This is a genomic window from Streptomyces polygonati (assembly GCF_042650325.1).
GTDB lineage: Bacteria > Actinomycetota > Actinomycetes > Streptomycetales > Streptomycetaceae > Actinacidiphila > Actinacidiphila polygonati.
Map to the genome: position 1 here is coordinate 315,907 of NZ_JBHSBB010000010.1, position 55,820 is coordinate 371,726.

General features: G+C 71.3%; 51 protein-coding genes (1 of these 51 running past the window's edge). 17 read left to right on the plus strand and 34 right to left on the minus strand.

All coding sequences use genetic code 11. The features are described from left to right. Positions 1-18 precede the first annotated feature (18 nt). The 5 genes from ACFO3J_RS14045 to ACFO3J_RS14065 all read right to left on the minus strand — a co-directional run bounded on the left by ACFO3J_RS14045 (position 19) and on the right by ACFO3J_RS14065 (position 4,766). On the minus strand, positions 19-1,347 hold the full coding sequence (locus tag ACFO3J_RS14045; RefSeq protein ID WP_386429662.1) for an MFS transporter: 1,329 nt from the start codon (positions 1,345-1,347) through the stop codon (positions 19-21). A gap of 316 nt (positions 1,348-1,663) precedes the next feature. Next, positions 1,664-1,936, minus strand: coding sequence for a response regulator transcription factor (locus ACFO3J_RS14050; RefSeq protein WP_386429664.1), 273 nt, complete (start codon positions 1,934-1,936; stop codon positions 1,664-1,666). Between the two features lie 124 nt (positions 1,937-2,060). Continuing rightward, positions 2,061-2,909, minus strand: coding sequence for an isopentenyl phosphate kinase (locus ACFO3J_RS14055; RefSeq protein WP_386429665.1), 849 nt, complete (start codon positions 2,907-2,909; stop codon positions 2,061-2,063). A gap of 16 nt (positions 2,910-2,925) precedes the next feature. Then, a complete protein-coding gene (locus tag ACFO3J_RS14060; protein ID WP_386429666.1) occupies positions 2,926-3,924 on the minus strand; it encodes a UbiA prenyltransferase family protein in 999 nt (332 codons plus the stop codon). A 62-nt stretch (positions 3,925-3,986) separates the two neighbouring features. Then, positions 3,987-4,766, minus strand: a complete 780-nt coding sequence (locus tag ACFO3J_RS14065; RefSeq protein ID WP_386429668.1) for a (5-formylfuran-3-yl)methyl phosphate synthase — start codon at positions 4,764-4,766, stop codon at positions 3,987-3,989. A 533-nt stretch (positions 4,767-5,299) separates the two neighbouring features. Between ACFO3J_RS14065 and ACFO3J_RS14070 the strand changes: the two genes are divergently transcribed. Further along, on the plus strand, positions 5,300-6,082 hold the full coding sequence (locus ACFO3J_RS14070) for an enoyl-CoA hydratase-related protein (protein WP_386429669.1): 783 nt from the start codon (positions 5,300-5,302) through the stop codon (positions 6,080-6,082). Positions 6,083-6,151: 69 nt separating this feature from the next. Here ACFO3J_RS14070 and ACFO3J_RS14075 read toward each other — a convergent pair whose 3' ends face one another. Together ACFO3J_RS14075 and ACFO3J_RS14080 are read right to left on the minus strand one after the other, a co-directional pair. Further along, entirely contained in the window at positions 6,152-6,766 is a 615-nt protein-coding gene (locus ACFO3J_RS14075) for a DNA-3-methyladenine glycosylase I (protein ID WP_386429671.1), read from the minus strand. Beyond that, complete coding sequence (locus ACFO3J_RS14080) at positions 6,759-7,214, minus strand: DivIVA domain-containing protein (protein WP_386429672.1); 456 nt, start codon at positions 7,212-7,214, stop codon at positions 6,759-6,761. Before ACFO3J_RS14080 ends, ACFO3J_RS14075 begins: the two co-directional genes overlap by 8 nt. Positions 7,215-7,379: 165 nt before the next feature. On the opposite strand from ACFO3J_RS14080, the gene folP reads away from it, so the two are divergent. Beyond that, on the plus strand, positions 7,380-8,192 hold the full coding sequence (gene folP, locus ACFO3J_RS14085; RefSeq protein ID WP_386430210.1) for a dihydropteroate synthase: 813 nt from the start codon (positions 7,380-7,382) through the stop codon (positions 8,190-8,192). A gap of 113 nt (positions 8,193-8,305) precedes the next feature. Here folP and ACFO3J_RS14090 read toward each other — a convergent pair whose 3' ends face one another. The 3 genes from ACFO3J_RS14090 to dapE all read right to left on the minus strand — a co-directional run bounded on the left by ACFO3J_RS14090 (position 8,306) and on the right by dapE (position 11,439). After that, on the minus strand, positions 8,306-9,136 hold the full coding sequence (locus ACFO3J_RS14090; RefSeq protein WP_386429673.1) for an LOG family protein: 831 nt from the start codon (positions 9,134-9,136) through the stop codon (positions 8,306-8,308). 18 nt (positions 9,137-9,154) lie between these two features. Continuing rightward, positions 9,155-10,237 (minus strand): alpha/beta hydrolase, encoded by a 1,083-nt coding sequence (locus ACFO3J_RS14095; RefSeq protein ID WP_386429674.1) that lies wholly within the window; start codon positions 10,235-10,237, stop codon positions 9,155-9,157. A gap of 134 nt (positions 10,238-10,371) precedes the next feature. Then, entirely contained in the window at positions 10,372-11,439 is a 1,068-nt protein-coding gene (dapE, locus tag ACFO3J_RS14100; RefSeq protein WP_386429676.1) for a succinyl-diaminopimelate desuccinylase, read from the minus strand. Between the two features lie 145 nt (positions 11,440-11,584). On the opposite strand from dapE, the gene ACFO3J_RS14105 reads away from it, so the two are divergent. The 3 genes from ACFO3J_RS14105 to ACFO3J_RS14115 all read left to right on the plus strand — a co-directional run bounded on the left by ACFO3J_RS14105 (position 11,585) and on the right by ACFO3J_RS14115 (position 17,957). Next, complete coding sequence (locus tag ACFO3J_RS14105) at positions 11,585-12,544, plus strand: heavy metal transporter (RefSeq protein ID WP_386429678.1); 960 nt, start codon at positions 11,585-11,587, stop codon at positions 12,542-12,544. A 487-nt stretch (positions 12,545-13,031) separates the two neighbouring features. Next, positions 13,032-17,117, plus strand: coding sequence for a carboxypeptidase regulatory-like domain-containing protein (locus ACFO3J_RS14110; protein WP_386430211.1), 4,086 nt, complete (start codon positions 13,032-13,034; stop codon positions 17,115-17,117). Between the two features lie 399 nt (positions 17,118-17,516). Continuing rightward, on the plus strand, positions 17,517-17,957 hold the full coding sequence (locus ACFO3J_RS14115; RefSeq protein WP_386429679.1) for an ATP-binding protein: 441 nt from the start codon (positions 17,517-17,519) through the stop codon (positions 17,955-17,957). Positions 17,958-18,030: 73 nt separating this feature from the next. Here the strand turns inward: ACFO3J_RS14115 and ACFO3J_RS14120 are convergent, their stop codons facing one another. From ACFO3J_RS14120 to fdxA, 4 genes are all read right to left on the minus strand, one after another. After that, positions 18,031-19,107 carry a polysaccharide deacetylase family protein gene (locus ACFO3J_RS14120; protein ID WP_386429680.1) on the minus strand — a complete coding sequence of 359 codons (1,077 nt, stop codon included), beginning with the start codon at positions 19,105-19,107 and terminating at the stop codon, positions 18,031-18,033. A gap of 62 nt (positions 19,108-19,169) precedes the next feature. Further along, positions 19,170-20,267: a glycoside hydrolase family 11 protein gene (locus ACFO3J_RS14125; protein ID WP_386429682.1), complete on the minus strand. Its 1,098-nt coding sequence runs from the start codon at positions 20,265-20,267 to the stop codon at positions 19,170-19,172. Positions 20,268-20,628: 361 nt separating this feature from the next. Continuing rightward, positions 20,629-21,723 carry a succinyldiaminopimelate transaminase gene (gene dapC / locus ACFO3J_RS14130; protein WP_386429684.1) on the minus strand — a complete coding sequence of 365 codons (1,095 nt, stop codon included), beginning with the start codon at positions 21,721-21,723 and terminating at the stop codon, positions 20,629-20,631. 146 nt (positions 21,724-21,869) lie between these two features. Next, entirely contained in the window at positions 21,870-22,190 is a 321-nt protein-coding gene (fdxA, locus tag ACFO3J_RS14135) for a ferredoxin (RefSeq protein WP_386429685.1), read from the minus strand. Between the two features lie 108 nt (positions 22,191-22,298). On the opposite strand from fdxA, the gene ACFO3J_RS14140 reads away from it, so the two are divergent. Both ACFO3J_RS14140 and ACFO3J_RS14145 read left to right on the plus strand, forming a co-directional pair. After that, positions 22,299-23,282, plus strand: coding sequence for a GNAT family N-acetyltransferase (locus tag ACFO3J_RS14140; RefSeq protein ID WP_386429687.1), 984 nt, complete (start codon positions 22,299-22,301; stop codon positions 23,280-23,282). Then, entirely contained in the window at positions 23,279-24,103 is an 825-nt protein-coding gene (locus ACFO3J_RS14145; RefSeq protein ID WP_386429688.1) for a transglutaminase family protein, read from the plus strand. The genes ACFO3J_RS14140 and ACFO3J_RS14145 overlap by 4 nt, the downstream gene beginning before the upstream one ends. Positions 24,104-24,132: 29 nt before the next feature. Here ACFO3J_RS14145 and ACFO3J_RS14150 read toward each other — a convergent pair whose 3' ends face one another. From ACFO3J_RS14150 to ACFO3J_RS14165, 4 genes are all read right to left on the minus strand, one after another. Further along, a complete protein-coding gene (locus ACFO3J_RS14150) occupies positions 24,133-24,771 on the minus strand; it encodes a response regulator transcription factor (RefSeq protein WP_386429690.1) in 639 nt (212 codons plus the stop codon). A gap of 88 nt (positions 24,772-24,859) precedes the next feature. Further along, a complete protein-coding gene (locus ACFO3J_RS14155) occupies positions 24,860-26,017 on the minus strand; it encodes a methyltransferase domain-containing protein (RefSeq protein ID WP_386429692.1) in 1,158 nt (385 codons plus the stop codon). Continuing rightward, a complete protein-coding gene (locus ACFO3J_RS14160; protein ID WP_386429694.1) occupies positions 26,008-26,949 on the minus strand; it encodes an MvdC/MvdD family ATP grasp protein in 942 nt (313 codons plus the stop codon). Before ACFO3J_RS14160 ends, ACFO3J_RS14155 begins: the two co-directional genes overlap by 10 nt. A 177-nt stretch (positions 26,950-27,126) precedes the next feature. Further along, on the minus strand, positions 27,127-27,630 hold the full coding sequence (locus ACFO3J_RS14165) for an ATP-binding protein (RefSeq protein ID WP_386429696.1): 504 nt from the start codon (positions 27,628-27,630) through the stop codon (positions 27,127-27,129). A gap of 232 nt (positions 27,631-27,862) precedes the next feature. Between ACFO3J_RS14165 and ACFO3J_RS14170 the strand changes: the two genes are divergently transcribed. Further along, positions 27,863-28,705: a helix-turn-helix domain-containing protein gene (locus ACFO3J_RS14170; RefSeq protein ID WP_386429698.1), complete on the plus strand. Its 843-nt coding sequence runs from the start codon at positions 27,863-27,865 to the stop codon at positions 28,703-28,705. Further along, on the plus strand, positions 28,681-28,902 hold the full coding sequence (locus ACFO3J_RS14175; RefSeq protein ID WP_386429700.1) for a DUF397 domain-containing protein: 222 nt from the start codon (positions 28,681-28,683) through the stop codon (positions 28,900-28,902). The genes ACFO3J_RS14170 and ACFO3J_RS14175 overlap by 25 nt, the downstream gene beginning before the upstream one ends. Before the next feature lie 55 nt (positions 28,903-28,957). Here the strand turns inward: ACFO3J_RS14175 and ACFO3J_RS14180 are convergent, their stop codons facing one another. Next, positions 28,958-30,388 (minus strand): MFS transporter, encoded by a 1,431-nt coding sequence (locus ACFO3J_RS14180; RefSeq protein ID WP_386429702.1) that lies wholly within the window; start codon positions 30,386-30,388, stop codon positions 28,958-28,960. Positions 30,389-30,566: 178 nt separating this feature from the next. Between ACFO3J_RS14180 and ACFO3J_RS14185 the strand changes: the two genes are divergently transcribed. Continuing rightward, on the plus strand, positions 30,567-31,472 hold the full coding sequence (locus ACFO3J_RS14185) for a helix-turn-helix domain-containing protein (RefSeq protein ID WP_386429703.1): 906 nt from the start codon (positions 30,567-30,569) through the stop codon (positions 31,470-31,472). A gap of 16 nt (positions 31,473-31,488) precedes the next feature. Here the strand turns inward: ACFO3J_RS14185 and ACFO3J_RS14190 are convergent, their stop codons facing one another. Continuing rightward, entirely contained in the window at positions 31,489-31,818 is a 330-nt protein-coding gene (locus ACFO3J_RS14190; RefSeq protein ID WP_386429705.1) for a nuclear transport factor 2 family protein, read from the minus strand. 103 nt (positions 31,819-31,921) lie between these two features. After that, positions 31,922-32,770, minus strand: a complete 849-nt coding sequence (locus ACFO3J_RS14195) for a YhjD/YihY/BrkB family envelope integrity protein (RefSeq protein ID WP_386429707.1) — start codon at positions 32,768-32,770, stop codon at positions 31,922-31,924. 275 nt (positions 32,771-33,045) lie between these two features. Here ACFO3J_RS14195 and ACFO3J_RS14200 point away from each other — a divergent pair, with 275 nt between their 5' ends. Next, complete coding sequence (locus ACFO3J_RS14200; protein ID WP_386429709.1) at positions 33,046-33,408, plus strand: hypothetical protein; 363 nt, start codon at positions 33,046-33,048, stop codon at positions 33,406-33,408. A 6-nt stretch (positions 33,409-33,414) separates the two neighbouring features. Here ACFO3J_RS14200 and ACFO3J_RS14205 read toward each other — a convergent pair whose 3' ends face one another. The 8 genes from ACFO3J_RS14205 to ACFO3J_RS14240 all read right to left on the minus strand — a co-directional run bounded on the left by ACFO3J_RS14205 (position 33,415) and on the right by ACFO3J_RS14240 (position 41,535). After that, complete coding sequence (locus ACFO3J_RS14205; protein ID WP_386429711.1) at positions 33,415-34,221, minus strand: hypothetical protein; 807 nt, start codon at positions 34,219-34,221, stop codon at positions 33,415-33,417. A 125-nt stretch (positions 34,222-34,346) separates the two neighbouring features. Then, the gene (locus ACFO3J_RS14210; protein WP_386429712.1) at positions 34,347-35,543 is read right to left on the minus strand and encodes a sensor histidine kinase; all 1,197 of its coding nucleotides are present in this window, start codon (positions 35,541-35,543) and stop codon (positions 34,347-34,349) included. Between the two features lie 4 nt (positions 35,544-35,547). Then, entirely contained in the window at positions 35,548-36,288 is a 741-nt protein-coding gene (locus ACFO3J_RS14215) for an ABC transporter permease (RefSeq protein ID WP_386429714.1), read from the minus strand. Next, positions 36,285-37,250 carry an ABC transporter ATP-binding protein gene (locus tag ACFO3J_RS14220; RefSeq protein WP_386429716.1) on the minus strand — a complete coding sequence of 322 codons (966 nt, stop codon included), beginning with the start codon at positions 37,248-37,250 and terminating at the stop codon, positions 36,285-36,287. The genes ACFO3J_RS14215 and ACFO3J_RS14220 overlap by 4 nt, the downstream gene beginning before the upstream one ends. 151 nt (positions 37,251-37,401) lie before the next feature. Beyond that, the gene (locus ACFO3J_RS14225; protein WP_386429718.1) at positions 37,402-39,594 is read right to left on the minus strand and encodes a hypothetical protein; all 2,193 of its coding nucleotides are present in this window, start codon (positions 39,592-39,594) and stop codon (positions 37,402-37,404) included. A gap of 313 nt (positions 39,595-39,907) precedes the next feature. Next, a complete protein-coding gene (locus tag ACFO3J_RS14230) occupies positions 39,908-40,267 on the minus strand; it encodes a DUF6113 family protein (protein WP_386429719.1) in 360 nt (119 codons plus the stop codon). Further along, on the minus strand, positions 40,267-41,148 hold the full coding sequence (mshB, locus tag ACFO3J_RS14235) for an N-acetyl-1-D-myo-inositol-2-amino-2-deoxy-alpha-D-glucopyranoside deacetylase (protein WP_386429721.1): 882 nt from the start codon (positions 41,146-41,148) through the stop codon (positions 40,267-40,269). Before mshB ends, ACFO3J_RS14230 begins: the two co-directional genes overlap by 1 nt. Before the next feature lie 192 nt (positions 41,149-41,340). Next, positions 41,341-41,535 (minus strand): hypothetical protein, encoded by a 195-nt coding sequence (locus ACFO3J_RS14240; RefSeq protein WP_386429723.1) that lies wholly within the window; start codon positions 41,533-41,535, stop codon positions 41,341-41,343. Between the two features lie 258 nt (positions 41,536-41,793). On the opposite strand from ACFO3J_RS14240, the gene ACFO3J_RS14245 reads away from it, so the two are divergent. From ACFO3J_RS14245 to ACFO3J_RS14270, 6 genes are all read left to right on the plus strand, one after another. Continuing rightward, a complete protein-coding gene (locus tag ACFO3J_RS14245) occupies positions 41,794-43,992 on the plus strand; it encodes a S9 family peptidase (RefSeq protein ID WP_386429724.1) in 2,199 nt (732 codons plus the stop codon). A 573-nt stretch (positions 43,993-44,565) separates the two neighbouring features. Then, the gene (locus ACFO3J_RS14250; RefSeq protein ID WP_386429726.1) at positions 44,566-45,594 is read left to right on the plus strand and encodes an ABC transporter permease; all 1,029 of its coding nucleotides are present in this window, start codon (positions 44,566-44,568) and stop codon (positions 45,592-45,594) included. Positions 45,595-45,657: 63 nt separating this feature from the next. Continuing rightward, complete coding sequence (locus tag ACFO3J_RS14255; protein ID WP_386429728.1) at positions 45,658-47,427, plus strand: ABC transporter substrate-binding protein; 1,770 nt, start codon at positions 45,658-45,660, stop codon at positions 47,425-47,427. Positions 47,428-47,557: 130 nt separating this feature from the next. Further along, complete coding sequence (locus tag ACFO3J_RS14260) at positions 47,558-48,535, plus strand: ABC transporter permease (protein WP_386429730.1); 978 nt, start codon at positions 47,558-47,560, stop codon at positions 48,533-48,535. Positions 48,536-48,587: 52 nt separating this feature from the next. Then, on the plus strand, positions 48,588-49,658 hold the full coding sequence (locus tag ACFO3J_RS14265) for an ABC transporter ATP-binding protein (protein WP_386429732.1): 1,071 nt from the start codon (positions 48,588-48,590) through the stop codon (positions 49,656-49,658). Between the two features lie 21 nt (positions 49,659-49,679). Next, the gene (locus ACFO3J_RS14270; RefSeq protein WP_386429734.1) at positions 49,680-50,792 is read left to right on the plus strand and encodes an ABC transporter ATP-binding protein; all 1,113 of its coding nucleotides are present in this window, start codon (positions 49,680-49,682) and stop codon (positions 50,790-50,792) included. A gap of 95 nt (positions 50,793-50,887) precedes the next feature. On the opposite strand, the gene ACFO3J_RS14275 is transcribed toward ACFO3J_RS14270, so the two are convergent. The 5 genes from ACFO3J_RS14275 to ACFO3J_RS14295 all read right to left on the minus strand — a co-directional run. Continuing rightward, on the minus strand, positions 50,888-51,973 hold the full coding sequence (locus ACFO3J_RS14275) for an ABC transporter ATP-binding protein (RefSeq protein ID WP_386429736.1): 1,086 nt from the start codon (positions 51,971-51,973) through the stop codon (positions 50,888-50,890). Further along, a complete protein-coding gene (locus ACFO3J_RS14280) occupies positions 51,942-52,994 on the minus strand; it encodes an ABC transporter ATP-binding protein (RefSeq protein ID WP_386430212.1) in 1,053 nt (350 codons plus the stop codon). The genes ACFO3J_RS14275 and ACFO3J_RS14280 overlap by 32 nt, the downstream gene beginning before the upstream one ends. A gap of 16 nt (positions 52,995-53,010) precedes the next feature. Next, positions 53,011-54,000 (minus strand): ABC transporter permease, encoded by a 990-nt coding sequence (locus ACFO3J_RS14285; RefSeq protein WP_386429737.1) that lies wholly within the window; start codon positions 53,998-54,000, stop codon positions 53,011-53,013. 7 nt (positions 54,001-54,007) lie between these two features. Further along, positions 54,008-54,931, minus strand: a complete 924-nt coding sequence (locus tag ACFO3J_RS14290; RefSeq protein WP_386429739.1) for an ABC transporter permease — start codon at positions 54,929-54,931, stop codon at positions 54,008-54,010. Positions 54,932-54,997: 66 nt separating this feature from the next. Continuing rightward, positions 54,998-55,820, minus strand: partial view of a peptide ABC transporter substrate-binding protein gene (locus ACFO3J_RS14295; RefSeq protein WP_386429740.1) — the 3' end only. The gene runs 830 nt beyond the window's last position; the window shows 823 of its 1,653 coding nt (coding positions 831-1,653); the start codon falls outside the window, past its right edge; its stop codon occupies positions 54,998-55,000.

Below are 55,820 nucleotides of genomic sequence, written 5' to 3' on the forward strand. Positions count from 1 at the left end.
GGGACCCGGCCCGAGAGGTCAGCGGACACCCGGGCCTGCCGGGACCGGCCGCGCGCCGTAGGCCGACAGCACCGCGCCGAGCAGGAAGGCGCCGACGGCGATCGTCAGGGCCTCCTCCATCCGCCGGCCGGCGTGCCGCGTGTCGGCGATGAGGCTACCGAGGAGGGCGACACCCAGCACGGCGCCGACCTGCCGGGCGGCGGTGAGCACACCGGAGGCGATCCCGGCGAGTTCCCGTGGCGCGGCCCGCATGGCGGCCACCGTCATCGACGGCATGGTGGCCGCCATCCCGAGCCCCAGCAGGAACAGGCCGGGCACCAACTCCGGGTAGGGGGTGTGCGGGCCGGCGCAGGCCAGGACCGTGGTCCCGGCGGCGGCCAGCAACTGCCCGCCGGTCATCAGGGAGCGGGCGCCGAGCCGGCCGATCAGGCGTCCGGTCACCGGTGGGCCGAGCAGGGTGACCCCGGCGAAGGGCAGCAGCATCAGTCCGGTGGTCAGCGCGCCGAAGTGCCGCGTCTGCTGGAAGTACAGCGACAGCACGAAGACCTGGCCGTAGACGCCGAAGTTGAGCAGCAGGCCGACACCGGTCGTCGCCATGAAGCCCCGGTGCGCCAGGAGACTGGGGGGCAGCAGCGGGGTGAGCACCTTGCGCTCGGTCGCCACGAAGGCCGCTATGGCGAGCAGCGCGGCGGCCAGCGGGAGCAGGGTGGCGCGACCTTCCCAGCCGTGGGAGCCGGCCTCGGTGACGCCGAAGGCCATGGCCGCCAAGGCGATGACGCCGAGCACCTGACCCTGCATGTCCACACCCCGCCATGTGGTATACGACTCCGCAGGATAGCGCGCAAGCAATATCAGGACAATCGCTCCGACGGGCAGATTGACCAGAAAGATGGACCGCCATCCGGTCATCCCCACCAGGAGGCCGCCCAGCACCGGGCCGGTCGCGGTGGCGGCCCCGGCGCACACCGCCCAGGAGGCGACGGCCCTGGTCCGCTCGGCGGGTTCCGGGTGGGCCTGGGTGATCAGCGCCAGCGAAGCGGGCATCAGGAGCGCCGCGCCCAGTCCCTGGACGACTCTGCCACCCAGCAGGACGGAGAGGTCGGGCGCCAGCCCGCAGACGAGTGATCCGGCCAGGAAGACGCCGACGCCGGTGCGGAACACCCTTTTGGCGCCGCGCCGGTCGGCCAGCGCTCCGCAGGTGAGCAGCAGGGCGGCGAAGACGATGTTGTACCCGTTCACCACCCACTGCAGATTGGTGACGCCGGCGTGGAAGCTCGCTCCGACGGCCGGCAGCGCCACATTCACGATGGTGGTGTCCAGGATGACCGCGAAGAAACCCAGGCACACGGCGGCGAACATCCAGGCCCGGCCGGGAGGACTCCCGCCGGACCTCGTGGGAAGGGTCGTGGGAGCGGACGCAGGTAAGATCACGTCCGCCCAGTGTAGTCAACGTCCGGGTCCGGCTCGGATCATTGGCGGAACCCGGTGGATCACGGCACGACGGCGCCCGCACCGGGTCGCGCCGCCTGCCCGGCGGGACCGCCCCGATGAGGCGGAGACCCGGCCGGACGCGGCACCCCGTGCGGTCGCCGTCGTGAACGGTCCTGGACCGACCTGAATCGGCGTGAACCGATCTAACCGTCGTGAAGGGCCCGGCGGCCCGTCAGGTCAGCTGATGGAAGCGCCTCGTGACGTAGGTGGCGACTTGCACGCGCGAGGAGAAGCCGAGCTTGTTGAGGATATGGGCCACATGCGATTCGACGGTGCGCTGGGATATCACCAGCCGGGAGGAGATCTCCCGGTCGCTGAGGCCCTGGGTCACCAGTTCCGCGACCTGACACTCGCGCGGGGACAGGGCGGTCGCCGTCCCCCAGGCGTTCTCCGCCGCCTGCTGAGCGGTGTTCCCGGTCTGCGTGTCGGTCGTTGGCTTGATCATGTGATGCCTCCGCGATCTTCTTGTAGGAGCGACGCACGTGAAGGGCTGTGACGCAGGACCGACGTCGTCGTCCGGCCCGCCCGCGCGGTCGTCGGGTCGGTGCTGAGTGCCGTGGGGACCGGCCCTAGAGCACCCGGTCGGCGCTGAACTCGGGGGCGCCGAGTTCGGGGGCGGCCGGCCGGTCGGAGCCCGGAGCACCGGGTCCGCCGCGGCCCTCGGACCGGGGCGAACGGCCGACCACCCGGGTTCCGATGACGGAGCGTCCGGCGAGCGCGTCCCGGACCCGGCCGCGGACCCGGCCGTTGACGATCGTGGTACGCGCCCCGGTCCGCGCGATGCTCAGCGCGGCGGCGATCTTCGCCGACATGCCGCCGGTCACGTCCCGCCGGTCGCTGTCACTGACCGCCAGATCGGGCTGGGTCACCTCCGGCATGATCCGGCCGGTGGGGTCCCATACGCCGTCGACGTCGGTGGCGAACACGCAGGCGCTGACCGGCATCCGCCGGGCCACGGTCACCGCGATCGCGTCGGAGGAGACGACCCGGAACTTCGACGGCCCCTCGACCAGCACGTCACCGCACAGCAGCGGGGACACCCCGGCCTCCACCAGCCGTCTGATCGGCTCGGTGTCGTAGAAGTCCAGCACGCCGTCGGTGCGGTGGAAGACGGCGTTGGCCTGGATCGGGGAGCAGACCACTCCCTCGTCGCGGAGCACGGCGGCCAGCGCCTCCTGGAGCCGGCGGATGCGCAGCGCCGTCATCTGGAAGCCCGTCAGGTCCCGGGTCCATCCGCCGTCGATGTAGTAGTGGCGGCCGATCGCCTTGGCCCACGAGCCCGTGCCGTGCACGATGACCGGCACGGTGCGCGACATCCGGATGTCGGCGGCGACGCGGTGCGCGTACGCGTCCTGGAAGAAGAGGGGACGCTGCTTGTCGGTCAGCACGCTCCCGCCGATTTTCACCAGTGTGATCATGACCGGCCTCCGGGAATCATGTGGCGATGACCACGTGGGCCAGGCCGACGAGCGAGATCGTCCAGTACGTGGCCTTGCTCCAGCGGGCGTCGATACGCCGGACCGGGCTGCTCAGCAGCTCGATGGCGCCCCGGTCGTCGTCGACCCGGCGCAGCAGCAGATAGCGGTACACCGTCGCTCCGACCGGGCCGGCCACACCGACCAGCGCGTAGAGCGGGCCGAGCAGCACCCACAGGCCGACGGCTATCAGGGCGCAGGCCGGCAGCAGGCTGAGCACGGCGCCCGACATGGCGGCGCGCGGTCCGTGCAGTACGGACGGCGTCAGGATGTTCTCCGCGCGGTCCTCGTCCGTGTCGGAGACCGAGTTCCAGAAGCCGCGGCTGAAGCTGAGCAGGGTCGCGCCGGCCAGCAGCATCCAGCCGCCGGCACCGATCGTGCCGTCGTGGACCGCGAAGTAGGCGATCATCCCGGGGACCAGCCCGAACCGTATGGACAGCATGACGGGATTCCAGATCCCGCGCCGCTTCATCCGCATGGGCTCGGCGTTGTAGAGGATTCCGGCCACGATGCCGGACAGCTTCACCAGGACGAACAGCCAGTTGTCCAGCAGCACGGAGACGATGGCCGCGGCGGCGACGGTGAGCGCCTGCTCGATCCAGTACATGGCCAGGGTCTTGCGCAGGCCGACCCGTTCCACCGCGTCGGCGACGTATCCCTTGAGCTTGCTGCGGCGGTCGATGGGGTAGTCGGAGTAGTTGTTGAGAACGAAGCCGGAGAACAATGACAGCCCGTTGATGAAAAGGGCCAGCAGGGCGGCCGCCGACCACAGATCGCTCGGCTTCTGGGCCGCGACGAGCATGCCCCATAAGAGCACGAACAGATATATCGGGCCGACTTCGAAACGGTGCAGGGTTTTGAACGCGGCGAACAGCGTGGGCCGCTCGGTGGTCGCCGCCTCGGCCGACGCAGCGGAATCCGGGACGTCGGGTACTCCTGGTGCCATGGCGCGAGACATCGGATTGCCTCCTCAAGCACGGGTCGGGGGCGGGTCCGGTGGGCCCTGCCCGAGAAGCGAAGTCAGGCGACCGCGTCCACCGTGCCGGGGAGCTGGCGGTCGCGACGACTGGTGCGGTCCTGTTCTGCCTCGTCGATGGCCTGCCGCAGCGCCAGGACGAGGTCCGGCTGGATGGTGCCGTTGTCGCGGTCACCGCCCGAGCACACCGCGCCGCGCACGGCGAGGATGTCGGTGTCGATCTCGACCAGCTCCGGCACATGGCGGATCTGGACGGAGCCCGCCAGCGCGGCGAGCAGGCCGTACTCGTGGGCGGCCGATACGAAGCCGCCGCACAGGGCCGGTGAGAGGTGGTCGAAGAGGTTGGAGCCGTCCTTGATCGCGGTGTCCACCATCGCGCCGTCCGCGCCGGACTCGTGGGCGATATAGGGGATCGACAGCGGACCGACACTGCCGATCCGCCGCGCGTCCGCGTAGCCGACCGCCACGACCGTGCCGTCGCGGTTGTACTCCTTCACCGCCCGGACGACCCCGCGCATGAGCTCGATCGCCTGGCCGGGGGTGCTGACACCGAACAGGCCGACCTTGATGAAGTCCGCGCCCGCGGCCGCGGCGCCGAGCGCGGCCTGGGCCATCGTGCCGGGCCTGAACAACGCGTCGCCCAGGCTGGCCGACACCTGCGTACCGGCGGGCATCGCCTCGCGTACCGACCTGACCACCCACGGGTAATTCGCGCCCAGCGACCCCTCGTCCGGCTTCACGACGTCGATCAGATCGAGATGCCGCGCCACGGCCGCGCAGACCATTGCCTCCTCGACGCTGGCTGAGCTTACGAACAGACGCATTCTGTTTCCTTCCGTGAACTCATGTACGCGGATGGACCCGAGGACGGGAAGCGGAACCTAACGGTCTCCAGCTCAGTTAGAGCGTTAAGATACATACGGGTGTTGGCAGGTGCAAGGCACGTTCGACTCCCCGCCGATCACCGCCGAGGCGACTTCTGCCGGTCGCGTCCGAGCCGGGTGTGCGGCGCTGAACTGCGAATTCAGCAAGGGCGTTCGAGTGCGGCGGCTCGCCTTCGCGGGATCGGTCGCCTCCGGCAACTTGAAATGTTCATGATGGATTTGAGCCTGATTCGGACAGCGGGCAACCCTGCCCCCAAGTTGCCGGTAGGGGACGGCCTCGGGATTCCGGCGTCCGGACCCGCGGCGTATGGCGCGGTTCCGGCCAAATGTTCATTTACGGCGACCCGCAACAGAACACCGCTGCTTCCCCCGGCGTCCCGCTGACCCCGGCAGCCCCACCACCCCACGGCACCGCGCCGCGTACCGCATCCGGCATCCTGGCCGGGACACTTGCCGCGACGAAGGGTTCTGGCATGGCCGACAGCGTGCTGTACGAGGTGGGTGACGGACTGGCGACCGTCACCTTGAACCGCCCCGAGGCGATGAACGCGCTCAACACCACGACCAAGAACGAACTGCGGGACGCGTTGCGCGAAGCGGCGGCGGACGAGGGGGTCCGGGCGGTCCTGCTGACCGCGGGCGGGCGGGCCTTCTGCGTCGGGCAGGACCTCAAGGAGCATGTGGAGGTGCTGGCGGCCGGCGGGGGCCTGACGACGGTCGCCGAGCACTACAACCCGATCACCACCGCCATCGCCACCATGCCCAAGCCGGTGGTCGCCGGGATCAACGGGGTGGCCGCCGGGGCCGGCGCGGGGTTCGCCTTCGCCGCGGACTACCGGGTGGCCGCGGACACCGCGTCGTTCAACACCGCCTTCGCCGGCGTCGCCCTCGGCACCGACTCCGGCCTGTCCTGGACGCTGCCCCGCCTGGTCGGCGCCGGCCGGGCCGCGGACCTGCTGCTCTTCCCCCGCTCGGTACCGGCCGCCGAGGCGCTGTCGCTGGGCCTGGTGCACCGGGTGGTGCCGGCCGCGGAGCTGCCCGCCGAGGCGCTGGCGGTGGCGCGGAAGCTGGCGGCCGGACCCACGGTCGCCTACGCCGCGATCAAGGCGGCGCTGGCCTTCGGCGCGGACCACTCGCTGGCCGAGGCGCTGGCCATGGAGGACGTCCTCCAGACCCGCGCGGGCGCCTCCCAGGACCACCGCACGGCGGTGACCGCCTTCGTCAACAAGCAGGCACCGCGCTTCGAGGGCCGCTGACGCGGCGGCGGGGCGCCGCCCGGCCGGTGCCGGTGGACGCCCCGGCCGCCCCTGCCCCTGCCCCCGCCTCTACCGCGCGCTGCACGCCGCCAGGTGGTCGTTGACCAGCCCGCACGCCTGCATCAGGGCGTGGGCCGTGGTGGGGCCCACGAAGCGGAAACCGCGCTTCTTCAGGTCCTTCGACAGGGCCACCGACTCCGGGGTGGTGGCCGCCACCTGCGCGGTCGAGACCGGGGCCGGGCGGGTGGCGGGGTCGGGGGCGTAGGACCAGATCAGGGCGTCGAGGCCGCCCTCGTAGGAGTCGCGGACCTCGATGGCGGCGGTCGCGTTGGTGACCGCCGCCTCGATCTTGGCGCGGTTGCGGATGATGCCGGCGTCGGCCAGCAGCCGGGCCCGGTCCTGGTCGGTGAAGGCGGCCACCGCGTCGATGCTGAAGCCCTCGAAGGCCGCCCGGAAGCTCTCCCGGCGGCGCAGGATGGTGATCCAGGACAGGCCGGACTGGAAGGCCTCCAGGCAGACCCGTTCGAAGAGGGCGTCGTCGCCATGCACCGGGCGGCCCCACTCCTCGTCGTGGTAGGCCAGGTAGTCGGGGGTGGACAGCGCCCAGGGGCAGCGGGCCAGGCCGTCCTCGCCGATCACCACGCCGCCCGCTCCCCCGGGATCGGCCCCGCCCGGCTCACTCACCGGCGGCACCCGTGCCAGCGTCCTCGTCCCCGTAGGACTCGTGCGGCTCACGCGGCTCGCGCGGCAGCAGGGGCGGGGCGGCGGGGGCGGGCGGTACGGGCGACGCGGCGGGCGCTGCGGGCAGCGCCGGGTCCTCCTTGAGCAGTGTGGTCCCGTGGCCGTGCCCGACGGCCTGGACGCCCGCCAGGGACGTCTCCAGCTCGGCGATCCGCGCGTCCCGTTCGGCCAGCTCGGCGCCGAGCCGGTCGAGCACCTCGTCGACGTCGAGCATCCGGTAGCCGCGCACCACGACCGGCAGCCGTACCGCGTCGATGTCCGAGCGCAGCAGCGGCCGGTCAGGGGGCAGCCGGTCCTGGAGCCGGTCGGGGTCGGAGTCCTTCAGCGCGCCACTGTCGCCGAGTACGGCCATCGCCACCGCGGCGACCACCACGACGAGCGCGATGAGCATGAACCAGAACAAAGTCGATCTCCCGGGCTCCGGCCTCCGGAGTTCCGGATGGCGGGTCCTACATGTCAGGCACGATCGTGCCACGATCGCATGAGTCTGAGATGAGGAGCGGCAGTGGCACTTCGGCTGGGCACCCGGGAATTCGGCGAAAGGGAGCCGGTGATCATGGCGATCGTGAACCGCACCCCGGATTCCTTTTACGACCAGGGCGCCACATTCACCGACGAACCGGCGCTGGAACGCGTCGCCGGGGCGGTCGCGGAGGGCGCGGCGATCATCGACATCGGCGGGGTGAAGGCCGGCCCCGGCGCCGAGGTGTCGGCGGCCGAGGAGATCCGCCGTACGGTCGCCTTCGTCGCCGAGGTGCGCCGCCGCCACCCGGATGTCGTGATCAGCGTGGACACCTGGCGGCACGAGGTCGGCGAGGCGGTCTGCGAGGCGGGCGCGGACCTGCTGAACGACGCGTGGGGCGGGGTCGACCCCAAGCTCGCCGAGACCGCCGCCCGGTACGGCGTGGGCCTGGTGTGCACGCACGCGGGCGGCGCGCAGCCGCGCACCCGGCCGCACCGGGCGGCGTACGACGATGTGATGGCGGACATCCTGCGGGTCACCTGCGGGCTGGCCGAGCGGGCGGTGGAGCTGGGCGTGCGGCGGGACGCGGTGCTGATCGATCCCGGGCACGACTTCGGCAAGAACACCCGGCACTCGCTGGAGGCGACCCGGCGGCTGCCGGAGATGACCGCGACCGGGTGGCCGGTACTGGTCTCGCTGTCCAACAAGGACTTCGTCGGCGAGACGCTCGACCGGCCGGTCAAGGAGCGGCTGATCGGCACGCTCGCCACGACGGCGGTCTCGGCGTGGCTGGGCGCGCGGGTCTACCGCGTGCACGAGGTCGCCGAGACCCGCCAGGTCCTGGACATGGTCGCGTCCCTGGCCGGCCACCGGGACCCCGCGGTGGCCCGCCGCGGCCTGGCTTGAGCAGGCGGCGCCCCGAAAGGCGCGCGGGGAACCGCGCGAACAACCACGACGGCGCCGCGCAGGGCACACCGATCCGGACCGCGCACCGCCCGCCCCGGGCGCTCCGACCTCGTCTAGACGCCGCTCTCCTTGGTGACCCGCTGCACCGCCTCGTCCACGTCGTCGGTGATGTGGAACAGCTCCAGGTCGGCCGGTGAGGCCTTGCCCTCGGCGACGAGGGTGGTGCGGATCCAGGAGGCCAGACCGCCCCAGTACTCCGTGCCGAACAGCACGATCGGGAAGCGGGTGACCTTCTTGGTCTGGACGAGGGTGAGCGCCTCGAAGAGCTCGTCCAGCGTCCCGAAACCGCCGGGCAGGACGACGAAGCCGCGGGCGTATTTGACGAACATCGTCTTGCGGACGAAGAAGTAGCGGAAGTTCACGCCGATGTCGACATAGGGGTTGAGGCCCTGCTCGAAGGGCAGCTCGATGCCGAGTCCCACCGACACCCCGCCCGCCTCCAGCGCGCCCTTGTTGGCCGCTTCCATCGCGCCGGGGCCGCCGCCGGTGATCACCGCGAAGTCCGCCTCGGCGAGCGCCCGGCCGATCCGGACGCCGGCCTCGTAGCCGGGCGAGCCGGCCGGGGTGCGGGCGGAGCCGAACACGCTGACCGCGGGGCCGAGTTCGGCCAGCGCGCCGAACCCCTCGACGAATTCGGACTGGATGCGCATGACCCGCCAGGGGTCGCCGTGCACCCAGTCGGTGGGTCCGTGGCTGTCGAGCAGCCGCTGATCGGTGGTGCCGGTCTGGACCTGGCCCCGGCGGCGGACCACGGGTCCGGTGTGCCGCTCGGGCCAGTCCTTGCCGTACGTCGCGCGCTCGGCCGCCGCGTTGGCGGCGGCGGCCTCTTCCTGGGCCTCGTCCAGGTTCTCGCCGGTGTCTCCGGCGTCGGATACGTCAGTCATACCGGAAGGGTACGCATGTCAGGGGGCCGCGGACGGCGCCAGCGGGACGGCGCGCGGTGCCTCGATGCGTCCGCTCAGCCAGGTGAACGCCCCGGGGAACATCCGCCCCCAGGTGTTCCAGTTGTGGCCGCCCCGCGACATCCGCAGCACCGCGACAGTGCCCGGCGGCCGGACCGCGGCGCTGATCTCCTGGGCGAACTTCGGCGGGCTCTCCGGGTCCTGGAGGCTCGACTCGATCAGCAGCTGGACCTTCGGGCGGCCGGTGCGGGCCAGCCACAGCGGGGAGCGGACGCCGCGGGCGGGATCGTCGGGGGCCAGCGCCGCGGCGGCGGTGAAGGTGCCGGGGTGCTCCAAAGCGAGCCGGGCGGCGCAGTAGCCGCCGGTGGAGATGCCCATCACCGCCCAGCCGCGCGGGGCGGGCAGGGTACGGAAGTTGTGGTTGATCGTCTTGACCACGTCGTCGGTGAGCCAGGTGGCGACCTCGCTCTTGCCGGGGACGTCGGCGCAGCCGGTGTTCACCCGGTCCGGGGTGATGGTCGGCAGGACGAGGATGGCGGGTTCGGCGCGGCCGGCCGTGATCTGGTCCTGCATGATCCGGCCGAGGCGCATGCCGCGCAGGAAGCTGTGCGGGGTGCCGGGTATGCCGTGCAGGACCTCGATGACCGGGAAGCGGGTGTGCGCGAACTCCTTCTTGTCGTACTGCGGCGGCAGCCAGACGATCACCTCGCCCTTGGTGCCGGAGTCCCAGCCACGGACGGTGGCCTTGCGGAAACCCTCCGAGTAGGAGGTGAAGACCGCGTGGTAGTCGGGGACGACGGGGGCCGGCAGCGGCCCGGCGGAGCTGACGGTGGCGGTGCGGCCGCCCGCGTTGGCGGAGCCGAGCAGATCGTCCCAGGAGGCGTAGAAGCCGTACCGGTTGTTCACCGTGACCATCACCAGGAAGATCGCGGTGACCTGGCAGAGGAAGATCATGCCGAGCCGCTGCGCGAGCCGGACCGTGCGGGGGCCGCGGATCCTGGACCACAGGAGCACCGCTCCGGCCACCGCCGCCACCGCCGCGACGCAGAGCAGTACCGCGAGCCAGCTGCTGGTCAGTCCCACCGCGTGCCTTCTTCCCCCACTGCCCCGGTTCGTGCCGGGATCGGACCGGTCCGATCACACCATGCCGGGGGTGAAGACCGGTACGCACCCCGGTTCGGTTGCTCCCGGGGTGCGGCCGACCGGGCGTCAGGCGGTCAGGCGGTCAGCCAGCGGCGCAGCTTCTGCTCGGCCTCCAGGACCGCGGCCACCGCGACGTTCTCCTCCCGGGTGTGGGCGAGGGTCGGGTCGCCCGGGCCGTAGTTCACCGCCGGGATGCCCAGGGCGGAGAAGCGGGCCACATCGGTCCAGGCCTCCTTGGCGGCCGGCGGGGTGCCGATCGCGGCCACGAACGCGGCGGCGGCCGGATGCGACAGCCCGGGCAGCGCGCCCGGCGCGCTGTCGGTCAGCACCACCTCGAAGCCCTCGAAGACCTCGCGCACCCGCTCCAGCGCCTCGGCCTCGCTCTGGTCCGGCGAGAAGCGGTAGTTGACGGTCACCGAGCAGCTGTCCGGGATGACGTTCCCGGCGTGGCCGCCCTCGATCAGTACGGCGTTGAGTCCCTCGGGGTAGACCAGACCGTCGATCTCGACCTTGCGCGGTTCGTAGGCGGCCAGCCGGGCCAGGATCGGCGCGGCCTTGTGGATGGCGTTCTCGCCCAGCCAGCTGCGGGCCGAGTGCGCCCGCCGCCCGGTGGTGCGCACCTGCGCCCGCAAGGTGCCCTGGCAGCCGCCGTCCACCCGGCCGCCGGTGGGCTCCAGCAGCACGGCGAAGTCGCCGGCCAGCCAGTCCGGGTGCTTTTCCACCAGCCGCTTCAGTCCGTTGAACTCGGCGGCGATCTCCTCGGCGTCGTAGAAGACGAAGGTGAGGTCGCGGTTGGGGTCGGTGAGCGTCGCGGCCAGCCGCAGCTGCACCGCGACCCCGGCCTTCATGTCCGAGGTCCCGCATCCCCACAGCAGGCCGGCCTCGTCCAGCCGCGAGGGCAGGTTGCCGGCGATCGGCACGGTGTCCAAGTGCCCGGCCAGCACGACGCGTTGGTCCCGCCCGGTGTCGGTCCTGGCCACCACGGCGTCACCGTCGCGGTCCACCCGCAGATGCGGCAGCCCGCGCAGCGCCCCCTCCACCAGGTCCGCCAGCGCCTTCTCCTCCCGGCTCACCGACGCCACATCCACCAGCCGCGCGGTCAACGCGGCGGCGTCCAGCCCCAAATCCAGTCCGCTGTCCATACCGCCGGAGCTTAGGGCCTGTCGTCTGGATCTCCGCGGCGCGCCTTTCCGCTGCCCGCGGGCACCGCCCCGTACGGGTGATCCGCCCGGACGGCGCCCGCGGAGGTGGTCCGAGGCAGGGGTTCCGCTTCGGTAGTCTCGGCGCATGCCCAGCGCAGCCAACCCGCCCGGCAAGGGCACGAAGTCGCGCGGTTGTGGACTGACGTTCGTGACCGTGTTGCTGCTGCTGCTCGCCGCGGTGGGATACCTGGCGTATCACTTCCGGTACCAGAAGGGACCGGCCGAGGCGGGCTGCACGGTCACGTCGTCGGGCGACGAGATGTCGCTGTCGGTGACGCAGGCGGGCAACGCGGCGACCATCGCCGCGGTCGCCACCGCGCGCGGGCTGCCCGAACGGGCGCTCACCATAGCCCTGGCCACCTCGCTCCAGGAGTCGCGGCTGGAGAATCTGGACCACGGCGACCGGGACTCGCTCGGCCTGTTCCAGCAGCGCCCCTCGCAGGGCTGGGGCACCTCGCGGCAGATCCTGGACCCGGTGTACTCCGCCAATGTCTTCTTCGACAGCCTGGTGAAGATCAAGGGCTACACCCGGCTGCCGCTGACCGTGGCCGCCCAGCGGGTGCAGAAGAGCGGCTATCCGCAGGCGTACGCCAAGCAGGAGGCCGACGCCACCTTGCTGTCCGCCGCGCTGTCCGGCCATGACGCGGGCGCGCTGAGCTGTACGACCGGCGCCGACACCCCGGACAGCGCGGGCGGCCGGTTCGGCGACACGGCGGTCGTGGCGGCCCGGCTGACCCGGGAGTTCGGCGCCGAGGTGAAGCCACGCACCGTCGGCGGGCAGCCGCACACCGTCAGCGTGCCGTCCGCCCCGGCCGGCGGCGCCGCGCAGGGCGACGGGGTGCGGCGCGGCTGGGAGCTGGCGCAGTGGGCGGTCGCGCACGCCCATGACCTGAAGGTGCGCCAGGTGTCCTTCGGCGGCATGAACTGGCAGGCGGCGCAGTCCGGCAAGGGCTGGCAGAAGCAGCGGCCCCCGGCCGGCCAAACCGATCCGGCGAAGGTCGCGGCGCCGGCGAGCGGGCAGGTCCTGATCACCGTCGCCAGCTGATCGTTCCGCCGCCGGACCCCGCGTCATCCGCCGCCGTCAACTCCCCTGACGCCCCCGCGACATGCCCCGACCTGCCCGGTTCCGTCCGCCGCGGCGGCTGGCGGCTTGCCGCCGTGTCGGGTTCACGCCTGCGCCGCCCCCGCGTCGCCCCAGGAGCACGCAGCGACCCCAACCGCCCCCACCGAACGCCCGGTTGGCAACACAATGCACCAGAAAACCCCGCGACCGCCGCCATAGATCCGATGTTTCGCTCGACCGCCATCACTCTTCGCAGCGGAAACATGACCCTCCGCGTTCGTTGACATGCTCCGCACACGACTCGCTAATGGGCCCCGGCGGATGCACGTGCATCCGCCGTCGCCCGAGACCCGCGTACGGGTCGACCCCTGCCATCACGCATGGAGTCAACTTGCGCACGTCGAAGATACCCAGACCCCCCTCCCGGCGGACGATCTCCGCTCTCCTGGCGGTCCTCAGTGCCACCGCACTGGCCGCGCTGGGCGTTCAGTCACCGGCCCAGGCCGCGGCGCCCGCGTCCGCGCCCGTGTCGGCCGCCAAGGCCACGTCGTCCGACAAATCCGCACAGCCGACCTTCGAGCCCGCCTGCGGGGCCGCCAAGCAGGGTGAGTTCACCTGCTTCGCGCTGCGCCGCACCGACGTCAAGCCGCTCAAGGGTGTCACCCCCGACGCGGTGACCCCCAACGGCTTCGGCCCGGCGGATCTGCAGAGCGCGTACAGCCTGCCGACGGACGGCGGCGCGGGTCAGACCGTGGCCATCGTCGACGCCTACGACGACCCGAACGCCGAGGCCGACCTGGCCGTCTACCGGGCGCAGTTCGGCCTGCCGGAGTGCACCACCGCCAACGGCTGCTTCACCAAGGTCAGCCAGCGCGGCGGCACCGACTACCCGACCCCGGACCCGGACTGGTCGGGGGAGATCTCCCTCGACCTGGACATGGTCTCCGCGGTCGCCCCGTACGCGCACATCCTGCTCGTCGAGGCCGACGACCCCGGCTTCGAGAACCTGGGCGGCTCGGTCGACGAGGCGGTGGCGCTCGGCGCGAAGTACGTCTCCAACTCCTACGGCACCGACTACCGCGGTGGCGGCGGCGAGGACCCGACCGAGACCACGGCCTACGACCCGTACTACAACCACCCGGGCGTGGCCGTGGTGGCGTCCTCGGGCGACTACGCCTACGGGGTCTCCTACCCGGCGGCCTCGCAGTACGTGACCTCGGTCGGCGGTACGTCGCTGGTCCGCGCCCCGGGCACCACCCGCGGCTGGACCGAGTCCGCCTGGAACTCCGCCGGTTCGGGCTGCTCCCTCTACGAGCCCAAGCCGGCCTTCCAGCACGACAGCGGCTGCGCCAACCGGGCGGTCTCCGACGTGTCCGCGGTCGCCGACCAGAACACCGCGGTCGCGGTCTACCAGACCTACGGCAACGGCGGCTGGACGCAGTACGGCGGCACCAGCGTGTCCTCGCCGATCATCGCCAGCGTGTTCGCCGACGCCGGCACCCCGGCGGCCGGTTCGTACCCGAACTCCTACCCGTACGCGGCGGGTTCGGGCATCAACGACGTGACCTCCGGGTCCAACGGCAGCTGCTCGCCCGCCTATCTGTGCACCGGCACCACCGGCTACGACGGTCCGACCGGCCTGGGCACCCCCGACGGCCTGTCCGCCTTCCGCAGCGGTCCGCACGGGCAGGTGTCCGGCACCGTCACCGACTCCGCCACCGGTTCGCCGGTCTCCGGCGCCAGCGTCTCGGTCGGCGGCAACGTCGTGCACACCGGGGCGAGCGGCACCTACACCCTCACCGTGCCGGCCGGCACCTACGACGTCACGGTGGACGCCTTCGGCTACGCGAGCAAGGCCGATCAGGGCGTGGCCGTCGCCGACGGCGCCGCGCTGACCGAGGACTTCGCGCTGGCCCCGGTGCCCAGCCAGGTGGTCTCCGGCAAGGTCACCGACGGCTCCGGCCACGGCTGGCCGCTCTACGCCAAGATCACGGTGGACGGCGCCCCCGGCTCCACCTGGACCGACCCGGCCACCGGCGGCTACAACCTGTCGCTGCCCGAGGGCCACGACTACACCCTGCACATCACCCCGAGCATCGCGGGCTACGAGGCCGTCACCAGGACCATCACGGTCACGGACGCCGCGCAGTCCCTCAATGTCGCGGCACCGGCCGACCCCTGGTCCGGCACCGCGCCCGGCTACCAGGCGAAGGACACCGGCACCACCGAGCCGTTCGACGCCACCGACGCCGCTCCGACCGGCTGGAGTGTCGTCAACGCCGCAGGGACCACCGGCGGCTGGGAGTTCGACGACCCGGGCAACCGGGGCAACAAGACCGGCGGCAGCGGCGCGTTCGCCATCGCCGACAGCGACCACGCCGGCAACGGCGCCCACCAGGACAGCGACCTGGTCAGCCCGGTCTACGACTTCACCGGCAAGGCGGCCCCCGAGCTCGGCTTCGCCACCGAGTACAAGTCCTACGGGAGTCAGACCGCCGAGGTCCAGGCCACCGCTGACGGCGGCGCCACCTGGACGACGGTGTGGTCGGCCGGCCAGGACATCACCGGCCCCGGCGCGATCAAGGTGCCGCTGACCGACTTCGCCGGCAAGCCGGCCGTGCGGCTGCGCTTCCACTTCGCCAGCTCCTTCGGCTGGTGGTGGTCCGTCGACAACGTCTTCGTCGGCAACCGCGACCTCACCGCCACTCCCGGCGGCCTGGTCGTCGGCACCGTGACGGACGCCAACACCGGTACGGGCGCGGTCGGCGCGACCGTCACCAACACCGACAAGCCCGCCGAGACCGCGACGACGGCCGCCACCCCCGACGACCCGAACGTCGGCGACGGCTTCTACTCGCTGTTCTCCACCACCTTCGGCAGCCACTCCTTCAGCGCGGCCAAGGGGCACTACACCACCCTGGCCAAGGCGGTGAAGGTCAGCGCGGACAGCGCCGTGCAGGCCGACTTCAAGCTCAAGGCCGGGCAGTTGACGGTCACCCCGGCGTCGATCAGCGCGTCGGTGGCCTGGGCGAAGTCGACCACCAAGCCGCTCAAGGTCAAGAACACCGGTGGCGCGCCGGCCACCTTGAAGCTGGGCGAGCAGTCCGGCGGCTTCACCATCCAGGCCAAGGGCGCCCCGCTGAAGACGGTCAAGGGGAACTTCTCCCCGCTGGCCGACAAGGCGAACACCGCCGCCACCACCGCCCCGGCCGCCGGTCCGTCCGACGGCGCCTGGCAGACCGCCCCCGACTTCCCGCAGAGCGTCATGGACAACGCGGTGGGAGCCTACGACGGCAAGATCTACTCCGCCTTCGGCTTCACCGGCTCCGCCGACAGCAAGGACATGTACGCCCTCGACCCGGTCGCCGGCAGCTGGACCAAGCTGGCGAGCGCGTCCGACACCCGGGAATCGCCGGCCCACGGCTTCATCGACGGCAAGTTCTACGCCGCCGGCGGCTGGGGTGCCTCCGGGGCGCCCGACGCGAAGCTGGAGATCTACGACCCCGCCACCGACAGCTGGACGACGGGGGCGTCCGCGCCCAAGCCGTACGCCGGCTCCGGCAGCGCCGTCCTCGACGGCAAGCTCTACATGATCGGCGGCTGCACCGACGTCTGCGGCACCACGGACGCCAGCGCGTACGACGCCGCCAGCAACAGCTGGACCTCGATCGCCCCCTACCCCGAGACGATCTCCTGGGAGTCCTGCGGCGCCATCGACGGCAAGCTCTACTGCGCCGGCGGCCTGGACGCCCAGAACGCCGACGTCATCCACGCCTACGTCTACGACCCGTCGGCCGACAGCTGGTCGCCGGTGGCCGACATGCCGGGCACCGAGTGGGCCTCGGCCTACACCGCGGCCAACGGTCAGCTGCTGATCTCCAGCGGCGTCAGCCAGAACGCCCTGACCAACAAGGGCTACGCCTTCGACCCGCAGTCCGGCACCTGGAGCACGCTGCCGAACGCCAACGTCCCGACCTACCGCAGCGGCGCCGCGGTGGGCCTGTACAAGGTCGGCGGCGGCAACGCCCCCGGCTCCCCGGTCGCCTCGGTGGAGGTGCTGCCCGGCTACGACCAGGGCGGCAGCTCCGATGTCACCTGGCTGGGTGAGAGCACCCAGCAGCTCACCCTGGCGCCGGGCGCCAGCGCCACCGTCACGCTCACGCTGGACTCCTCGGTCCCCGAGATCACCCAGCCCGGCGACTACACCGCCCAGCTCGCGCTCGGCAGTGACACCCCCTACTCCCTGTCCGCCGTCCCGGTCGCGCTGCATGTGGATCCGCCCAAGACCTGGGGCAAGATCACCGGCACCGTGCTCGGCGTCACCGCCTCCGGCGGCACCGCGCCGATCGCCGGGGCCACCGTCCAGATCGACAGCTGGGCGTCCACCTACTCGCTGACCACGGCGGCCGACGGCACGTACGCGCTGTGGCTGGACACCCGCAATAACCCGCTCACCGTGATCGTGGCCAAGGACGGCTACCAGCCGACCGTGGCGACGGTGAAGCTCACGAAGGGGGCGACGGTCACCAGCGACTACACGCTGAAGAAGAAGTAGTCCGCGCCTGACGCGGCAAGGGCGGGCCGGCTCGTACGTGAGCCGGCCCGCCCGTCCTTTCCCCGACCGCCGCCGCGGCGCCCGGCCCACCGGTCCCCGCAGCGCTGACGTACCCGCGTTCGCCGGGTCACCCGGGCGGGTCGTTCGGGGCGGCGAACCGGGGGGCGGGCCCGCTCGGCCGGAGGTGGGGGTCCGCCCCCGGCCGACCAGCGCAGTGACGTTTCCGCCCGGGTGTTGCGGTCGTCCACTTATGCCCGTTCTGCCGGATTCGTATTATGCGACGCATTGCGCACTCTTTACCTGAGGCCCCCGCAACCTTCGGGCCCGCCGAGCGGTAGTCAGCACGTCCGCCCAGCGGGCACACCGACGGTTCCCCCTCCGTAAGGAGCACCACGCACCATGTCTCTCCCCCTTCCTCGCCGGATCGCCCAGGTCGCGCTGCTGCTCGGCGCCGCCGCCGCTCCCCTGGTCGGGGCGGGCGCCGCGCACGCCGCCGCGCCCCAGCCGAACCTGGGCGGGCTGAGCAATCTGGACGGCGCCGGCCTCGGCAACACCGTCCAGGGCGCCTCCCACCAGGCGACCACGCTGACCGGGCAGTCGGGCACCCAGGCGATGAAGACCGCGCTGCCCGCCGCGGACCGGGTCGTCGGCACCACCGCCAAGACCGCGCTGCCCACCGCCCAGCGGACCGCGGGCAACGCCGGTGACTCGGCCGGCCGGATCGTCGGCGCGACGGCGGAGTCGGCGGGCACCTCGGTCCCCGGCGCCCTCCCGGCCGTGCCCAACACCGGGGCCCTGCCGCTGAACGGCATCCACACGGACCAGCTGCCGCTGGGCTGAGCAGCAGTGTGCGGGGGCCCGGCGGACAGTGTGTCCGCCGGGCCCCCTGTCTTCGCCGTGCGGGACGGCGGGGTCAGCCCGCTCTGCAGCTGACGGTCGGCCAGGTCCAGGTGCCGTTGGTCTGGAGCGTCACACCCCAGTTGTTACCGCTGCCGTTGGGCTTGGCGGTCAGCACCTGAGCGCTGGGATAGCTGGCAGTGATGTTCCAGCTCGCGATGATCTTCTCCGGCGACGGGACGTTCATCGTCACCGTCCAGTTGCTGGAACCGGAGACGGCCACGTTGAGGTTGTAGCGGTCACTCCACTGCTGACCCGCCGACAGCGTCGCCGTGCAACTGCCACCGCCGGTGCCACCGGTGGTGGAACCTCCGGTGGTCGTACCGCCCGTGGTCGTACCACCGGTCGTGGTCCCGCCCGTGGTGGTGCCGCCACTGCCGGTACCACCGCCGTCGGGAGCCACCGCCCGGCCGGTCTGCGGGGAGATCATGCCGGCGCACAGGCCTCGGCTGGCCAGGCCCTGGGCGATGCGCGGGATCGCGGCCAGCGTGTTGGCGGGCCACTCGTGCATGAGGATGATCTGCCCGTTGGTGAGCCGGGCGTTGGCCTGCACGATCGCGTCCGTGCTGGCGCCGTTCCAGTCCTGCGAGTCGATGTCCCAGACGATCTGGGTCAGGCCGTACTTCGCCTCGACCGCCTGGAGCGTCGCGTTGGACTCACCGTAGGGCGGACGGAACAGCTTGGGGGTGCCGCCGCCGGCGCTGGCGATGGCCTGCTGGGTCCGGGAGACCTCCGAGTCGATCTGCGCCTGGCTCTCCTGGATCAGGTGCGGGTGCGTATAGCTGTGGTTGCCGATCCACATACCGGCGTTGAGCTCGGCCTGCACCTGGGCCGGGTAGGAAGCGGCGTACTGGCCCTCGTTGAACACCGTGGCCCGCAGCCCGTTCTGCTTGAGGGTGCTGAGCAGACTCGGCGTGTGGTCGTTGGACGGGCCGTCGTCGAAGGTGAGCCCGACGTAGCCGTTGCAGGTGGCGGCCTGCGAGGGGGTGGCGTTGACGTTGAGGGTGATGATGCCCGCGACGGCTGTCGCGGCGACGGCCAGTCCCGTGACCAGGGAACGTAGCGACAGACGGGGTCTGGTTCTGGTTCGCATGTGGGGGGAGCCTCCTTGTGGCGGCGGTGCGAACGTTTCGGGGGGTGGGGTGGGCGGCGGGGTCAGCCCGCTTTGCAGCTGACGGTCGGCCAGGTCCAGGTGCCGTTGGTCTGGAGCGTCACACCCCAGTTGTTACCGCTGCCGTTGGGCTTGGCGGTCAGCACCTGAGCGCTGGGATAGCTGGCGCTGATGTTCCAGCTCGCGGTGATCTTCTCCGGCGACGGGACGTTCATCGTCACCGTCCAGTTGCTCGAACCCGACACCGCCACGTTGAGGTTGTAGCGGTCACTCCACTGCTGACCCGCCGACAGCGTCGCCGTGCAACTGCCACCGCCGGTGCCACCGGTGGTGGAACCTCCGGTGGTCGTACCGCCCGTGGTCGTACCGCCGGTCGTGGTCCCGCCCGTGGTGGTGCCGCCGGTGGTGGTGCCCGTCGAACCCAGCGTGATGTTGGAGTTGCCGCTGCTCTGGTAGCCCTCGGTGGCGAGGACCTGGTAGTTGAACGTGCCGAGGTTCATGCCGTGGCTGGCCCACGCGTCGAAGTGGTTGCCGGTGGTGATGGTGCCGCCGGTCCGCTTCGCCTGGCGGACGCTCCAGTACTGGTTGAAGGTCGAGCTGTTGCCCTCGATCGAGGGGGCGTTGACCCGCGTCGTCTCGTAGATGTCGTACGTACCGCCGTCGCTGGTGACGGTGCCCTTGTACGTCCCGGTGGGCTTGTAGGTGCCGTAGTTGTCCACGATGTAGTACTCGACCAGCGGATTCGTGGTCCAGCCGTAGAGGGACAGATACGCGTTGCCGGACGGGTTGAAGCTGCCCGAGTAGTTCACGCTCCGGCGTGCGCCGGTGCTCCAGCCCTTTCCGGCGACGAAGTTCCCGACGTTGCTCCATGAGGTGCTGTAGTTGCCGGCGGACCCCAGGTTCATGGAGGACGATCCGCCGCCGTCCGACCAGAACGAGTAGTAGTAGCCGTTGTTGGTGCCGGTCTGGTTCGAGGAGACGACCGTGTCGGCGTTGGCGGTGCCGGGCAGGGTCATCGCGGCCACGGCGACCAGCGCTATGGCGCAGGCGCCGCTGAGCAGCAGCCTGAAGCGGCCGAGCAGGGCGAAGGGACGCGGTCTGCGGCTCCTCGGGTGTGCGCGTCGTAAGGATGCGAGGTTCATGCGGGTGCTTCCTCCTCGTTTCGTGAGGGATGGCGGGGCCAGGCAGCGTCGACAGTGTTGAACCGGCCCTGTCCGCTGTCAACACTTTCGGCAGGGATTACGAAAGCTTCGAATCGACCGTTGGCCATGCCGCACGGCGTTTTACCTGTTCATGGCGCATACTCGGCCGATCGATTCGGCAGGGACGGCCTGCCGCTCGACACCGAAGATCAGAATTCGAGGTTCGACGTCTCGAAAGTTTCGGAATCCACTCCGACCGTGTCTCCGGACGGCCCGCGCATCGTCCCCGGACGGTCCCCGCGCCGGAACGGCCAGGAGCCGCCGTGCCGGTGGCACGACGGCTCCTGAAAGCGAGCAGGGATCAGAGCCGGGCGACCGCCGCCGCCACTCGCTCGTCGGTCGCGGTGAGGGCGATCCGGACGAAGCGCTCGCCGGCCGCGCCGTAGAACTCGCCAGGGGCCACCAGGATGCCGCGTTTGGCCAGGTCGGCGACCGTTTCCCAGCACTCCTCGTCGCGGGTCGCCCACAGGTAGAGGCTGGCCTCGCTGTGCTCGATGCGGAAGCCGGCCGCTTCGAAGGCGGTCCGCAGCGCGCCGCGGCGGCGGGCGTAGCGCTGCTTCTGCTCCACCGCGTGCGCGCGGTCGTCCAGCGCGGCGATCATCGCGGCCTGGACCGGCTTCGGCACGATCATGCCGGCGTGCTTGCGTACAGCCAGCAGTTCGCTGACGACCGCCGGGTCGCCGGCCAGGAAAGCGCCGCGGTAGCCGGCGAAGTTGGACCGCTTGGAGAGCGAATGGACGGCGATCAGGCCGTCGTGGCTGTCGCCGCAGACCTCCGGGCGCAGCACCGAGACCGGCTCGGTGCCCTCCCAGCCCAGCTCGATGTAGCACTCGTCGGAGACCACCAGCACACCGTGCTCGCGCGCCCATTCGACGATCCGCCGCAGTTCGGCGGCGCCGAGCACCCGGCCGGTCGGATTCGAGGGGCTGTTCAGCCAGAGCAGCTTGACCCGGGCGGGGTCCAGTTCGGTCACCGGGTCGTCGTAGGGGACCGGCTCGGCGTGGGCGAGCAGCGCGCCGATCTCGTACGTCGGGTAGGCGAGTTGCGGGTAGCCGACCTGGTCGCCCGCGCGCAGGTCGAGCAGCAGCGGCAGCCAGCCGACCAGTTCCTTGGAGCCGATCAGCGGCAGTACGGCCGCCGGGTCGGCGCCGGCCACGCCGTGCCGGTCGCGCAGATAGCGGGTGGCCGCCTCGCGCAGCGCCGCGGTGCCGTGGGTCAGCGGATAGCCCGGGCTGTCGGAGGCGGCGGCCAGCGCCTGCCGGATGACATCGGGCACCGGGTCCACCGGGGTGCCCACCGACAGGTCCACGACCCCGTCGGGGTGCGCGGACGCCGCGGCCTTGTAAGGCTCCAGGCGGTCCCAGGGGAACACCGGGAGGCGGGCGGAGATGCTCACGTGTTCACTCTCGCTCTGCGCCGATCTGCTGGATCTGCCGGACGCCGCGCGCGCGGCCGGACGTCTCGTGCCGGGGACGGTCCGCGGCGCCGGGGACCCGTACGGCGCTGGCCGTACGGGGTCCGGTGGCGGTGTCCCGAACGGTGTCAGCCGTTCTGCGGGGGCAGCGCGGCGATGAAGGGGTGGTCACGCTCGATGAGGCCCAGCTTGGACGCGCCACCGGGCGAGCCGAGCTCGTCGAAGAACTCGACGTTCGCCTTGTAGTAGTCCTTCCACTCCTCGGGAGTGTCGTCCTCGTAGAAGATCGCCTCGACCGGGCAGACCGGCTCGCACGCCCCGCAGTCGACGCATTCGTCCGGGTGGATGTACAAGGACCGGGCGCCCTCGTAGATGCAGTCGACGGGGCATTCTTCAATGCACGCCTTGTCCTTGACGTCGACACAAGGCTGCGCGATGACGTAGGTCACGCTGTCGTTCCTCCTCGATAGGGCTCATCTCGCGCGGGAGCGCGGCGTCGTCGATGCCCGCACCTAGTATCTCCGTTCCGGGGCACGATCCGAACAGGAGGGGCGCGCATGCCAGGGGATTTCTCGTCCGGAGCACGGCTCGAGATCCGGATCACTCCCGCTGACGTGGGAAAACGGGTGTCGGTACGGCAGGTGACGGAGATCGCCGACGGGCATCCTATGTTCACCGACACGGTGGGAGTTCTCGCATCGTGGGATGCCGGAGTGGTGTGCGTCACTCGGCGGACCGGGGAGACGGTGCGGATCGCGCAGTCGGCGGTGGTGGCGGGCAAGGTCGTGCCGCCGGCCCCGGCGCGGCGCGGGCCCGGCGTGCCCGCCGTGACGGCCGAGGAGCTGGCGGCGACCGCGTCGCGGGCCTGGCCGCCCACCGAGTCGGCCGCGCTCGGCGGCTGGACGCTGCGGGCCTCGGGCGGCTTCACCCGGCGGGCCAATTCGGTGCTGGTGGCGGGCGAGCCGGGAGTGCCGGTGGACGAGGCGCTGGCGGAGGTGACCCGCTGGTACGGCGAGCGGGGGCTGACGCCGTATCTCCAGCTGCCGGACGCCTCGCCCTTCGTGCCGGCGCTGGCCGAGCGCGGCTGGATACGGGAGGCGGACACCCTGGTCAGGACCGCGCCGCTGGCCCCGCTCACCTCGCTCCCCGGCGGTGACGACGTGGCCCTGTCCCGCACCCCGGACGCCGGCTGGATCGCCGCCTACCACCGCACCGGGGACCTGGCCGACGCGGCGCTGAAGGTGCTCTCGGGCGGGCCCTCCGTGTGGTTCGCCGCCGCGCCCGGGGTGATCGGCCGGGCCGCGGTGGACGGACGGTGGGCGCTGTTCGGCGCGGTCGAGGTCGAAGCGGCGATGCGGCGGACGGGCCTGGCGACGGGTGTGATGGGGGCGCTGGCCCGGCGGGCGTACGCGGAGGGCGCCACCGCCGCGTATCTCCAGGTGGAGGCGGACAACTCGGCGGCGCGGGCGCTCTACGACCGGCTCGGCTTCCTCGACCACCACGGCTACCACTACCGGCGCCCGGCGCGCCCGACCGCATGACACCGCTCCCGGCACGTGAACGGTTCGCGGCGGCGGCGCGCGAGGACAAGCCGGACCTCGCGGAATTGTGCCTGCTCATCGGCGCGGAGGCGGACCCCGCGCTGGACGGCCCGGTGGCCGACCGGGCCCAGATCGAGCTGGACCGGCTGGCCGGGCTGCTCCCCTACGGGCTGTCCTCACCGCTGGACTGGGCGGTGGCGCTGCGCCGGCTGCTCGGGGCCGGCCAGGGCTTTCGCGGCTCGGCGGCCGACTACCAGAAGCTCTCCTCCTCGCTGCTCCAGGAGGTGCTGCGGCGCAAGCGCGGGCTGCCGATCCTGCTGTCGGTGGTGTGGATCGAGGTGGCCCGGCGGGCGGGCGCGCCGGTCTACGGGGTGGCCCTGCCCGGGCACTTCATGGTCGGTCTGGGCGATCCGGACGGCTCGCATGTGCTGGTCGATCCCTTCGACGGCGGCCGGGTGCTGTCCGGGCGGGAGGCGGAGCTGCTGGTGGCGGGCACGACCGGCGGCCCGCTCGCCTCGGGGGTGACCCCGGCGGACCCGCTGGACATCGTGCAGCGGGTGCTGAACAACATCCGGGTCTGGGCCGCGCCGCGCCCCGAGCACCGCCCGGTGCAGCTCTGGACGCTCGACCTGACGCTGCTGTTGCCCCGGCACCCGGCGAAGTTGCGGCTGGAACGGGCCCAACTGCTGGTGAAGATGGGCGACTTCCTGGGCGGGGCGGCGGAGATGGAGGAGTACGCGGAGGTGATCGGTTCGTTCGACCGGGAGACGGCGGCGGGCATCAGGACGCAGGCGCGGGCGGCGCGGGCGCTGCTCAACTGACCTGCCGGGGCTGTCCGGTGGCCTTGCGGTCAGAGCCAGCCCTTCTCGCGGGCGATGCCCACCGCCTCGGCGCGGTTGCGGGCGCCGGTCTTCTGGATCGCGGTGGACAGGTAGTTGCGCACCGTGCCCTCGGACAGCCGCAGCCGGCGCGCGATGTCGGCGTTCACCGAGCCGTCGGCGGCGGCCCTGAGCACCTCGCGCTCGCGCCCGGTCAGCGGATCGGCCCCCTCCGCCAGCGCGGCCGCCGCGAGCGTCGGATCGATCACCCGCTCCCCGCGCAGCACCCGCCGTACGGCATCGGCGAGTTGCGCCGCGGGCGCGTCCTTGACCAGGAACGCGTCCGCCCCCGACTCCATCGCCCGCCGCAGATACCCGGGCCGCCCGAAGGTGGTCACGATCACCACCTTCACCCCCGGCAGCGCCGCCCGCAGCTCCGCCGCCGCCTCGATCCCGGTCATCCCCGGCATCTCGATGTCCAGCACCGCCACATCCGGCCCACACCCCCGAGCCGCCCCCACCACCTCGTCCCCCCGCCCGACCTGCGCCACCACCTCGATGTCCGCCTCCAGCCCCAGCAGCGTCGCCAGCGCTTCCCGAACCATCGACTGATCATCAGCGAGCAGCACCCGCACAGCGCGGGCAGTCGACTCACCAGGGGTGTCGGTCATGGGGGCCAGCGTAGACACCGGCGTGCGCCTCCATTCGGCAGCGGACGGCTCCGGAGCCGGAAGAAGCACCCGTCGGTGTCATCGCCCGTCAGATGGCGAACTTCCATCCACCGTCCGGGGCGCGGAGAGAGCTCCCCTCCGGGTGGAGTTCCGCCTGGAGGGAGTGCAGGGGGAAGCAGCCGTGCTCCTCCCAGGTGCGTCGGACGCGTTCCAGGTCGTCCCACAGCCGGCGGGGGCCCCCTTGATGGACCAGGGGTCGTGAGCCGTCTTCGGCCCGCGCCCAAGAGCCGTCCGCTGCCAGCAGCCAGACCAGGCGACGACCGTCTTCCGGGTACGTTGCCGCCCGGGTCTCCACACCAGGCGTATCGAGCTCATACAGCCAGCGCAGCGGCCACTCCTGCCACAGATCGGGGACGGGGCCTTCGGGGAGCCGCACGTCCTCGCCCTCGCGTTCCTTGGCGGAGGCGAACACGTCGTTGAGTTTCGCCGGATAGTCGGCGGCCCGGCGCGCCTCCATGAATGTGGCCGGGTCAGGCTGGACACCGCCCCTCGCGATGCCGTCCGTTCCCATGTCCGCGCTGATCAGCAGAGCGGTGTACGCGATGGTCGTGACAAGCCGTCCGCCCGGACGGAGCGCACGGAGCCACGACGCAGGCACCGGACGGACCGAGACGGTCGCCATAATGCGGTCGTACGCGGAGCCGGGCAGTTCCCCGGTGGCATCGATGGCGTACAAGCTCGGGGTCCGGCCGAATCCGGCGAGGCGGGTGCGGGCCGCTTCCACGAGATAGGGGTCCACGTCCACGCTCGTCACGTTGTCGTCGCCCAGTTGTCGGGCGAAGAGCGCGGCCGAATATCCGGAACCGGTACCTACGTCCAACACCCGGTGTCCGTTCCTGGCGTCGAGCTGCCGCGCCATCGACACGATCAGCCCCGGCAGGGTGGACGACGAGGTGGGGTCGCCCATGGCCCGATCGCCCGTCCCGGCGTGATCGGCGTGGGCTGGACCGACGCGTGTGACGAGCGTCTCATCGGAATAGGCCGCCTGGAGCCGTACCGGGGAGTCGTCCGGCAGGTCGACCACATCCCATTCCCGCATGGGGCTGTCGGGTACCCGCTGCCACCAGCGGGGCACCAGAAGGTGCCGGGGGGTGTTGCTCACGGCGTCGTGCCACGCGGGAGCCTCGGCGGTCACCTTGTCGGCAAGCGCCTTCGCTGCCTCGGTCCACTCGGGCGCTACGGGCATGTGATCTCTCCTTGCAATGCGTCAGCCATGGCTTCAACCAACGGGACAACGGCCTTGACCGCGATCCAGTGCCATTGCCCGTTGGGGTTCACCTCGAAAAACACCCAGCGTCCGGCCGGTGTAACGGCGAAGTCCAGCGCGCCGAAGAACAAACCGAGTTCGTCCATGAGCCGGCGGACTCCATCCTCGACCTCCGGGGGGATGGCCACACGCTCATAGGTGAGCGACCGGTAATCGGTCCGCCAGTCGAGTTGTGCGGCGGCGCTTCCGGCATGGATGGCGACCGGGAACATGCGGTCGCCGATGACGGTCAGGCGGACCTCGTACGCCTTCTCCACGCGTTCTTGGAAGAGGTGGGCGGTTCCCGTCACCCCGTCGTCCATATCGTCCGCCGAGACCAGAAACCCGGGAGGAACTGCCGCTTTCCCCGAGGGCCGAGCACGCCGCCGCCGAGCCCCTTGTAGACCACGCGTTCGCCCCCGATGAACGCGCGGGCGTAATCGGGGTCGGAGGTGATCACGGAGCGGGGCACGTCCAGCGGCCACGGCAAGCTGTCTCGGCTTGTAGTTGGCCGCTGCATCGCTCGCCGGGTGGTTGATCCAGCGCACCGGGAGAGAACACAGCACCCCGAGCAGGCCGGACCGTGCTTCGGAGACGGCGAGCGCCCGGGCACGCCCCGGCCAACCGTCGGGAGTGACGAACTCATTGGGACGACGCCACCACACAGATTTCACTGTTTCGAGTCGAACGGTTCGGGAGCCGGTGAGGGAGCCCGCCCAGCCGTCCCCGGTGAGGCGGACGGCCAGACGGGACGCGGTGGGAAAGTCGGCCGTGTCGTACCGGACGACGGGTTCACCGCGTTTCACCAGCTCCTCAACCACGACATCGGCCGTCAGGTCGTCCCGACCGGTGAGGATGAGGATCGGCCGCATGTCAGAACAGGTCGGTTCCGCTGTCGGAGCCGGGTTCCTTGCCGTCCCCCCGCCGTCGTTCTTGTTGCGATCCCGCTTCGCGCTGTGATGGTTGAGGCGAAGCGGGAGATCGAGGTGTAGGCGATCCACGGTCGCACGCCGCGGCAGGAATGGGCACCGGCAGGGGCCCGGGGGGGCTCAGTAGAGGCGGGAGGGCGGGAAGTGGCAGAGGGCCCAGACGATTTTGCCGGGGCCGGGGTGGGTGGTGGTGCCCCAGTGGCCTGCGGTGATCGCGTCGATGATGGTCAGGCCGCGGCCGTGTTCGTCGGAGTCGGTCGCCGGGGTGGGGGTGGGGTGGGATTCGCCGCGGGCGTCGTGGACTTCGAGGCGGACCGCGGTGGGGAGGCGGGTGAAGCGGGTGCCGATGGAGCGGCCGGGGAGGGAGCCGTGTTTGAGGGCGTTGGCGAGGAGTTCGCCGAGGACGAGGCCGGCCGGGTCGTCCAGTTCGGGGAGGCGCCAGTCGGTGAGGCGGGCGGTGAGGGCGTGGCGGGCGCGGTGGACGCCACGCGGGGTGGCGGGCCAGAGGCGTTCGGGAGGTCGGTAGAGCGGTGGTTCGGTCGTACGGCGAACTGGCGACGGAGCCATGGCGGGACGCGTCGCCGTGTCCGCCACCCCCCGCCCGTCTTCGCTCGTCTCACGCATGTGCTGGCTCCGGACTTCGTTCTCTCCGTGATCGGATATTGACTTTCTGTACGCAAGACTGCCCTCCGAGCTCTACGATCAAAAGGGCTCGGTCATTGCTCTCTTTTCCGGCAAGGGCTCGCCTGCGCGCGGACCCGGGGCGACCCGTCCGCGCAGGTGGCACGCTCATACGCCGGACAGAGCGCGGCTGTTGTCCGAGCGTTCGACATGAGCGAAAGGGAGCGTACGTTCGATGATGAGCAACGGTGGTGACGGTGGACCCTCGGCACGTGGCGTGCTGCGGACGGAACTGACGCGACAGCGGGAACGCGCGGGGTGGACCTTCGCCCAACTCGCCGAGCGCTCCAAGTACGACGGCTCGTACCTGTTCCGGCTGGAAAACGGCGACCGGCTCGGCTCCATCGACGCCATCGGCGTCCTGGACCGGGTCTACGACACCGGTGAACTCCTCACCGACCTCTGGTGGTTGGCCAAACGGGAGGCCAAGGAAAGCCGGTATCACGGCTTCGCCGATCTGGAAGCGGAGGCGACCGGCATCCACGAGTTCAGCATCAGCACGGTCCCCGGCCTGCTCCAGACCCAGCGCTACGCGGAAGAACTCCTCCGCACGTACGGCAGCGACAATGACGAACTGCTGGCCGAGCAGGTGCTCGCCCGGATCAGCCGGCAGGAGCGTCTCACCGGGCCCAAGGCCCTGCACTACAGAGGGCTGCTGGACGAGTCGGTGATCCGGCGGGCGGCTCAGGATCCCGACGTATGGGCCGAGCAACTGGAGCGGCTGATCCACGCTGCCCGACAGCCCAACATCTCGCTGCAAGTCGTGCCGCTCCGGGCCGGGTTGCACAGGCTGCTCAGTAGTTCGCTGCAGTTGATGTGGCTTCCTACCGGGCGGACGGTCGTCTACGTTGAGAGCAGTTGGAGCGGTGAACTCGTTGAGGAAACGGAGGAGGTGGAATACCTCCGGCTGTCCTACGATCGACTCAGAGACTCCGCACTGACAGCGTCCGAGTCTCTTGGACTACTGCGAACCGCGCTGGAGGACCACACCTCATGCCCAACACCAGACCAGACCTGAGCGCCGCCCAGTGGCGCAAGTCGTCCTACAGCGGCGGCGCGGACCCGGACAGCTGTGTTGAGGTCGCCGACGGGTTCCCCGGTGTGGTTCCGGTCCGCGATTCCAAGGACCCGGGCGGCCCGGCGCTCACCTTCGGGGCGGACGCGTGGTCGGCGTTCGTGTCGGCGGTCCGCGGTGACGAGTTCCCCGCGGTCTGATCGGCGGACGCAGAACGGCTCCGCTGCCCTCTGACGGGTAGCGGAGCCGTTCGGGCTATGCGTCCTTCCGGGCGCGCAGGAAGACACCCGCCAGGACCGCGCCGGCCAGTACGACCGCCGCGTTGACCAGCACCGCCAGGCTCACGGCGTGGAGGATCACGGCCGGGTCGGTGGCACCGCCCGCCCGCGCGGTGACGACGGCGCTCATGATCGGCGTGCCCATGGTGATGCCGATCTGCTGGCTCATGGTGGCCATTCCGGTCGCCATGCCCTGCTCGGCGTCGGGCAGGCCCGAGGTCGCGGTCACCATGAAGCCGACGATGACCAGCATGTTGCCCACGCCGCCGACGAAGGTGGCGGTCAGCAGCAGCCACAGCCAGCTCCGGCTGTCGCCGAGGCCGACCAGCGCCACCGTGGCCGCCGCCTGGATCAGGCCGCCGGTCACCAGGGTCCCGGTGGTGCCGATCCTGCCGATCACCCGGGCCGCGCCGACACCGCCGGTGACGGTGCCCAGGCCCAGCACGCCGAAGGACAGTCCGGCCGCCAGCGGGGAGAAGCCGAGCACCTTCTGGAGGTAGAGCGTCATCAGGAAGACCAGCGAGGTCTCGGTGACGAAGGCGAGCAGCCCGGCCAGGTTTCCGACGACGACGGTCCGGCGCCGCAGGATGCGTACCGGCACCAATGGCTGGGGCGAGCCCTTCTCCACGAAGTAGAAGGCCGCCAGCAGCGCCACGCCCGCGAGCAGGCCGCCCAGTGCCCTGGTCGTACCGAAACCGTATTCGCCCGCCGTGGTCAGACCGTAGACCAGGGACAGCAGGCCCAGGGTCACGGCCAGCGCGCCCGGCAGGTCGAGCCGGGGGCGGGTCTCGTCGCGGCTCTCGGAGATCACGGTGGGGGCGATGATCAGGACGACCACCGCCACCGGCACATTGAGGAAGAACGACCAGCGCCAGCTGAGCAGATCGGTGAGCACTCCGCCGAGCACCGCGCCGGCGGTGAATCCGGCCGACATCAGGGCGCCGTTCAGCCCGAGGGCCCTGTCCCGCAGCGGCCCCTCGGGGAAGGACGAGGTGAGCAGCGACAGCCCGGCGGGGGTGACCGCGGCCGTCGCCAGGCCCTGCGCGACGCGGGCGGTCAGCAGCATCGCCGGGTCGACCGCGAGGCCGCCGACGAGCGAGGCCGCGCCCAGCACGGCGAGTCCGGCCAGGAAGAGCCGGCGCCGGCCGACGATGTCCGCGATCCGGCCGAACAGCAGGGTGAACCCCGCGGCGGCGAGCGCGAACGACGTCGCGATCCACTGGAGACCGCCCAAGGAGAAGCCGAGTCCCCTGCCGATCACCGGCAGCGCCACATTGAGGATCGAGAAGTCCACCGCGAGCATGAACTGTGCGACCAGCAGCACCACCAGGACCAGTCCGAGGCGACCGGTGAGGCGCCCGGACGTGGTCGGTGGCAGCGTCGCCGGCGGATCGTCGAGTGTCGGCATCGTCGGGCTCCCTCTCCTGTGCGGCCTTCGCAACGACTGCGACTCTGCGGTCAGCCGGGGAGCGCAGCCAGCCACCCGCGCCGCGTAGGCAGCGCGTGCGGCGGACCGCGGTTCCTACCACTGGCGGGGTGTGGCTGGGCTCCTGCGCCATCAGGGGGCCGGAGCGATACTGATCGGTATGGACACACCTGGGGAGCTCGGGGAATTCCTGCGGACCCGGCGTGCCCGGCTGCGGCCGGAGGACGTCGGACTGGTCTCGTACGGCGGCCGGCGGCGGGTGCCGGGGCTGCGGCGCGAGGAGTTGGCGCTGCTGGCCGGGGTGAGTGCCGCGTATTACGCCCGGCTGGAGCAGGGGCAGAGCGGCAACGCCTCCGAGACGGTGCTCGACGCGATCGCACGCGCCCTGCGGCTGAGCGACGACGAGAACGCCCACCTGCGCAACCTCGCCCGTCCCGGCCGGGCCGGGCGGCGCCCGCCGGAGCGTCCGGAATGCGCCCGGCCGGGCACCCGGCAGCTCATCGGGGCCATGGACGGTGTCCCGGCGATCGTGCTGGACCGGCGCAACGACGTGCTGGCCTGGAATCCCCTCGGGCACGCCCTCGTCGCCGGCCACCTGGACCTCACCGCGCCCGACCGGCCCGCCGAACGCCCCAACCTGCAACGGCTGCTGTTCCTCGACCCGCACACCCGCGAGCTCTATCCGCGCTGGGCGGAGGAGGCCAAGCGCGCGGTGTCCTCACTGCGCCTGGTGGCCGGGCGCTACTCCGACGATCGCCGACTGGCCGAGCTGATCGGCGAACTGCTCATGAAGAGCGAGGAGTTCGCGGCGCTGTGGCAGCGTCATCCGATACGTAACTGCGTATCCGGCACGAAGGCCTTCCACCATCCGCTGGTGGGGCCGATGGAACTCGCCTTCGAGACGCTGCACATGCCGGACGACTCCGGTCAACGGACCCTGATGTACAGCGCGGAGCCCGGCTCCCCCTCCGAAACCGGCCTGCGCCTGCTGCGCACACTGGTGGAATCCCGCCCGGCCGCCGCGCCCGCGGGCGCCCCCACCACGGCGGTACGCGCCGGGCGCTGAGTCAGTCGCGTCCGGCTCAGCCGGTGATCCGCATCAGGGCGAGCCGCTCGCCCGTCACCGTGAAGGCGAAGTCCGAAGGGCCGTTGAAGCCCTTCCCGCCGACCCGCGCGCTCACCGTGGTGACGTCCCCCTCGGTGCGTACGGCGGTGACGTCCAGCACCACCTGCTTGCCAATGAACTCGGCGTCGCTCCACTCGCGGATCGCGTCGTGCCCCCGGAACACCCGGCCCCAGTCGTCCACCGCGCCCTCGGCGGCGAAGGAGCGCAGGAAGCCCTCGATGTCACCGGCGTTGGCCGCCTCCAGCGCGGCGGCGACGGGGGTGGGGAGCGTGTCCGGGCTGGTCATGGTCTGCCGCCAATACGTAGGGGGTCGGGGCCTCGGCTGTCGTCTTGTACCGTCCGTCATACCGTCCCCGGCGGGCCTGGCCGCCGCCGACACGGCCGGGGCGTCAGTCGACCCCGCCGCCGGCGCCGTCCGCCCGCCAGCGGGCGCCGCGCACGCTGGGTTCGGTCCCTGACGGTACGTCGGCCTGGCGCGGTCCCGGGATCTCGCCGCCCCGGCGTACGTCGCGCATGACCACGATGTGCCGCCCGAGCAGGGCCGCGCCGAAGACCACGAAGCCGACGCCGATCAGCCAGGTCACCACCATCAGGACGGTGCCGACCGGGCCGTACGTCACCGCGTTGGAGGTGACCATCGGCGAGAAGATGCGCGCGGAGAAGATCCGCAGCCCGCCCAGCCCGGCCATGGTGAGCACCGCGCCCGGCAGCGAGGAGCGCAGATCGATGCTGTTGGTGAGCAGGAAGCGCTGGCCCCAGGCGAAGAAGCCGATGCCGAACAGCACGGTGAGGGCGATCCTGACCACGCTGGCGGACGTGCCGCTGCCCGTCACGGTGGCGCTCTGCGCCTCGCAGAAGAGATAGCCGGTCAGCACCGCGAGCCACACCGCGCGGCGCCACTCGCTGTGCCAGGGGCTGGCCGGCAGGTCCCAGATCTTGCGGTAGCCGGTCTCCACGCACGCCACGAAGGACAGCCCGAAGAAGGCCAGCGACGCCAGACTCCACGCGCCGGTCGTGCTCAGCACCTTGCGCGGCGCCGTGAACAGGCCGCGCACCGCCCCGGCGGGGTGCGGGGCGAGGCCCATGCCGTCCACCACCCACTGGGCGAAGCCGGCACCGTTGTGCCATGGGGTCGCCGCAGCCACCACCACCAGCAGCGGCATCAGCGTGACGAAGCCGAGTGCGGCGAAGCCCATGGAGCGGTGCATCAGTTCTATCTCGGCGCCTTGCTTCCACATACGCCCGATTGCGGACCGGGCCCAAGCCCTCCGCAGTCCCGCCATGGGTCAACCTTCCAGCCGCTTCTCCGCTGTGGATACCCGCCGAAGTCCCTCGCACGCAAGTCCGGGTGGCGCGGATCCGGCTATATCCCCTATGGCGCCCCGCACAGGGAACTCCGGCCGCCGCCCGGAGCATCACCCGGCAGAGCCCGCCGCCCACGTGAAGACCCCCAAACGCGTCCCGCCCGCCGATTCACCGGGATCGGGCGGGCCCGGGCGCATACGCTCCTGGCATGAAAGACAGTGACTTCGTGCGCCGGATCATCGGCATCCTCACCGAGGCCAAGCAGATGCAGACCCTGCTGGAGGAGAACCCCGACCGCGAGGACATCTCGGGGGACAACGTCCGGGCCCTGCTCAACGAGACGATGCCGACCATCGAGCTGCCGGTGGACGCGAGCCCGGCCGAGCTGGGCGAGGCGCTGAGCCTCCAGCTCAGTCCGGTGATCGAACGCCTCACCGGCGCCTTCTCGTTGATCTTCCTCCAGCTCGCCGACGTCCATGACGCGGGGCGTACCGACGTCACGGCGGCGGACGTGCTCCAGGACCTGGCGCTGCGCGCCGACGCGCTCTGGCCGGGGGACGACAGCGTGTAGGAGGGCTCAGCCCCGCTGCCACCAGCGGCGCGTGCGCGGCGGGGTGAGGGAGTGGATCGCGGGGCGGAGCAGGTCGAAGGTGACGACGATGCCGCGGTCGCCGGCCGCGGGGTCGGCGCCCTCCTCGGCGTCCGAGCCGTCCCCGGCGGGCAGGACCAGGCCGAGGCAGACCAGCTTCACCTGCTCGTCGGGCATGGGGAGGGCGGCGAAGACGGGGGCGCCGTCGAAGCCCACCGGCAGCGGTCCCGACCAGCGGACCGGAGCGTCGGGGGCGGGGCGGGTGACGGCGCCGTGCAGCAGGGTCTGCGGGCGCTCCGGGGTCTTGCTCTCGGGGTGGTGCACGACCTCGTGGCCCAGCAGATAGCCGGGGAGCGGCTCGGGGCCGAGCAGGGCGATGTCCTCCGGCCGGGCGGCCAGGCCGGAGGTGATCTCGTCGGTGGTCCAGCGCCAGGCCTTGCGCTCCGCGTGGATGTGCAGGTCGGTGGTGGGCATGGCCGCGACACCGAGGTCGCCGAGCGCGGTCCACTTCTTGACGAAGCCGGGCAGGACCAGCTCGTCGGCGGGCAGCTCCGGCTCGGCCAGACCCTCGCGGAGGGTGAACTGGCCGATGTCGTAACGGGTGCGGCGGTCGGCGGTGACCAGATACTGCCGGATCACCTCGCGCTCGGCGCCGGACTCGACCAGGTCGTTGTACCAGAAGGCGGTCCCGAAGCTGCGGTCCGCGCGCGCCGCCTGGAAGGGCAGGGTGGCGCGGCCGGCCACATTCAGCACGGCGGTCTCGATCAAGCTCTCGGGAGCGGGAGTCTCAGGCACGTCCCGGACCTTACTACCCGGTCCCCCGCGACCGGCGTCCGCCCGCGCCGGGGTCCCACGCACGTACCAGCGGGACATGTACGCCGCGCGGGCCCGGGGTCCCGGGCGAGGGTCGGGGCCGGCGTCTAGCCCTGTCCCCCGGCCGCTCCGGCGGCCTCCGCCGCCACCCACTCGGCGTCCAGCGGCACTGTCGCGGTCAGCCGGAAGCCGCCGTCCCCGGCCCGCTCGGTGCGCAGGCTGCCGCCCGCCACGATCAGCCGTTCGGTCAGGCCGGTGAGGCCGTTGCCCGCGCGGTGGTCGGCGGCCGGGCCGCGGCCGTCGTCGGAGACGGTCAGCCGGGCCGTACCGCCCGCCGTGTCCAGGGCGACCACACAGGTCCGCGCCGCGCTGTGCCGTACGACATTGGTCACCGCCTCCCGCAGCGCCCAGGCCAGCGCTCCCTCGCCTATCGGCGCCAGGCCCGGTACCCGCTCGACGGTGTGCAGCCGGGCCGAGATCCCGGCCGAGGCCAGCACAGCGCGGGCGGCGGCGAGTTCGGCGGCCAGGGTGGGCCGGCGGTAGCCGCTGACCGCCTCGCGGACGTCGACCAGGGCCTGCCGGCTGACCCGCTCGATGTCCGCGACCTGCTGGGCGGCGTCGTCGGGGCGGTCCGGCAGCATCCGGCCGGCCAGCTCGCTCTTGAGGGTGATCAGGGAGAGCGAGTGGCCGAGCAGGTCGTGCAGGTCGCGGGCCAGTCGCAGCCGCTCCTCGGTGGTCGCCAGATGCGCGACCGTCTCCCGTGCCTCCCGCAACTCCGCCATGGTGCTGATCAGCTGCTTGATGCCGACCATGGCGAAGCCGCCGAGCAGCGAGGGGATGATCAGCGCCGGGTACAGCTCCCGGCCGCTGTCCACCCAGGCCCCGACCCCGGCCAGCAGCGCGGTGACCCCGGGCACCGCCCACCGCGACCGCGCGGGCGGCAGCGTGGCCCCGCAGGCCACCGTGACGTACACGAACAGGACCAGCCAGCTCGCGCCGAGGGTGGCGGACAGCAGCACGGACAGGGCGGCCAGCCCGGCCAGCACCCGGTAGATCCAGCGTTCGGGCCGCGGCGGGGTGTTGGTGCGGAAGAAGACCAGCGTGAGGTAGGTGACGACGAAGACGGTCAGGCCGGCCGCGGCCGCCGCGGTCACGGCGGCCGAGTGGCCGCCGCCGGTCAGATCGCTGACCGGCGCGCCGAGGTAGAGCAGCCAGATACCGATCCACAGCAGCTTGACCAGCGCCTGGCGGCGGCCGTCCGGGGCCCGGCCGATCGGGATGTCGTCAGCCCCTCGATCACGCATCCGCTCACGCCTTCCGGGTGTCCTTGCGGTAGAGCCACGCCGCGACGCCCGCGAACAGCAGCAGATAGACCACCAGCACGGTGACGTCCTTCGCGTGCGGCGCGTCGCCGAACTCGATGGACTGGCCCAGCGCCGCGTACGGCCGCCCGGGCAGATAGTCGGCCAGCGTCTGCAGCCAGCCGGGGAAGACGGTGAACGGCACCCACAGGCCGCCCAGCATCGCCAGCACGAAGTAGCAGAGCATCGAGATCGGCCGGGCCACATCGGCGGTGGACACATACCCGATGGCCACCCCGAGCGCCGCGAAGACCAGGCTGCCCGCCCAGATGGAGAAGGCGAGCGCGAGCCACTGCCAGGCGTCCAGCCGTACGCCCTTCACCGCCGCGCCCAGCACCAGCACGATCACGATCGAGGGCAGGCTGACGGTGGCGGCGGAGGCGATCTTGGCGACGACATAGCCGCGGCCGGGCAGCGCGGTCAGCCGCAGCTGGCGCACCCAGCCCTTCTCCCGCTCGCGGGCGATCCGCTCGGCGTTGCCCATCAGCACCGAGGTCATCGCGCCGAAGGCGGCCATCCCGACCATGTAGTACGAGATGTAGGTGACGTCCAGGCCGCTGATCCTGGTGGTCTTGTCGGCGCCGGCCGTGATGAGCAGGAAGAGCAGCCCCGGGTAGAGCACCGAGAAGAACATGAACTTGCGGTTCCGCAGGGTGCGGACGATCTCCAGCCGGATCAGCGTCTTCATCGGGTCTGCGCCTCCTCGGCGGTCGCGGCGTCGGTGATGGCGAGGAAGGCCTGCTCCAGGCCGAGGCCGGAGACCTCCAGATTGCGGGGGTACAGACCGAGGGCGTAGACGGCGTGCACGGTCGCGTCCGCGTCGTCCGAGCGGATGCGGACGGTCGGCCCGGTGAGGTCCAGGCCCACCAGGTGCGGCAGCGCCCGCAGCGCGTCCTCGTCGACGGGCCCTTCGAGGTCGAAGGTGATCCGGCGGGCGCCGGCCTTGGCCTTGATCTCGGCGGCGGTGCCGTCGGCGATGAGGCGGCCGTGGTGCATGACGAGGACGCGGTCCGCGATGGCGTCGGCCTCCTCCAGGTAGTGGGTGGCGAACAGCACGGTCCTGCCCTGCTCGACCTGGGCGCGCATGGTGGCCCAGAACGCCTGCCGGGCGCTGACGTCCATGCCGGTGGTCGGCTCGTCCAGCACGATCAGGTCGTTGGCGCCGGCGGTGGCGAGCGCGAACCGCACCCGCTGCTCCTGGCCGCCGGACAGCTTGTTGACCTTGCGGTCCTTGATGTCGGTGATCTCGGCGGCCGCCAGCACCTGCGGCACCGGGTACGCCCGGGGGTGCAGATCGCAGGCCAGGCTCACCAGTTCGCGCACGGTGACCTCTTCCATCAGACCACCGCTCTGCAGCATCGCGCCGACCCGGCCGGCCGCGATGGCCTGGGCGGGTGTGGTGCCGAACAGCCGTACCGCGCCGTTGTCGGCGTTCCGCAGGCCGAGCAGCAGATCCAGCGCGGTGGACTTGCCCGCGCCGTTGGGCCCGAGCAGTGCCACCGTCTCGCCCGGATGGAGCGTCAGGCTCAGATCGGCCACCGCCCGCACGGCGCCGAAACTCTTGTTCACCCCGGTGAAGCTCACAACGGGCTCGCCCGGGTCGGCGGCTCCCCCGGGTCCGGTGATCCTCGCGGCTGCTGTTTCCGTCATGGCATCAGCTTCCCGCGCCGCCGGGGACGGGGTCAGTGCCGGGAATCGTATCTTCGGCATGACAGATGTCATACGGCGGCGGTACGGGACCGGTCGGGGTCCGGGACCGGCCGTCCGGGACCGGCCGTCGCGCCGGTCCCGGATCGGCCGGCTAGCCGACCACGCCGGGGAGGGTGACCGTCTTCTGCGAGGTGGAGGTGACGTCGAGGCCGGACAGGAGAGCGCCGGCCACGTCCTGCGGGGTGACGGCGGTCTTGCTGCCGTCGGGGCGCTTGACCAGGACGCCGTTGAAAGTGCCGCCGTAGAGGGTCTTGAGGGCGGTGAGGTCGATGTGCGGCTGGAGGTGGCCGGCGTCGTCCGGGAGCATCGTCAGCACCTTCGGCAGGGACACGGTGGGGCCGAAGAGGATCTCGTGCGCGGCGTCGGCGCGCACCAGCACCGTGTGGGACATGGCGTGCTCGGCGAAGCCGTTGACCGCCTTGTCCAGCTCGGCCTGGGTGACCTTGGGCTGGAGAGTGGTGACGGCCAGGTCGATCGGGGTGTTGGCCCCGGTCTCGGCGCGGACGTGGTAGGCGGCTGCGACCTGATTGGCGGCGGCGTCCACGTCGAAGGAGGTGCCGGCCTTGCCGGCGACCGGCACGATCTTGTTCGGCTCGAAGCGGATCATGCCGTCGGTGGCGGTGCTGTTCTTGCCGGCCACGACCTTGAGGGCCGCCTTGAGCTTGTCCTCGTCGACCAATATCACGGGGGTCGCCGGGCGCGTACTGCCGAACAGGGACCGGATCACGGACTCCGGGTTGTAGTCGGAGTGCGCGACCGCGCGGACGGTGGCGTCGGCGTCGAAGGACAGGCCGGCCACGGACGGCTTGAGGGTCGTCTTCTTGCCGCCGATGGTCAGGATCAGCGGCGCCGTCGTCCGGTCGCCGAGCGCCTGGTTGAGCGACTTGCCGGCCTGGTCGGTGCTCTCGTTGCCGATGTCGACGCCGAGGACGGTGGTGCCCTTGGGGACGTCGGCGTGGTTCATCAGCAGCCCCGCGCCGTAGGCCAGTACGAGGACGCCGCCGACCGCCACGCCGAGCAGGACGACCTTGGAGCGGGGCTTCTTCTTCGGGCGGGCCGCCGCGGGCGGCTTGGGCGCCGCCGAGGACGCTGCGGCGGCGGGCCCGGTGGTGGCGTTCGAGGCAGCGGCGGGGGCGGGGACCGGCGCCGGGACGGGCACGGGCTCGGGCACCGGGACCGAGCGGGGGCCGGGCGCGGCCGGGCGGGGGGCGCCCGGGCTGGACGGCACCACGGGGATGCCGCTGACCAGGGTGTCCCCGAGCCGGTCGTCGGGCGGCGGTACGGGTGTCGGACGCACCGGCGGGCGCAAGCCGCTGGGGCCGACCGGGGGCACCGGCATCGAACCGGTGACCGGGCCGGTGGTGGGACCGGCGGGCGGCTGGTAGCCGGGGAAGGGCTCGTCGGTGAGAGGGCCGGCGGGACCACCGGCGGGGTTCAGGGGGTTGGCCGGGTTCCCCGCGCCCGGCGGGGCGAAGGTCCCGGCGGTGTCGTACGGCCGCGCTCCCGGGTCCTCACCGGTGTACGGGTCGCTCGGCCGCGGTACGCCGGGCGGGAAGCCCTCGGTGCCGCCGGCGAACGGGGACTCGAAGCCGCCCGGCGGGGTGTCGTGCCCGCCGCGGACTCCGGAGTCCGGGACCTGCGGCCGGAAGAAGCCGTTGCCGGCCGGGGCGTTCGGGTCGCCGGGCGGCGCGGGGTGCGAGCCGGTGTCGTAGTCCGCGTAGGGGTCGGCGCTCGGCAGCTCCCCGTACGGGCCGGTGAGGGGCGGGCCGGTGGGGACGGGCCCGGGGAAGGCGTCCGCCCCTGAGCCGGCGCCGTAGGGCGTCTGCGGGCCGGGGAAGGGTACGTTCCCGCCGTTCGCGCCGTTCCCGCCGAGTTCGCCGCTCCGGCCGCCGAAGCCGGGGCCGGGGCCCTGGGCGGGACCGGGGCCGGCTCCCGGGCCGCCCGGGCCGGCGGCGCTTCCGCGACCGGCCGGGCCCGGCGAGGGCGCGGCGGGCGGTGCGGCGGCCGGCGGGTTGGCGACCGGCTTGCGCGGGGCGAACCAGTCGGAGGTCTTCTCCGGGCCGGGCTCCGCGTCGGCCGCCGCGGCTGCTGCGGCGGCGTTCGCGGTGTCCTGCTCGGCGGCCTCGGCCGCGGCGGACGCCGCCGCGCCCTCGTCCACCGTGGTGCGGACCACGACCGGCGGGATCGGGCGGGAGCCCGGGATGTTGATCCGGATGCGGGTGGTCAGCGTGGTCTCGGTCTTGGGCTCGCCGGCGGCCGGCTCGGCCGGCTGCTCGGCGGCCACGGGAGTGTCACCGGGCGCCGGGGCGTTCGCGGGACGTGTCCGCTCCTGCGGGTGCAGGGACGGAAACGGGCGGGTGCCGTAGGGCGGGGTCCCCGAGGGGTACGCGGGTCCACCGCGCCCCTGGGATCCGGAGGACGAACTGTCAGTGTCACGGCTCAAAGCAGGCTCTCCCGGTTAGCTACGCCACCCGTCACGGCTCTCCGCGGGCGGCTCGCCGGCGCGCACCACCATACCGACCTGCGCGCGGTGGCATCCCTGGTCCGACGGGAACGCTCGCGTTCACCCAATCACGAGCCGGCCCCCGCTTGCCAAGTCAGGCGGTATTCGGTCCTGATGGGGGCAGTTGGGGCACCGTGGCGCAGATCACCGCGACCATCGCGCCGCCGAGCAGATAAACGTACGGTCCGACACCTGCCGCGAACAGGAAGTCACCTTCCGGGCGGGAAGTGCTGAGCGCGATCACCACGAACAGCCAGACCACGCCCGGCACCACGGCGCCGAGCCGGGTCCCGGTGACCTTCACGCCGCCGTAGAAGAGCGCCGCGCACCCGGCCAGGCCGAGCAGCAGCCCGCCGGGCAGCAGGGCCCCCTGCACCAGCGCGCCGGCCACCGCGACGCACACGCCGAGCAGCCCGAGCAGGACGTAGACGGCGATGCGGGCCGGCCGGCCCATCACGCCGCTCCGCCGGACGGCGGGTCGAAGAGGTCGTCGCCCCGGCCCGAGGCGGACGACGGCAGTTCCGCGCCGCGCACCTGGCGGTAGTACTCGGTGGAGAAGTACGGCTGGCCCAGGTCGTCGGACAGCGCGAAGAAGGGCCCGTCGACCACGATCTGCGTCGCGTGCGCCCGCATCGCGGCGGTCTTGCGGTCGGCGTAGGCGGTGCCGTCCACCGCCACGGTCACCTGGTCGTCGTCCACCACGCCGGGGACGTCGTCCACCGCCGCGATGCCGCCGAAGGGGAAGTCCTTGCCGGCCTCGGCGAGGCGCCGGAAGCCGGCCTCGACCACCGAGCGCGGGGTGCAGGTCTCGTACACCCGGGCGACGCGGTGGCCCTGGCCGGCGGCGAGTTCGTAGCCGCGCAGGGCGACCCGGTGGGCCTGGATGTGGTCGGGGTGGCCGTAGCCGCCGTTGCTGTCGTAGGTGACCAGCGCCTGCGGGCGGGTGTCGAGGATGACCTCGGCGAGATGGCCGGCCGCCTCGTCCAGATCGGCCTGCCAGAAGCAGTCGGGCTCCTCGTTCTGGACCAGGCCCATCATGCCGGAGTCGCGGTAGCGGCCGGCGCCGCCCAGGAAGCGGTGGTCGGTGACGCCCAGTTCGGCCATGGCGGAGGCCAGTTCGCCGATGCGGTGCTCGCCGAGGGTGTCGTCCCGGTCGGCGGCCAGCTGGGCCAGCTCCGGCGGGATCACCTCGCCCTCCTCGCCGAGCGTGCAGGTGACGAGGGTGACGAGGGCGCCCTCGGCCGCGTACTTGGCCATCGTGACGCCGTTGTTGATCGTCTCGTCGTCCGGGTGGGCGTGGACGAGCAGCAGACGCCTGGCGGGTAGATCGGTCATGGCTGAAGCCTACGGCCGGTGCGGGCGCCTCCCGGAGGGCGGCCGCGTGGGGCGGTGCGCACGGCCGTACGCGGGCCCGCCGCTACCGGCGCCGGTACGGAAAGACGGCCGTCCGGACGGCGTCCGGACGGCCGGAGGTGGCGCCGGCGCAGAGGGCTTCGGAGGGCGGCTGAGAACCCGGAAGCGGTTGGCTCAGAATTTGATCCCGCTGATCATGTTGGCCACGTTGGTCGTGAAGTCGCTGATCGTTGGCGCGATCGAGGAGGCCGCCAGGTAGAACCCCAGCAACACGCAGGCGATGGCGTGGCCGGCTTTGAGGCCGGACCGGCGGATCAGCAGGATCACGACGACCAGCAGCAGCAGCACCGCCGAAATCGAGAGTGCCACAGCGGCCACCTCCAGGTACGCAGGGTCATGTCAGTTGCCACTCGCTTATTACCCACCCACGGCTACGGATCATAACTTTCCGTGCCACCGCATATGTCGGAGCACGGAAGCACGCGGGGGCGCATGACGAGATCCAGCCACCGCGGGTGTGTGGCACCGAACCGGGGGCGCGTACTCCGGTGCTGGTCAGGGGGTGTTGGGCGGGTCGCGGTGGAAATCCGGGGGCGATTGTCGGAGGCACCCTCTAGGGTCCTGGCTATGACGTACCTCTCATTCCCGCGGCACAGCGCGCGGACCCAGCGGTTCAGCCTCGGCGCCCCCCGGTCGTTCGCGATCGCGCCCGACGGCGAGCGCGTGGCGTTCCTGCGGGCGCGGTCCGGGACGGAGCGGGAGCAGCTGCTGTGGGTGCTGGACGTGCCCGGAGTCGGCTCGTCAGAGGACCCCGAGGCCCCTGGGAGCGCCGCGGGGGAGCGGATCGTGGCGGAGCCCGCCGAGTTGCTGGCCGGCGGCCAGGAGCGGCTGTCGGCGGCCGAGCGGGCCCGGCGGGAGCGCAGCCGGGAGCGCTCGGCGGGCGTGGTGGGCTTCGCGGTGGACAGCGCGGTGGAGACCGCCGTCTTCACCCTGTCCGGGCGGCTGTTCGTCGCCGGGCTGCGCCCGGGCGCGGCCGGGCCGCGTGAACTGCCGGTGCCGGGGCCGGTGCTGGACCCGCGGCTGTCGCCGGACGGGCGCCGGGTGGCCTATGTCTCGGACGGCGCGCTGCGGGTGGTGGACAGCGCGGGGTCGGGCGACCGGGCGCTGGCGGAGCCCGACGGCGAGCAGGTGGCCTGGGGGCTGGCGGAGTTCGTCGCGGCCGAGGAGATGGGGCGCTCCCGCGGCTTCTGGTGGTCGCCGGACAGCGCGGCCCTGCTGGCGGCCCGGGTGGACGACTCGCCCGTGCAGCGCTGGTGGATCTCCGAGCCCTCGCACCCGGACCGGGCGCCGGCCTCGGTGCCGTATCCGGCGGCGGGGACGGACAACGCGGATGTCTCGCTCTTCCTGTTCGGGCTGGGCGGCTCGCGGCGCGAGATCGTCTGGGACCGCGACCGGTATCCGTATCTGGCGTCCGTGCGCTGGTCGGCGGGCGCCCCGCCGCTGCTGCTGGTCCAGACCAGGGACCAGCGCGAGCAGCGCTGCCTGACGGTGGACCCGGCCACCGGCGCGACCTCGACCGCGCTGATCGAGGAAGATCAAATCTGGCTGGAACTTTTCGCTGGATCGCCCGCCTGGAGCCCCGCCGGCGAGCTGGTGCGCATTACCGACGAAGCGGACGTCCGCGTACTGAAGGTGGGCGAAAAGACCCTCACCGGCGCCGAGCTGCAGCTGCGGGCGGTGCTGGACGCGGGCGGCGCCGAGCCGGACGGGCGGCCGGACGGGCCGGGCGGCCCGGATGTGCTGGTGACCGCGTCGGCCGGCGAGCGGGCCGACGACCCGGAGATCGGCGAGGTGCACGTCTACCGGGTGACCGCCGCCGGCGCCGTGCGCGTCAGCCGGACCCCCGGGGTCCACAGCGCGGTGCGGGCCGGCGATCTGACCGTGCTCACCTCCAGCGCGCTGGACCGGCCGGGGCCGCGCAGCGTGGTGCTGCGCGGCGGCGTACCGATCGCCGAGCTGGCTTCGTATACCGAGTCCCCGTCGATCACCGCCCGCCCCCGGCTCCTTGAGGCCGGCGAGCGCCGCATCCCGACCGCCGTGCTGCTGCCGAGCGGATACGAGGAGGGCGACGGCCTGCTGCCGGTGCTGCTCGACCCCTACGGCGGTCCGCAGGGTCAGCGGGTGCTGGCGGCGCACAACGCGCTGGTGGAATCCCAGTGGTGGGCCGACCAGGGCTTCGCGGTGATCGTGGCGGACGGCCGCGGCACCCCGGGCCGCTCCCCCGGCTGGGAGAAGTCGATCGCCGCCGACTTCGCCGGGGTGTCGGTGGCGGACCAGATCGAGGCGCTGCACGCGCTGGCGGACGTCTTCCCGCTGGACCTGAGCCGGGTGGGCATCCGCGGCTGGTCCTACGGCGGCTATCTGGCCGCGCTGGCGGTGCTGCGCCGGCCGGACGTCTTCCACGCGGGCGTGGTCGGCGCGCCGGTCACCGATCTGCGGCTGTACGACACGCATTACATGGAGCGCTACCTCGGCCGCCCCGACGAACGGCCCGAGGTCTACGCCGCGAACTCGGTGCTGACCGACGACGGCATCACCGATCTCGCGGAGCCTGCCCGGCCGATGATGGTCATCCACGGCCTCGCCGACGACAACGTCCTGGTGGCCCACAGCCTTCGGCTGTCCTCCGCGCTGCTGACCGCCGGCCGCCCGCACGAACTGCTGCCGCTGTCCGGGGTGACGCACATGGCCTCGCAGGAGCAGGTCGCGGAGAATCTCCTGCTGCTCCAGCGGGACTTCCTCAAGCGGTCGCTCGCCACCGGCTGATCCCCGGCCGGATCCCCGGCCGCCGCCCGTCCCCAACTGCCGCCCGCCGTCTCCGACGGCGGGCGGCAGTTGCGTAGGCAACATCGGCGGCAATCCCGACGCTTATGACTCAGGCGTCACTCCGGCACCATTCCGGCCCGCGCCCGCCGCACCTGTGCGCGTCGTGTCAATTTCCGACGGCGATCGCCTCCGGCTCCCGGTCATCGACCGGCAACGGTGGCCGATGAATGCGAGCGGCGGTCGGCCGGAGCAAGATGAAGCGCTCCGGCCGACCTACGGCACCCGCACGGCCGTACGTTGTTCAGACTGCTACGTCCGTATATCGGAGTTGCGACAGCTAAGTTGCCTGCATGTTAACGCGCTTCGTCCCAAAATATCCGTTTCGCCCGATGTTTTGGAGCCTTGTCAAGCACGTACTGAGGACGATCTGCAAAATCTTCGCTCAAGATGCCAAACAGCAAGCTTTCTTCCCTCCTTCCCCCCTTGACTGGAAGTTGATTCCATTGCGAAAGTCCGGTCAACCCGCGTCGCAGATTGCGACGCACGCACGTTTTTCGTTCCCGGGGAAGTGTGATGACAAGTCCTAGTCAGGCTGCGGAGAGTGCCGGCAGCCTCACCCTCGATCCAGAGGGCGGCGGTGATCCTTCGCAGAAACGTCCACCGGAACTCATCGGTCGGTCGCCCCGGCAACTGGCGTGGATACGTTTCAAGCGTGACAAGGTCGGCATCCTCTGCGCCGTGATCGTCGGGTGCTTCATCCTGATCGCGATCTTCGCGCCGCTGATCGTGAAGCTCTACGGGCAGAACGCGTACAGCCTGTACGGCCAGGACGACGGCCTGCTCAACGCCTACGGCCTGCCGATCAAGCCCAACGGCGGCATCGACGGCACCCACTGGTTCGGCGTCGAACCCGGCCTCGGCCGCGACATCTTCGCGCTGCTGGTCTACGGGATCCGCACGTCGCTGGTCATCGCGCTGTGCGTGACCATCCTGTCGGTGGTCCTGGGTGTGCTGGTCGGACTGGTGCAGGGCTATCTGGCGGGCAAGACCGACTACTTCGTCGGCCGCTTCTCCGACCTGGTGATGTCCTTCCCGCAGCAGCTCTTCTTCATCGCCTTCACGCCGGTCGTACTCTCGCTCTTCGTCAAGCCGGGCGCGGAGGAACCCACCTCGCTGCGCTTCCTCGCGCTGGTGCTGGTGCAGTTCGTGCTCGGCTGGATGGCGCTCGGGCGGCTGGTGCGAGCCCAGGTGCTGTCCCTGCGCGAACGCGAGTACATCGAGGCGGCCCGGCTCTCCGGCGCGTCCGGCTTCCGCATCATCCGCAAGGAGCTGCTGCCGAACCTGTGGACCACCATCCTGGTGCAGGCCACCCTCATGCTGCCGGTGAACGTCACGGCGGAAGCGGGCCTGTCCTTCCTGGGTGTCGGTATGCAGCAGCCCACCCCGGACTGGGGGCTGATGTTCCAGGACGCCGTGCAGTACTACCAGTCCGATATCACCTATATGTTCTTCCCCGGTGTGGCGATGGTGATCTTCGTGGTCGCCTTCAACCTGCTCGGGGACTCGGTCCGGGACGCTCTCGATCCCAAGACCATCCGTTGATGAGTGTCCAGGTCGTCTCACCGGGCTCCCCGGAAGCCGACAAACAGCGACAGGCAGGAATCCATGAAGAAGCGTAGGGCGTATTACGCGGCAGCGATGCTGTCCGCGGGGGCTCTGGCCCTAAGCGCGTGCAGCAGCGGGGGATCCTCCTCCGGCTCGACTGCCAATGCCGACCTGACCAAGGCGAAGGTCCAGAAGGTCACGCTCGGTACCCCCGCCGACGCCAAGGGCCCGGCGACCGCGGTCTCCGGGGCGAAGAAGGGCGGCACCGTCCGCGCCCTGGAGCCGGCCGGTATCAACCACCTCGACCCGGCGCAGGCGTACGTCAACCAGGAGCAGGTCATCGGGCAGCTGTTCAGCCGCACGCTGACCAGCTACAAGATCGACCCGAAGACCGGTGACACGCTGCTGGTCGGCGACCTCGCCACCGACACCGGCACCGAGTCCGACGGCGGCAAGACCTGGACCTACCACCTCAAGGACAACCTGAAGTGGCAGGACGGCACCCCGATCACCTCTGACCAGGTGAAGTACGGGATCGAGCGGCTCTACTCCAGCTACGAGACGGCCGGCCCGCAGTACCTGCAGGCGTGGCTGTCCGGCCAGGACTTCCGCAAGGTCTACCCGGGCCCGGCCGGCGGCCAGTCGCTGCCCGACTCGGTGATCGGCACCCCGGACTCGAAGACGATCGTCTTCCACTTCCTGGCGCCGCACGCGGACGCCCCGTACGCGATGGCGCTGTCCGGCTCCGGCCCGATCCTGAAGGCCAAGGACACCGGCCCGAAGTACGACACCGCGCCGTTCTCGGACGGTCCGTACCAGATAGCCAGCTACTCGCCCGGCAAGGCGCTGGAACTGGTCCGCAACAAGAACTGGGACGCGGACAGCGACCCGATCCGCAACGCCTACCCGGACAAGTGGGACTTCCAGCTGGGCGTCGCCCAGCCCGGCCTGACCCAGCGTCTTGAGGCGCAGGCGGGTGCGGACAAGGACGCCGTCTCCCTGGTGCAGTCCACCGACCCGACCCAGACGTCGGTGCTCGCGGACCCGAAGTACAAGTCCCGGCTGGTCAGCGCCTATGAGCCGTTCGTCGATGTGTTCAACATCAACATGACGCGGATCAAGGACGTCAGGGTCCGCCAGGCGATCATCGACGCGTTCCCGATGCAGCAGGTGCAGACGGCGCTCGGTGGCCCGCAGCAGGGTGACCTGGGTACCAACCTGATCGGCCCGACGACGGGCGGCTTCAAGCCGTCCGACCCGTACGGCAAGCTCACCAAGCCGAACGGCGACCCGGAGGCGGCCAAGGCGCTGCTGAAGCAGGCCGGCGTCACCAACCTGAAGCTCACCTACGCGTTCTCGAACACGCAGCGCTGGCAGAACGTCGCCACCACGCTGAAGAACAGCTTCGCGAAGGCCGGCATCACGCTGGAGACGAAGGGCATCGACTCGACGGCGTACTACACGCTGATCGGCAAGGTCAACAACCCGTACGACCTGTACCGCACCGGTTGGGGCGCGGACTGGCCGAACGCCTCCACCATCATCCCGCCGACCATGGACGGCCGGCTGATCGCGGACAACGACCCGAACTACTCGCACCTGAACGACCCGTACGTGAACCAGCAGATCGACGCGATCGGCAAGCTCACGGACGTCAACGCGGCGGCCGCCCAGTGGCAGACGCTGTCCGAGTACATCATGAAGAACGACGCGCCCGAGATCCCGTACCTGTACGACAAGTACTACAACATCTACGGCGACGGCCTCGGCGGCATCTCCTTCAACGCGCCGCTCGGCACGATCAACCCGAACACGATCTACGTCAAGTAGCCGGTACTCCCGGTGACCGGCCCCGCGGCGACCCCGCGGGGCCGGTCACCGGCCCCGGGATCTGCCCGTCCTTCCGCCTCCGACCGGCGCCGCCGAGCAAGCGGCACCCATTACGGAAGAGCCCGACCCCATGCTCCGTTTCCTCGTACGCCGGGTGCTTGGCGCCGCCGTCATCCTCCTTCTGATCAGCTTCATCACGTATCTGCTGTTCTTCGCGCTGCCGAGCGACCCGGCGCTGCTGTCCTGCGGCAAGAACTGCAATGCCCAGAACCTCGCGCTGATCCACAAGAACCTCGGTCTCGACAAGCCGATACCCGTTCAGTGGTGGGACTACCTCGTCGGCATCTTCGGCGGCCGTCACCTCCCGCTCGGCGACTGCCCGGCCCCGTGCTTCGGGCTGTCGTTCAACAACGACACCCCCGTCTGGACGCTGCTGAAGGACCGCTACCCCACCACGCTCTCGCTGGCCATCGGCGGCTCCACGGTCTTCCTGATCGTCGGCGTCGGCCTCGGCCTGATCTCCGCCTGGAAGCAGGGCTCGGTCTTCGACCGCGCGGCCAGCTCCTTCTCGCTGCTCGGCCAGTCGGTGCAGATCTACTTCATCGGCCCGATCGCCATCTACTTCCTGTCCACCCAGCTCGGCTGGGTGAACCGGGGACACGACCCCGACTGGTCGGCCGACCCGGTCGGTTCGCTGAGCGGACTGGTACTGCCCTGCCTGGTGATGTCGGTGATCTTCTGGTCCAACTACAGCCGCCAGACCAGATCGCTGATGGTGGAGCAGCTGTCCGAGGAACACGTCAGAACCGCCCGGGCCAAGGGCATGAGCTCCCGGTACGTCTTCCTGCGCTACGCCCTGCGCGGCGCGATGGGCCCGATCATCACCATCTTCGGCATCGACCTGGGCTCGGTCTTCGGCGGCGCGATCATCACCGAGGCGACCTTCGGCCTGCACGGCCTGGGCACGCTCGCGGTGAGCTCGGTCAACTCGTCCGACCTGCCCCTGGAGATGGGCGTCATGCTGATCGGCGCCACCTCCATCGTCTTCTTCAACATCATCATCGACGCCTGCTACGCCGCCATCGACCCGCGCATCCGGCTCGCATGAACCCGGAACACGTCGTACCGACCACGGCTCCGGACCCGAGGAGAGCCCGAAAGTGACTACCCTGACCAAGCCGGATCCCGCATCCGCACCGCAGGACCCGCAAGGCACCGCCCCCTTCCTGTCCGTTCGCGACCTGCATGTGCAGTTCGCCACCGAGGACGGGACGGTCAAGGCCGTCGACGGGCTGTCGTTCGCGCTGGAACGCGGCGAAACGCTCGGCATCGTCGGCGAGTCGGGGTCCGGGAAGTCCGTGACCAACCTGGCTGTCCTCGGGCTGCACAATCCGCGCAACACCACCATCACCGGTGAGATCGTGCTGGACGGCCAGGAGCTGACCGGCGCCTCGCAGCGCACGCTGGAACGGCTGCGCGGCAACAAGATGTCGATGATCTTCCAGGACTCGCTGACCGCCCTGTCGCCGTACTACACGGTGGGACGGCAGATCGCCGAGCCGTACATGAAGCACACCGGCGCCTCCAAGAAGGAAGCCAGGAGCCGGGCGATCGAGATGCTGGCCCGGGTCGGCATCCCCCAGCCGCAGACCCGGGTGGACGACTTCCCGCACCAGTTCTCCGGCGGTATGCGGCAGCGCGCGATGATCGCGCTGGCGCTGGTCTGCGACCCGGAACTGCTGATCGCCGACGAGCCGACCACCGCGCTGGACGTGACCGTGCAGGCCCAGATCCTGGACCTGCTCAAGGACCTCCAGCAGGAGACCGGCACCGCGATCATCCTGATCACCCACGACCTGGGCGTCATCGCGCACACCGCCGACAACGTGGTGGTGATGTACGCCGGCCGGGCGATGGAGCGCGGCACGGTCCGGGACATCCTCAAGTCGCCCGAGCACCCGTACGCGTGGGGCCTGCTGTCCTCCATCCCGCGGATCACCGCGTCGGTGGACATCCCGCTGTCGCCGATCCCCGGTACCCCGCCCAGCCTGCTGAATCCGCCGAGCGGCTGCCCGTTCCACCCGCGGTGCGCCTTCAAGGACCAGGTGCCGGGCGACCTGTGCGCCACCGAGCGGCCGCAGCTCGCACCCGGGCGGGCCTCGGCGTGCCACCTCACGACGGAACAGAAGCACGACATCTTCAACGAGCAGATCCAGCCGCGGCTGAGCTGACCACGAGTCGAGGGAACAGCAATGAGTGAACAGACCCTGGACCAGGTCCCGGCACCGCGTCCCGTCTCCGGCGACCCCCTGCTGGAGGTCAGCGGGCTGCAGAAGTACTTCCCGATCCAGGGCGGTTTCCTCTTCAAGCGCCGGGTCGGGGACGTCCGGGCGGTCGACGGTGTCGACTTCCACATCAACGCCGGTGAGGCGCTGGGCATGGTCGGCGAGTCCGGCTGCGGCAAGTCCACCACCGGACGGCTGGTGGCCCGGCTGCTGGAGCCGACCGCCGGCCGGGTCAGCTACGCGGGCCAGGACATCTCGCACTTCAGCCGCAAGCAGCTGGCCCCGTTCAGGTCCGAGATCCAGATGATCTTCCAGGACCCGTACGCGTCGCTGAACCCGCGGCAGACCGTCGGCAACATCATCTCCGCGCCGATGGAGATCAACAACGTCAACCCGACCGGGGGCCGCGAGAAGCGGGTCCAGGAGCTGCTGGAGATCGTCGGGCTCAACCCCGAGCACTACAACCGCTTCCCGCACGAGTTCTCCGGCGGTCAGCGGCAGCGGATCGGGGTGGCCCGGGCGCTGTCGCTGGAGCCGAAGCTGATCGTGGCGGACGAGCCGGTCTCGGCGCTGGACGTCTCGATCCAGGCGCAGGTGGTCAACCTGCTCCAGCAGGTGCAGCAGGAACTCGGCATCGCCTTCCTGTTCATCGCGCACGACCTGGCGATCGTGCGGCACTTCTCACAGCGCATCGCGGTCATGTACCTGGGCAAGATCGTGGAGATCGGCGACCGGGACTCGATCTACAACGGTCCGCGGCACCCGTACACCCACGCCCTGCTGTCCGCCGCCCCCGAGGCCGACCCCGACGACGACGGCCGCGAGCGGATCAGGCTCGCCGGTGACGTGCCGTCGCCGATCAACCCGCCCTCCGGCTGCCGGTTCCGTACCCGGTGCTGGAAGGCGCAGGACAAGTGCGCGGCGGAGGAACCCCCGCTGATCCAGATCGGCGGGAACGCGGCGGGCCATCTGACGGCCTGCCACTTCCCCGAAGAACCGACGATCACGGCGCGGAAACAGGACATCGTCCTCGACCCGGCTCTCACCGCGATCGAGGAGGCGGCTGACAAGACCCTTTGACCCGGGCTCAGTTCAGCCTCCGATCGGAAACGGCCCGTATCCGGGACACCCCAGAACCACCCCGGGTACGGGCCGACCCATGTCCGCGGCCGGGCTCACTCCCCCGGGACGACCAGCGGCATCTCGGCGGCGAAGTGACACGCCGAAAGGTGCCCGGCGGGGCTTCCGGTGCCCCGGAAGACCTCGGGGACGGCCAGCGGCGGCTCCTCCACCGCGCAGCGCGCCTGGGCCTTGAAGCAGCGGGTGCGGAAGCGGCAGCCGGACGGCGGATCGGCCGGCGAGGGCACGTCCCCGGACAGCAGGATCCTCTCCCTACGCTCTCGCGCCTCCGGGTCGGGCACCGGCACCGCGGAGAGCAGCGCCTGGGTGTACGGATGGGTGGGGTGCTCGTAGATCGCCTCGTCGCTGCCGATCTCCACGATCTTGCCGAGGTACATCACCCCGACCCGGTCCGAGATGTGCCGCACGATGGACAGATCGTGCGCGATGACCATGTACGACAGGCCGAACTCGTGCTGGAGCCGCTCCATCAGATTGATCACCTGCGCCTGCACCGACACGTCCAGCGCCGACACCGGCTCGTCGGCGACGATCACCTCGGGGCGCAGCGCCAGGCCGCGGGCGATGCCGATCCGCTGGCGCTGGCCGCCGGAGAACTGGTGCGGGTAGCGGTTGATGTACTCCGGGTTCAGGCCCACCACGTCCAGCAGCTCGCGCACCCGGCGGCGCCGGTCGCCCTTGGGCGCGACCTCGGGGTGGATGTCGAACGGCTCCCCGATGATGTCGCCGACCGTCATCCGGGGATTCAGCGAGGTGTAGGGGTCCTGGAAGACCATCTGGATGTTCCGCCGCACCGCCTTCAGCGCCCGGCCGCTGAGCCGGGTGATGTCCTCGCCCTTGTACAGCACCTGGCCGGCCGTGGGCACCTCCAGGTTCATCAGCAGCCGGGCCACGGTGGACTTGCCGCAGCCCGATTCGCCGACGATGCCCAGCGTCTCGCCGCGGAACAGGTCGAAGGACACCCCGTCGACCGCCTTGACCGCGCCGACCTGCTTCTTGAAGACGATGCCCTGGGTCAGCGGGAAGTGCTTGACCAGGTCGACCACCTGGACGATCGGCTCCCGTCCGCCGGGCGCCGGGGCGGCCGGTTCAGGGGCGGTCGGCTGCGGCACGCTCGTCACCGACGGTCTCCCTCCAGAAGTGGCAGGCACTCGTCCGCTTCTCGTCCACCGCGTACAGCGGCGGGACCTCGGTGCGGCAGACCGGCCGGGCGATGGGACAGCGCGGATGGAAGGCGCATCCGGGCGGGATGTGCAGCAGATTCGGCGGCAGGCCCTTGATCGCGTACAGCTCGCTGCCCTTCTGGTCCAGCCGCGGGATCGACCGGAGCAGCCCCTTGGTGTACGGGTGGGCCGGCGCCCGGTAGATGTCGCGTACGGGTGCGTTCTCCACGATCCGTCCGGCGTACATCACCGCGATCTTGTCGGCCACGTCCGCGACCACGCCCAGGTCGTGGGTGATCAGGATCAGGCCCATCCGGAACTCGCGCTGGAGCTCGGCGAGCAGCTCCATCACCTGGGCCTGCACCGTCACGTCCAGCGCGGTGGTCGGCTCGTCGGCGATGATCAGCTCGGGCTCCAGCGAGATGGCCATGGCGATCATCACCCGCTGCCGCATACCGCCGGAGAACTGGTGCGGATACTGCCGGACCCGCTCGCGGGCGGCCGGGATGCGCACCCGCTCCATCAGCTCGACGGCCTTGGCCCTGGCCTCCTTGCGGGACGCGCCGCGGTGCACCCGGTACATCTCGCCGAGCTGGTCGCCCACCGACAGCACCGGGTTCAGCGAGGACAGCGCGTCCTGGAAGATCATCGCCATCCGGGCGCCGCGGATCCGGCGGCGCCGCTCGGCGGGCATCGTCAGCAGGTCCTGGCCGTCGAACAGCACCTGGCCGCCGGTGACGAACCCGGGCGGCGAGTCCAGGATGCCCATCACCGCCTGGGCGGTGACCGACTTGCCGGAGCCGGACTCGCCGAGCACCGCCAGCGTCTGGCCGGCCTCCACCGAGTAGTCCACGCCGTTGACCGCCCGGGCCACGCCGTCGCGGGTACGGAACTCGACGCGCAGGCCGCGCACGTCGAGCAGCGGGCCGCCCGCCACCGGGCCTGCTCCGGCCGGAACGGGGGACGTGTCCTGGCTCATGGCCATCGCGGGCTCCTCAGCGCAGCTTGGGGTCGAGGGCGTCGCGCACCGCGTCGCCGAGCATGATGAAGGCCAGCACGGTGACGCTCAGCGCGCCGGCCGGCCACAGCAGCATGTGCGGGGCGTTGCGGATCTCGCTCGACGCGTCGGAGATGTCGATGCCCCAGGAGACGGTGGGCGGCCGCAGGCCCACCCCGAGGTAGGACAAGGTGGCCTCCAGCGAGATGTACGTGCCCAGCGCGATGGTGCCGACGACGATGACCGGGGCGACCGCGTTCGGGGTGATGTGCCGCAGCAGCAGCCGGGAGTTCCCGGCGCCCAGCGCCCGGGCGGCCTGCACATAGTCGTTCTCCCGGGCGGTGATCACCGCGCCGCGGGCGATCCGGGCGATCTGCGGCCAGCCCAGCAGGATCATGAAGCCGATCACCGGCCAGACGGTGCTGTTGGTGATCACCGACAGGAAGACCAGGCCGCCGAGGACGACCGGGATGCCGAAGAAGACATCGCTGATCCGGGACAGGATCGCGTCCCACCAGCCGCCGAAGAAGCCGGCCAGGCCGCCCAGCACGCTGCCGAGCAGCACCACCCCGAGGGTGGCGCACACGCCGACGGTGACCGAGGCGCGGGCCCCGTACACCACCCGGGTGTAGACGTCCCGCCCCTGGAGGTCGAAGCCGAAGGGGTGGCCGGGCTGGGAGCCCTCCTGGGACCTGGCCAGATCGGCCTGGAGCGGGTCCTGGCCGGCGATGGCGCCCGGCCAGATGGAGATGAAGACCAGGAAGAGGATGATCAGCGCCGAGACGACGAAGACCGGGTTGCGCCGCAGGTCCCGCCAGGCGTCCGACCACAGGCTGCGCGGTTTCTCGTCGCCCGCGCCCTCGGCCGGCCGGGGACCGGCCCCCGCCCGCGGCCGGCCGGACAGCTCGTCGGTCAGGTCCATGCCGCCGGTGAAGCCGGCCGGCACCGCCGCGTGCTCGGGGTCGAAAGGGTTGCTTTCTTCGGACATACCGGCCTCAGGCATACCGGATCCTCGGGTCCAGGACCGCGTAGAGCAGGTCGACGAGCAGATTCGCCACCAGGAAGACGATCACCAGGATGGTGACGAAGCCGACCACGGTGGGCGAGTTGTTGCGCAGGATGCCCTGGTAGAGCTGGAATCCGACGCCGTGGATGTTGAAGATCCGCTCGGTGACGATGGCGCCGCCCATCAGCGCCCCGATGTCGGTGCCGAGGAAGGTCACCACCGGGATCAGCGAGTTGCGCAGCAGATGCCGGGTGATCACCCGGCGCCGCGGCAGGCCCTTGGCGACGGCGGTGCGTACGTAGTCGGCCCGGATGTTCTCGGCGATGGAGCCGCGGGTCAGCCGGGTGACGTAGGCCAGCGAGACCAGGGCCAGCACCAGGCCGGGCAGCACCAGTTCGTTGAAGGGCGCGCTGGGTGACACCGACGAGGCGGCCCAGCCCAGGCGGACGCCGAACACGTACTGGAGCGCGTAGCCGGTGACGAAGGTCGGCACCGAGATGACCACCAGGGTGAGCAGCAGCGCCCCGGTGTCGACCGGCTTGCCGCGCTTCATCCCGGTGATCACCCCGACGACGACGCCGATCACGATCTCGAAGACGATCGCGACGACGGTGAGCCGGATGGTCACCGGGAACGAGCTGCCGATCAGCTCGGTGACGGGCTGTCCGCTGAAGGCCTGGCCGAAGTTCCCGCTGAGCAGGTCGGCCATGTAGTGGACGTACTGGGCCGGCAGCGAGTGGTCGAGATAGAGGTCGTGCCTGATCCGGGCGGCGGTGGCCGGGTCGGGCGCGTGGTCGCCGAAGAGGGCGGCCACCGGGTCGCCGAGCGCGAAGACCATCACGAAGATCAGGAAGGTGCTGCCGATGAAGACCGGGATCATCTGGAGCAGCCGCCGGATCACATAGCGTCCCATGGAGCCTCCTTCACCGAAGCCGCCGCGGGCCGCGCCGGGGAGCACCGGTGCGGCCCGCGGCCGGTCTCACTTGACCTTGATCTCGTTGTAGACCGGGACGCTGAAGGGGTTGAGCGCGACATCGCTGAGGTTGGACGAGAAGCCCGCGCTGCCGTTCTGGTACCACAGCGGGATGGCGGGCATGTCCTTGACCAGCTGCCGCTCGGCGTCCTGGAAGCGGGTCACGGCGGTGGCCGGGTCGGACTCGGCGTTGGCCTGGTCGACCAGCTCGTCGAAGGCGGGGCTGCTGTAGTGCGTGTCGTTCGAGGACGCGTTGGTGAAGTACAGCGGCTGCTGGAAGTCCTGGATCAGCGGGTAGTCCATCTGCCAGCCGGACCGGAACGGATCGCGCTCCTGCTTGTTGGTGATCTTGTTCCGGAAGTCGGCGAAGGTGCCGGTGGGGGCGCCGACGCAGGCCTTGGTGTTGCCCAGCACATTGTTGATGCTGTTGCAGACCGCGTCGATCCAGACCTTGTGCGAGCCGGTGTCGGCGTTGTAGCCGAGGGTGATCCTGCCGCCCGGCAGTCCGCCGCCCTGCTTGATCAGCTGCCGGGCCTTCGCGGGGTCGAAGGTGCACTCGGCGCCGCACAGCCCCTGCTTGAAGCCGGCCGAGGCGCCGAGCACCGGGGAGGTCCAGTCGGTGGCGGGGGTGCGGGTGTGCTGGAAGATCTTGTCGGTGATGGTCGCCCGGTCGATCGCCATCGACAGGCCCTGCCGGACCTTGGCCGAGTTCGCCGACGACCAGCGCGGGCTGTAGAGCGGGAAGGCGATGGTCTGCAGGATGCCGGCCGGCTGGTTGATGTAGCGGCTGCCGAGGTCGCCCTTGACGTTCTTCAGCTGCTCGGCCGGG

Excerpts from the sequence above, each read along its gene's own strand:
- ACFO3J_RS14050 (WP_386429664.1), bottom strand. The coding sequence starts at position 1,936 with ATGATCAAGCCAACGACCGACACGCAGACCGGGAACACCGCTCAGCAG.
- ACFO3J_RS14055 (WP_386429665.1), bottom strand. The coding sequence starts at position 2,909 with ATGATCACACTGGTGAAAATCGGCGGGAGCGTGCTGACCGACAAGCAG.
- ACFO3J_RS14060 (WP_386429666.1), bottom strand. The coding sequence starts at position 3,924 with ATGTCTCGCGCCATGGCACCAGGAGTACCCGACGTCCCGGATTCCGCT.
- ACFO3J_RS14065 (WP_386429668.1), bottom strand. The coding sequence starts at position 4,766 with ATGCGTCTGTTCGTAAGCTCAGCCAGCGTCGAGGAGGCAATGGTCTGC.
- ACFO3J_RS14070 (WP_386429669.1), top strand. The coding sequence starts at position 5,300 with ATGGCCGACAGCGTGCTGTACGAGGTGGGTGACGGACTGGCGACCGTC.
- ACFO3J_RS14080 (WP_386429672.1), bottom strand. The coding sequence starts at position 7,214 with ATGCTCATCGCGCTCGTCGTGGTGGTCGCCGCGGTGGCGATGGCCGTA.
- folP (WP_386430210.1), top strand. The coding sequence starts at position 7,380 with ATGGCGATCGTGAACCGCACCCCGGATTCCTTTTACGACCAGGGCGCC.
- ACFO3J_RS14090 (WP_386429673.1), bottom strand. The coding sequence starts at position 9,136 with ATGACTGACGTATCCGACGCCGGAGACACCGGCGAGAACCTGGACGAG.
- dapE (WP_386429676.1), bottom strand. The coding sequence starts at position 11,439 with ATGGACAGCGGACTGGATTTGGGGCTGGACGCCGCCGCGTTGACCGCG.
- ACFO3J_RS14105 (WP_386429678.1), top strand. The coding sequence starts at position 11,585 with ATGCCCAGCGCAGCCAACCCGCCCGGCAAGGGCACGAAGTCGCGCGGT.
- ACFO3J_RS14115 (WP_386429679.1), top strand. The coding sequence starts at position 17,517 with ATGTCTCTCCCCCTTCCTCGCCGGATCGCCCAGGTCGCGCTGCTGCTC.
- ACFO3J_RS14120 (WP_386429680.1), bottom strand. The coding sequence starts at position 19,107 with ATGCGAACCAGAACCAGACCCCGTCTGTCGCTACGTTCCCTGGTCACG.
- ACFO3J_RS14125 (WP_386429682.1), bottom strand. The coding sequence starts at position 20,267 with ATGAACCTCGCATCCTTACGACGCGCACACCCGAGGAGCCGCAGACCG.
- ACFO3J_RS14140 (WP_386429687.1), top strand. The coding sequence starts at position 22,299 with ATGCCAGGGGATTTCTCGTCCGGAGCACGGCTCGAGATCCGGATCACT.
- ACFO3J_RS14145 (WP_386429688.1), top strand. The coding sequence starts at position 23,279 with ATGACACCGCTCCCGGCACGTGAACGGTTCGCGGCGGCGGCGCGCGAG.
- ACFO3J_RS14150 (WP_386429690.1), bottom strand. The coding sequence starts at position 24,771 with ATGACCGACACCCCTGGTGAGTCGACTGCCCGCGCTGTGCGGGTGCTG.
- ACFO3J_RS14155 (WP_386429692.1), bottom strand. The coding sequence starts at position 26,017 with ATGCCCGTAGCGCCCGAGTGGACCGAGGCAGCGAAGGCGCTTGCCGAC.
- ACFO3J_RS14160 (WP_386429694.1), bottom strand. The coding sequence starts at position 26,949 with ATGCGGCCGATCCTCATCCTCACCGGTCGGGACGACCTGACGGCCGAT.
- ACFO3J_RS14165 (WP_386429696.1), bottom strand. The coding sequence starts at position 27,630 with ATGCGTGAGACGAGCGAAGACGGGCGGGGGGTGGCGGACACGGCGACG.
- ACFO3J_RS14170 (WP_386429698.1), top strand. The coding sequence starts at position 27,863 with ATGATGAGCAACGGTGGTGACGGTGGACCCTCGGCACGTGGCGTGCTG.
- ACFO3J_RS14175 (WP_386429700.1), top strand. The coding sequence starts at position 28,681 with ATGCCCAACACCAGACCAGACCTGAGCGCCGCCCAGTGGCGCAAGTCG.
- ACFO3J_RS14180 (WP_386429702.1), bottom strand. The coding sequence starts at position 30,388 with ATGCCGACACTCGACGATCCGCCGGCGACGCTGCCACCGACCACGTCC.
- ACFO3J_RS14185 (WP_386429703.1), top strand. The coding sequence starts at position 30,567 with ATGGACACACCTGGGGAGCTCGGGGAATTCCTGCGGACCCGGCGTGCC.
- ACFO3J_RS14190 (WP_386429705.1), bottom strand. The coding sequence starts at position 31,818 with ATGACCAGCCCGGACACGCTCCCCACCCCCGTCGCCGCCGCGCTGGAG.
- ACFO3J_RS14195 (WP_386429707.1), bottom strand. The coding sequence starts at position 32,770 with ATGTGGAAGCAAGGCGCCGAGATAGAACTGATGCACCGCTCCATGGGC.
- ACFO3J_RS14200 (WP_386429709.1), top strand. The coding sequence starts at position 33,046 with ATGAAAGACAGTGACTTCGTGCGCCGGATCATCGGCATCCTCACCGAG.
- ACFO3J_RS14210 (WP_386429712.1), bottom strand. The coding sequence starts at position 35,543 with ATGCGTGATCGAGGGGCTGACGACATCCCGATCGGCCGGGCCCCGGAC.
- ACFO3J_RS14215 (WP_386429714.1), bottom strand. The coding sequence starts at position 36,288 with ATGAAGACGCTGATCCGGCTGGAGATCGTCCGCACCCTGCGGAACCGC.
- ACFO3J_RS14220 (WP_386429716.1), bottom strand. The coding sequence starts at position 37,250 with ATGACGGAAACAGCAGCCGCGAGGATCACCGGACCCGGGGGAGCCGCC.
- ACFO3J_RS14230 (WP_386429719.1), bottom strand. The coding sequence starts at position 40,267 with ATGGGCCGGCCGGCCCGCATCGCCGTCTACGTCCTGCTCGGGCTGCTC.
- mshB (WP_386429721.1), bottom strand. The coding sequence starts at position 41,148 with ATGACCGATCTACCCGCCAGGCGTCTGCTGCTCGTCCACGCCCACCCG.
- ACFO3J_RS14245 (WP_386429724.1), top strand. The coding sequence starts at position 41,794 with ATGACGTACCTCTCATTCCCGCGGCACAGCGCGCGGACCCAGCGGTTC.
- ACFO3J_RS14250 (WP_386429726.1), top strand. The coding sequence starts at position 44,566 with ATGACAAGTCCTAGTCAGGCTGCGGAGAGTGCCGGCAGCCTCACCCTC.
- ACFO3J_RS14255 (WP_386429728.1), top strand. The coding sequence starts at position 45,658 with ATGAAGAAGCGTAGGGCGTATTACGCGGCAGCGATGCTGTCCGCGGGG.
- ACFO3J_RS14260 (WP_386429730.1), top strand. The coding sequence starts at position 47,558 with ATGCTCCGTTTCCTCGTACGCCGGGTGCTTGGCGCCGCCGTCATCCTC.
- ACFO3J_RS14270 (WP_386429734.1), top strand. The coding sequence starts at position 49,680 with ATGAGTGAACAGACCCTGGACCAGGTCCCGGCACCGCGTCCCGTCTCC.
- ACFO3J_RS14280 (WP_386430212.1), bottom strand. The coding sequence starts at position 52,994 with ATGAGCCAGGACACGTCCCCCGTTCCGGCCGGAGCAGGCCCGGTGGCG.
- ACFO3J_RS14285 (WP_386429737.1), bottom strand. The coding sequence starts at position 54,000 with ATGTCCGAAGAAAGCAACCCTTTCGACCCCGAGCACGCGGCGGTGCCG.
- ACFO3J_RS14290 (WP_386429739.1), bottom strand. The coding sequence starts at position 54,931 with ATGGGACGCTATGTGATCCGGCGGCTGCTCCAGATGATCCCGGTCTTC.